Here is a 57,671-nt window from a genome sequence, read left to right on the forward strand (position 1 = left end):
GTCCTGGAGGGACTCCGGGCCACCGGGCACCGGCCGTGCCCCGGGACAGGGTGGGGCACTCCGGTCGGCACCGCCGGATGACGGCGGGACCCGGCGCCGTGCCCCCGAGTGGGGACATCCGCGACCGCCGTACGGGAGGGACCGGGCCCGCCCGCGTGAGCGCCGCGCGCACCGGCGGCTCAGTGCCGCCGGTCGCCCGCCCGGCGCCGCAGCACCACCACGGTCGCCGCCGTCGCCACCACCACCATCGCCCCACCGGCCAGGGTCGTCACCGAGTTCGTCCCGTCGGACGTGCCGCCGAGCCCACCGCGTACCCCTCGGGGGGTGGCGGTCGCCGTCGGTGTCGCGGAGCGCGTCGGCGAGGGTGTCACGGTCACGGCGGGCCGGACGGCCGCCGTGGAACTGATCGTGGGCGTGGTGCCGCTGCCCGCGATGGAGAGGTTGAAGCTCCCCCGCTGACTGCCGCAGGTGAACTGGACGGAGTACTGGGCGCCCGGCCGCGCGTCCGCGTCCACCGTGGCGACGGTCGAGGTGCCGGGCCGGATGGTCACGGCGTCGAAGACCGCCGACGAGGCGGTCGCCGTGGTGGCGCAGCCGCTGGCGGACAGCGCGACCCGGCCCCCCGCCGCGACGGTCGAGGGGCTGACGGTGAACAGGGCGGTCGCCCGGGTGTCGGCGGTGTCGGCGGCGACCGCGGGGGGCGCGGTCAGGGCGAGCGCGGCCGACCCCAGCAGGGCGGCTGATGCGGCACATATCGCGCGCATGGTGATTCCTCCGGGTCCCCGAGGGGCAGCCGCTGAAGCGGTGTCGACAGCGGGTGGAGCGTGCCCCTCGATGGGCGCCACGCTAGGAGCGGAGCCCCGGGCCCGCGATCCCTGCCGGGCGAACGGGTCATCGGTGTACTCCGGCCGGAGGACCCGTACGGCGTGGCACCCCCGGTCCGCGGACCTCATCCCGCGTGGACGCGAGCCCCCGACCCGTGAGCCCCGCCCCCCGGCACGCGGGCCCTCGGCCTCGCCTCCGCACCGGCCCGGGGCCGCTCGCGGGCCCGCCGTCAGGGCCGGACCTTCCTGAACCGGGTCAGGAGCCAGGGCGGGTGAGGGTCAGGGCCAGGTACCGGGGGAGTCAGGGCAGGGAGTCAGGGCGCAGGGCGGTGACGTGGGGCGGCTCGGGACGGTGACGCGGGGCGGCTCGGGTCGCGGGGTCAGGGCGGGGGAGTAAGGGGATCAAGGGGAGCCGGGGCAGGGAGTCAGGACCAGCGCCCGAAGCCGAAGATTTTTTCCTGAACGGTTGAACAGTTGGCCGCACCCCGCCCGTACCTAGGGGCGAGAAGGGCGCACCGGCGCCGCGACAGACCAACGTGACACCTGGAGTGGACATGAACACCTGGCGGAACGCCTCCCTCGCGGTCACCGCTGCGGCCGTGCTCGTGCTGACGACGGCGTGTGGTCAGGACCAGGGCGGCGACGAGCCGAAGGCCAGGACGGTCGGCGCCACCAACGCCGCCCAGCCCGGCGCCGGAGGCTACGGCGACTCCGGCTCAGGCTCTGACTCCGGTGCGAAGCCCGCCGCCGCCAAGCCCGCCGGACAGCTCGCGGTGGCCCGGAACGCCCAGCTCGGTCAGGTCCTGACGGACAGCGAGGGCTTCACCCTGTACCGCTTCGACAAGGACACCGCCAAGCCCTCGCGCTCGAATTGCGAAGGCGACTGCGCGAAGGCGTGGCCGGTGGTGCCCGCGGCGGGTGCCACGCCGCCCGCCGGGGTGGATGCCTCCCGCTACGGGTCGGTGGCCCGCGCCGACGGGACCCGGCAGCTGACCGTGGCGGGCTGGCCGATGTACCGCTTCGCCAAGGACACCCAGCCCGGGGAGATCAAGGGCCAGGGGGTCGGCGGTACCTGGTTCGCCGCGGCTCCTGATGGCAAGAAGGCGTCGGCAGGCGCGGGCGGTGGCTCTGGTTCCGGTTCCGGTTCTGATTCCGGTACGGGCGGTGGCGCCGCCCTCGCGGGCCTGTCCACCCGGCAGGACCCCACGCTGGGCGAGATCGTCGTGGACAAGAACGGAATGACGGTCTACCGCTTCATCAAGGACTCTGCGTGGCCCATGAAATCGGCGTGCGTCGGCGAATGCCTCGCCAAATGGCCGGTTGTCGCCCCTGTCGCCAAGAACGACACGCGCGGAATCCTCAAGAAGAACTTCGTGACCTTCAGCCGTCCCGACGGAATCAAGCAGCAGACCATCGACTGCTGGCCGCTCTACACCTTCGCGGGCGACACCAAGCCCGGAGAGACCAACGGGCAGGGTGTCGGCGGCACCTGGTACGCGGTCAGCCCGCTGGGGAAGCTGGTCGGGGCGCCCAGGTAACCACGCCCGCCTCCGGCCCGCGGCCGGCCCGTTCCGCGCCTGTCGCGCGGTGGCGGGCCGGCCGCTTTGGTGGCGCGATCGAGGAGGTGATGCGGTGGTCCAGTGACACTGGTGTGACCAAGAACGGACCGCGAATTTCCGTTTGGACTCGCCCAATTGGCGGGCGATCAGTAGCCTCGGCTCGAACACCGGCCTTCCGTACGGCCTGACTCCCCGTGGCTAACCTGCTTGGAGTATCGATGGAGCGACCCGCCTGGGCCCCGCCCGGCATCGACATCTCGGTGCCGAGCGTGTCCCGTATGCACGATTGCTACCTGGGCGGTTCGCATAACTTCGAGATCGACCGGCGGACCGCGCGCGGGGTGCTGGAGCGGCTTCCGGGTCTGCCCAAGGCCGTCCAGGCGCGCCGGGCGTTCATGCGGCGCGCGGTGGCGTACGCCGTCTCGGAGGGCGTGACCCAGTTTCTCGACATCGGCTGCGGCATCCCGTCCTTCGGCGGGGTCCACGAGGCCGCGCGGGCGCTGAGCCCCGGCGCGGTGGTCGTCCACGCCGACCACGATCCGGTCGTCGTGGCCCATGTGCGCCACGAGTTCGCGGACGATCCCGGGACCGCCGCCATCGGCGCCGACCTGCGCAGACCCCGTCAGATCCTGGACAGCCCCGAGACCGCCGCGCTGATCGACTTCGACCGGCCGGTGGCGCTTCTGCTGCTCGGCGTGCTCCACTTCGTGCCGGACGAGGACGATCCGTACGGCGCGGTGGCACGCTTGCGCGACGCCACGGCGCCCGGGAGCCTCCTGGTCCTGACCCATGCCGCTTACGACGGGGTGCCCGCGCCCCGAGCCCAGGTGGACGCCGCCATCGGCGTCTACCGCGATATCCGCAGTCCACTGTCTATGCGTTCACAAGAGCAAATAGCCCGGTTCTTCGAGGGGTACGAGATGGTCGAGCCCGGTCTGGTGTCCATGCCGCAGTGGCGGCCCGACGCCCCAGCCGAGCAGCAGGACCCATATGCCTACTCAGGCTTCGCAGGGGTGGGGCGCTCGGCGTGATGGCGCCTTCCCAGGCGACGGGTTCCCCGGCCGACCCCGATGGACTTGAGGACAGACTGCGCCGGTTCGCCACGATCTGGAGCCGCGCCGTCTACCCCGTGACGGCCACCTCCCTCACCCGGGCCGAGGTGGAGGAACGGCTGTTGCCGCTGGCCAGGCGGCTGGGCGCGGCGCTGCACGCCCGCCCCTTCGACCCGAGGGACGCCCAGCGGGTGGGGGCCGCGCTCGTCGACGCGCACTGCACCGACCCCGAGGCCCTCAGCCGCACCCTCGGCGTCATCGACTCCTATCTGGTGCTCTACTGCGGTGCCCCGGGGGAGCCGGGCGATCCGAGCGCGGAGGAGAGCCGGGCCCGCTGCTCCCGGATCCAGCACGCGGTGGCGGCGGGCTTCGCGCACGGGCTGCGCGACCGTACGCTGGCCGAGCAGGAGGCCATCGCGCGCTCCTCGCTCCAGGCCCGTACCGACGCGGTCGGCGCGCTGCACGCCACCGAGGCGCGGCTGCGGGCCGTCTTCGAGGGGGCGGCGATCGGGATCTGGATCGCCGATCTCGACGGCAACGTCCTGGAGGTCAACGAGACCCTCACCCGGATGTTCGGCGGGCTGGAACAGCATGTACGCGGCAAGAAGGTCTCCGAGTGGTCCCATCCGGAGGACCGGCCGCACATCTGGCAGCTCTACCGGGAGCTGATCCGGGGCGAGCGGGAGCACTTCCGGGTGGAGAAACCGTTCTTCCGGCAGGACGGGACCGTGCTGTGGACCAATCTCACCGTCTCCCTGCTGCGCGACCCGGAGGGACGGCCCCAGTACCAGCTCGCGCTGCTGGAGGACACCACCGAACGGCGGCTGCTCCACTTGCGCCTCCGCTACGAGGCCACCCATGACGCGCTCACCGGGCTGCCCAACCGGACCCTCTTCTTCGAGAAGCTGGAGAAGGCGCTGTCCGGCGCCGAGGGCTCCCGCTTCGCGCTCTGCTACCTCGACCTCGACGGCTTCAAGGCCATCAACGACAGCCTCGGGCACTCCACCGGGGACCGGCTGCTGGTGGAGGTGGCCGACCGGCTCCAGAGCTGTGCCACCGCGCCGGGGGAGATGGTGGCGCGGCTCGGTGGCGACGAGTTCGTCGCCCTGACCACCCGGCCCGGCACCCAGCACGAGGTGCATGAGCTGGCCACCCGTATCCTCGCCGCGCTCGCCGCGCCGATCCGGGTCGACGGCCGCGAGTTCACCGTCCGGGGCTCCATCGGCATCGTGGTGGGCGAGGCGGGCGAGCGCACCGCGGCGGAGGTGCTGCGCAGCGCCGACATCACGATGTACCAGGCCAAGTCGGCGGGCGGCAACCGGTACGAGGTCGCCGATCCCGAGGCCGAGGCCCGCGCCATCACCCGCCATGGCCTGACGACCGCGCTGCCCGCAGCGCTGGAACGCGGCGAGTTCTTCATCGAGTACCAGCCGCTGGTACACCTCGGCGACGGCCGCGTCTACGGCGCGGAGGCGCTGGTGCGCTGGTGCCACCCCCAGCACGGGGTGCTGGGACCGGACCAGTTCATCCCGCTCGCCGAACACACCGGCCTCATCATCCCCCTGGGCCGCTGGGTGCTCCAGGAGGCTGTCCGCCAGGCCCGCTACTGGCAGGAGCGGCGCACCGCCGACGGCCCGCTGCGGATCAACGTCAACCTCTCGCCCGCACAGCTCCAGCACCCCGGCCTGGTCACGGACACCATCGCCGTACTGGAGGGGGCCGGTCTGGAACCGGGCGCGCTCTGCCTTGAGGTCACCGAGTCCGCCCTCATCGGCGCGGACGAGGCCCTGCTCAAACCGCTGCGCCAGCTCGCCGAGATGGGTGTCGACATCGCCCTGGACGACTTCGGGACGGGCTACTCCAACCTGGCGAATCTGCGGCGGCTGCCGGTGAGCGTGCTCAAGCTGGACCGGTCCTTCACCCAGGGGATGCAGCGGCTGCCGGTCGACCCCGTGGATCTGAAGATCGTCGAGGGGATCGTGTCGCTGGCGCACAGCCTGGAGCTGGCCGTGACCGTGGAGGGAGTGGAGACCGGCGCGCAGGCGGAGCAGCTCAAGGAGCTGGGCTGCGACACCGCGCAGGGCTGGTACTACGCCCGGCCGGGCCCGCCGGAGCGCCTCCACGCGCTCTCCCTGGCGGACGCGATCTGACGACTCGTCGGCCCCGGGTCGTCCGGCGGTGTCTGCTGACGGCCCGTCGGCCCCGGGTCGTCCGGCTTCCCCCCGCGTCTCAGCCCCCGCCCCCCGGGTGCTCCTGACCCACATGGGCCAGGAGCACCCCCTGGAGCTCCCGCGCCGCGCGCGGCGGCGCCACATCGCTGCGGTGCGCGAGCCCGATCGTCCGCTGGAGCCCGGGTGCCGCCAGCGGGGTCACCCTCAGTCCTGGCTCCGCCCGGGTCGCCACCATCCGGGGCACCACCGCCATCCCCAGCCCCGCCCGGACGAATCCGAGGACCGCGTCCATCTCGCCGCCCTCCACCGTGAACGTGGGTTCGAAGCCCTCCGCCCGGCAGGCCGCCACGGTGAGTTCTCGCAGGTCATAGCCGTGCCGGAACATCACCAGCGGCTGGTCGCGCAGATCCGCGATCCGGGTCGGCCGCCTAGGCGCGGGCGCGTCGGCCGAGGAGACCACCACGAGGTCCTCCCGTAGCACCTCCACCGTGGTCAGCGCGGGGGAGGCGGTCGGCAGCGGCAGCACCACCAGCGCCAGATCGAGCGCGCCCCGCGCCAGCAGCCGGACCAGGTCGTGGGAGCCGCTCTCCTCGATCAGCAGCCGGATGCCCGGATGGCGGTCGTGGAAGAGCCGCAGCACCTCCGGGAGCAGGCCGGTGCACAGGCTCGGGGTCGCCCCCAGCCGCACCCGGCCGCGCCGCAGCCGGGCCAGTTCCTGGACCTCCAGCCGGGCGGTGTCCGCGTCGGCGAGGATCCGGCGGGCCAGCGGCAGCAGGGTCTCGCCCGCCTCCGTGAGCGCGATGTTGCCCCGGGCGCGGCTGAAGAGTTCCGCTCCCAGTTCCGTCTCCAGGGATCGGATCTGCTGGGAGAGCGAGGGCTGGGAGACATGGACCTGTTCGGCGGCGCGGGTGAAGTGGCGGGTCTCGGCGACGGCCACGAAGTATAGGAGCTGCTGGAACTGCATAGGTCCACCATAGCTATGGTCTATGGAGATCAGCCACATCATGTCTTGGACCACTGGACAGATCCGGACCTACCGTTCCTGCCATGGGACTGGCACCAGCGACACGGCAGCGGCCGACCGACCGGAAACCGCCACCCCGGCGGAGCTTCTGGGGCTCCACGGTCGGCAAGAAGACGGTGATGGCCGTCAGCGGACTGATCCTCCTCGGCTATCTGGTCGCCCACGTGGTGGGCAATCTGAAGGTCTTCTTCGGGCCGGAGGAGTTCAACGCCTACGGCCACTGGCTGCGCACCATGGGCGCCCCCGTACTCCACCGGGAGTGGGCCCTGTGGCTGGTGCGGATCGTGCTGCTCGCCGCCGTCGTGGCCCACGCGGTCTCCGCGTACCAGCTCAGCGGGCTGGACCGGCGCGCCCGGCCCGTCGCGTACGCCCACAAGAAGCGCCGCGCCAGCTACGCCACCCGGACCATGCGCTGGGGCGGGATCATCGTCGCCCTCTTCATCGTCTGGCACATCCTCGATCTGACCACCCTGACGGTGAACGAGAACGCCGAGCCCGGCCGGCCGTACGAGAACGTCGTCGCCACCTTCTCCACCTGGTACGGCAACGTCATCTATCTGACCGCGATGGCGGCCGTCGGCCTCCATGTCCGCCACGGCTTCTGGAGCGCCGCGCAGACCCTCGGCATCGGCAGCGCCCGCCGCGACCGCGCCCTGAAGACCCTGGCCAACGGTCTCGCGCTGGTGCTGACCGCGGGCTTCGTCGCGGTACCCGTCGCCGTCATGACCGGAGTGGTGGGCTGATCGATGGCACCGAACGCGTACGAGAGCACCGGCGGACCGGGCACGCGGGACACCGACTACGAGAGGACCGGCGGAGCGAGCATGCGGTACACCGCGTACGAGACCGGCGAGCCGATCGCCGACACCAAGGCCCCCACCGGGCCGATCGCCGAGCGCTGGGACCGGCGCCGCTTCGAGGCGAAGCTGGTCAACCCCGCCAACCGGCGCAAGCACACCGTCATCGTGGTGGGCACCGGGCTCGCGGGCGGCGCCGCCGGGGCCACCCTGGGCGAGCAGGGCTACCAGGTGGAGCAGTTCTGCTACCAGGACTCGCCCCGGCGCGCCCACTCCATCGCGGCCCAGGGCGGCATCAACGCCGCCAAGAACTACCGCAACGACGGCGACTCCATCCACCGCCTCTTCTACGACACCGTCAAGGGCGGCGACTTCCGCGCCCGCGAGTCCAACGTCCACCGGCTGGCCCAGATCTCCGTCGAGATCATCGACCAGTGCGTGGCGCAGGGCGTGCCGTTCGCCCGGGAGTACGGCGGGCTGCTGGACACCCGCTCCTTCGGCGGCGTCCAGGTCTCCCGTACCTTCTACGCCCGGGGCCAGACCGGACAGCAACTCCTCCTCGGCGCCTACCAGGCACTCTCCCGGCAGATCGCGGCGGGCCATGTCACCCTCCACCCGCGGACCGAGATGCTCGACCTGATCGTGGTGGACGGCCGGGCCCGGGGGATCGTCGCCCGGGACCTGATCACGGGGGAGATCTCCACCCATCTCGCCGACGCGGTGGTCCTGGCCAGCGGTGGCTACGGCAATGTCTTCTATCTGTCGACCAACGCCATGAACTCCAACGCCACCGCCATCTGGCGGGCCCACCGGCGCGGCGCCCACTTCGCCAACCCCTGCTTCACCCAGATCCACCCCACCTGCATCCCGCGCACCGGGGACCACCAGTCCAAGCTGACCCTGATGAGCGAGTCGCTCCGCAACGACGGCCGGATCTGGGTACCCAAGGCCCGGGGCGAGAGCCGTCCGCCCCGGGAGATCCCCGAGCACGAGCGCGACTACTACCTGGAGCGGCTCTACCCCTCCTTCGGCAACCTCGTGCCCCGGGACATCGCCTCCCGCGCCGCCAAGAACGTCTGCGACGAGGGCCGGGGCGTGGGGCCCGGCGGCGAGGGCGTCTACCTCGACTTCGCCGACGCCATCGCCCGGATGGGCCGGGAGCAGGTCGCGGAGAAGTACGGCAACCTCTTCGAGATGTACGAGCGGATCACCGCCGAGAACCCGTACGAGACCCCGATGCGGATCTATCCCGCCGTCCACTACACCATGGGCGGGCTCTGGGTGGACTACGACCTCCAGACCACGATCCCCGGCCTCTTCGCCATCGGCGAGGCCAACTTCTCCGACCACGGCGCCAACCGGCTCGGCGCCTCCGCGCTGATGCAGGGCCTGGGCGACGGCTACTTCGTGCTGCCCGCCACCCTCAACGACTATCTGGCGCGCGCCCCGCTCGCCGACCCGCCCGACGCCGCGCATCCGGCGGTCACGGAGGCCGTCGCCGAGGCCGTCGCCGAAACCACAGACCGGCTGAACCTGCTGCTCTCGGTGGACGGCGACCGCACCCCCGACTCCTTCCACCGGGAGCTGGGCGCCCTGATGTGGGAACACTGCGGGATGGCCCGCACCGAGGCGGGGCTGCGCAAGGCGCTGGAGCGGATCCCGGAGATCCGGGCCGAGTTCTGGCGCCGGATCAAGGTGCCGGGCACCGGCCAGGAGTTCAACCAGTCCCTGGAGAAGGCCAACCGGATCGTCGACTACCTGGAACTGGCCGAGCTGATGTGCCTGGACGCGCTCCACCGGAGCGAGTCCTGCGGCGGTCACTTCCGGGAGGAGTCACAGACCCCCGACGGCGAGGCGGCCCGGCGCGACGACGCGTACTCCTACGCCGCCGCCTGGGAGTTCACCGGCACGGGCACCGCCCCCGTGCTCCACCGCGAGGACCTGGTCTTCGAGTACGTCCACCCCACCCAGCGGAGCTACGCATGAGGCTCACCCTGCGCGTCTGGCGCCAGCGCGACGCCACCGCCCCCGGCGCGATGGTCACCTACGAGGTCGACGGCGTCAGTCAGGACATGTCGTTCCTGGAGATGCTCGACACCCTGAACGAGGATCTGATCCTGCGCGGTGAGGATCCGATCGCCTTCGACCACGACTGCCGCGAGGGCATCTGCGGCGCGTGCAGCCTCGTCATCAACGGCGACGCCCACGGGCCGGAGCGGACCACCACCTGTCAGCTGCACATGCGGTCCTTCGCGGACGGCGACACCATCGACATCGAGCCCTGGCGGGCGGCCGCGTTCCCGGTGGTCCGGGATCTGGTGGTGGACCGTTCGGCCTTCGACCGGATCATCCAGGCCGGGGGCTATGTCACCGCGCCCACCGGTGCCGCGCCGGAGGCGCACGCCACCCCGGTGCCCAAGCCCGCCGCCGACCGGGCCTTCGAGCACGCCGAGTGCATCGGCTGCGGGGCGTGTGTCGCCGCCTGCCCCAATGGCTCGGCGATGCTCTTCACCTCGGCGAAGGTCAACCATCTGGGAGCCCTGCCGCAGGGCGCGCCCGAGCGGGAGACCCGGGTACTGGACATGGTGGCCACCATGGACGCCGAGGGCTTCGGCGGCTGCACCCTGACCGGCGAGTGCGCCACGGCCTGTCCCAAGGGCATACCCCTGCCGTCCATCGCCGCGATGAACCGGGAGTGGCTGCGGGCGAACCGCGAGATCAGACGGTAAGGACAGGCGGCGGGCGACGAACAGCAGAGAGGCAGGCGGCGGACAGGCTGCGGGCGACAGGGCGACAGGGCGACAGGGCGACAGGGCGACAGGTGGCAGGGGCGCGGGGAACCCGCGCCGCCAGCGGGATGGCGCCCGCCCAGCCGCCTGGTCCCCAGGCCCCGGCCGCTCGGCCCCTCAGAGCCCCAGCCGCCGCGCCAGGTACGGCGCGGTCCGCCCGCCCCGGGTGCCGCCGGCCGAGGCCACCTCGGCCGGCGTGCCCTCGGCCACCACCCGGCCGCCCGCGTCACCGCCCCCGGGCCCCAGGTCCACCACCCAGTCCGCCGCCGCGACCACGTCCATGTCGTGCTCCACGACCACCACCGTGTGCCCGGCCGTCACCAGGGCGTCCAACTGGCGCAGCAGCACCTCCACATCGGCCGGATGCAGCCCCGTCGTGGGCTCGTCCAGGACGTAGAGGGTGTGGTCGCGGCGCGGGCGCTGCAACTCCGTCGCCAGTTTGATCCGCTGCGCCTCGCCGCCCGACAGTTCGGTGGCGGGCTGTCCCAGCCGCAGATGTCCGAGGCCCACGTCGAGCAGGGCCGTCAGGCTCCGCGCCGCCGCCGGGACATCGGCCCCGAAGAATTCCGCCGCCGCCTCCACGCTCAGCCCCAGCACCTCGGCGATGGTCAGCCCCCGGAGCCGTACCTCCAGGGTCTCCGGGTTGTACCGCGCGCCCTGACAGTCCGGACAGGGCGCGTACGTACGGGGCAGGAAGAGCAGCTCCACCGCCACGAAACCCTCGCCCTGACAGGTCTCGCACCGCCCGCCCGGCACGTTGAAGGAGAACCGGCCCGCCCGGTAGCCGCGCGCCCGTGCCTCGTCGGTGGCGGCGAAGAGCTTCCGTACGACGTCGAAGAGGCCCGTGTAGGTGGCGAGGTTGGAGCGGGGGGTACGGCCGATGGGGCGCTGATCGACCGTCACCAGCCGCCCCACGCCCGGGGTGTCGGCGGTGACCGCGCCGACCAGGGTGGACTTGCCCGACCCCGATACGCCCGTGACCGCCGTCAGCGCGCCCAGCGGCAGCCGGGCCCGGGTGCCCCGCAGGTTGTGCCGGGTCACCGGGCCGACCGTCAGCCAGCCCGATGGTTCACGCGCCGCGCGCGGTGCCACCGGCGCGCGGTCGAAGAGGTAGCGCCGGGTCACCGAGGCCGTTACGGAGGCCAGTTCCGCGACCGGGCCGCTGTGGAGCACCCGGCCGCCGTGTTCACCCGCGCCGGGGCCGACGTCCACGATCCAGTCCGCGTCCCGCACCACGTCCAGATGGTGCTCGACCACGAAGACCGAGTTCCCCGCCGCCCGCAGCCGTGCCAGCACCGTCAGCAGCGCCTCCGTATCGGCCGGGTGCAGCCCCGCCGACGGCTCGTCCAGCACGTACACCACCCCGAACAGACCCGAGCGCAGCTGGGTCGCCAGCCGCAGCCGTTGCAGCTCACCGGGGGAGAGGGTGGGGGTGGCCCGGTCCAGGCTGAGATAGCCGAGGCCCAGCTCGGTGACCGTGGTGATACGGGCCAGCAGATCGGCCGTGAGCACCCGGGCGGTGCCGTCCCCTTCGGCCGCCGCCAGGGTCCGCGCCAGCTCGGTCAGCGGCAGGGCGGCGAGCGCGGCGATGGTGGCGCCCGCGAAGGTCACCGCCAGCGCCTCCGGCCGCAGCCGCGCGCCCCCGCAGACCGGGCAGGGCGCGCTGGTGAGGAAGCGCTCGGCCTTCGCGCGCAGCGCGGCGCTCTTGGAGTCCGCGAAGGTGTGCAGCACATGGCGGCGCGCGCTGGTGTAGGTGCCCTGGTACGGACGCTGGATCCGGTCCGCCTCACGTACGGGGTGGACCGTCACCACGGGCCGTTCGTCGGTGAACAGGATCCACTCGCGGTCGGCCCGTGGCAGCTCCCGCCAGGGCCGGTCGACGTCATGGCCGAGCGCGTCCAGCACATCGCGCAGGTTCTTGCCCTGCCAGGCGCCGGGCCAGGCGGCGATGGCGCCGTCGCGGATCGACAGCGACGGGTCGGGGACGAGCAGTTCCTCGGTGGTGTCGTGGACCGTCCCCAGACCGTGGCACTGAGGGCAGGCCCCGGCGGCCGTGTTCGGGGAGAAGGCGTCCGAGTCGAGCCGCTCGGCGCCCTCGGGGTAGTGGCCCGCGCGGGAGAACAGCAGGCGCAGCGAGCTGGAGAGGGTGGTGACGGTGCCGACGGAGGAGCGTGAGGTGGGGGAGGAGCGCCGCTGCTCCAGCGAGACGGCCGGGGGCAGTCCGCTGATCTCGCCGACCTGAGGGGCGCCGACCTGGTGGATCAGCCGGCGCGCGTAGGGGGCGATGGATTCCATGAACCGCCGCTGGGCCTCGGCGAAGACGGTTCCGAAGGCGAGGGAGGACTTGCCCGAGCCGGAGACCCCGGTGAAGACGACGAGGGCGTCGCGCGGGATGTCGACGTCGACATTCCGGAGATTGTGCTCGCGTGCGCCACGAACACGGACGTAGGGGTCATGGCCGCGTTGCATAACGGCTGATTCTAGGCATTGACCTCGCTCGGTCCCGAGGGTGGGGCGGCGGAGCCGGTGGGGCGGCCGGGGTGCCGGGTTGCTGGGGCGCTGAGGGCACGGCATCTCTCCCGTGGGCGGTGCCGGGCTCGCTCGCCTGGAGGCGATCCGCTCGGGATCGTATGCCGCGTACATGAATCAATAAGTCAAAACGGTCGGGCGGCCGCTCGGCGACGGGAGTGGCGCGATCTCGGCGGCGGGACTGGACCGTTGAGGTGAGACCGGGGCCCCTCGGGGCCCGTGTGGGCCGGGGCTCCGGGGCGTCAGTCGGAGTCCTCCAGCCGGAAGCCGACCTTCAGCCCGACCTGGTAGTGCTCGATGGTGCCGTCGACGATATGGCCCCGCACCTCCGTCACCTGGAACCAGTCGAGCCCGCGCAGCTTCTGACCTGCCCTGGTCACGCCGTTGCGGATGGCTTGATCCACTCCCTCCGTCGACGTTCCGACGATCTCGGTGACCCGGTAGGTGTGATTGGACATGGTGTCGAGCTCCTCTCGCTACACTCTCTCCACATGCTCTCCACCGTGCCCCACCAGGAGGCGGTGCGCGAGGTGTAGCTTCTTAGGGCTTGACCGGAATTTTGGTACATACCAAAATCCAGCCAACCCGAGCGAGCCCGGAGTGCGCTGTCTCGCCCGGTTACACCGTTTTTCTGGTCTTCCCTGCCCTCGAGGTGAACGCTGTGACATTCCGCCCCCTCCCCTCCTCGCTCGCACTGGTGTGCGCTTTCGCGCTCACGGGTTGCAGCTTCATATCGGATGCCGGGTCCGGCGACACCACCGTGCGGATCTGGCTGATGAAGGGGAGCGTCTCGGACGACTTCCTGAAGCGGTTCACCGAGCAGTACGAGAAGGACAACCCCTCGGTCGACCTGGACGTGGCCTTCCAGGAGTGGACCGGCATCGGGAAGAAGGTCAACGCCGCGCTCGACGGCAAGGACACCCCCGACATCATCGAGGTCGGCAACACGCAGGTCGCCCAGTACGCCGAGAGCGACGCGCTGATGGACCTGACCCTGGAGTCCGTGCGGGACCTCGGCGGGGAGGACTGGCTGGAGGGTCTGGCCCAGCCCGGCAACATCGGCGGCTCCCAGTACGGCATCCCCTGGTACGCGGCCAACCGCGTCGTCATCTACAACAGGGACCTCTTCGCCGCGGCCGACATCAAGCCGCCCACCTCCCGCGAGGAGTGGCTGGAGAACACCGAGAAGCTCAACAGCGGCGGCAACCAGGGCATCTACCTCTCCGGCCAGGACTGGTACACCCTGGCGGGCTTCATCTGGGAGGAGGGCGGCGACCTCGCCGTCGAGCGCGGCGGCACCTGGGAGGGCGCCCTGCACACCAAGCCCGCGCTGGAGGGCATGGAGTTCTACAAGACGCTCCAGTCGCTCGGCCAGGGCCCGAAGAACGCGGACGAGCAGAAGCCCCCGCAGGCCGGTGTCTTCGCCAAGGGGACCGTGGCCCAGATGATCGACACCCCGGCCGCCGCCGCGGCCATCGAGGAGGAGAACCCCTCCCTCAAGGGCAAGCTCGGCTACTTCCCCATCCCGGGCAAGGAGGAGGGCAAGGCCGGTGCCGTCTTCACCGGCGGCTCCGACCTGATCATCCCCACCAAGGGCAAGAACCGCGGCACGGCGGTCGAGGTCGTCAAGGCGCTGGCGAGCGAGCAGTGGCAGACCGACCTCGCCAAGACGATGAACTACGTGCCCAACAAGAAGACGCTCAGCCGCGTCGTCCAGGGCCAGGAGTCGACCGCCGCGATGGCCCGGGGCGCCGCCGCCCGGGGCAGCAAGGCCACGCCCACCTCCCCGAAGTGGGCCAACGTCGAGGTCGACAACCCCATCAAGCCCTATATGACCACCGTGCTCCAGGGGGGTAACGCGGCGCGCGCCGCGCTCCAGGCCTCCGAGGAGATCACCAAGATCCTCTCCCCGGGCTGACCGTCCCCGGGCGGTCCGCCTTCCGGCCGACCGCCCCCGCGCACTCCCTACCCGCCGCCCGGTGCGGCGGTACGGAGGTGCCGCGCGGGCGACAGGGCGTGCGGGCCCTGTCGCCACGCGGACGGCGGCGGCGCGGAACGAAGCCGGTGCCCGACCGTTCCGCGACTGCGACTGCGACTGCGACTGCGACTGCGACTGCGACTGCGACTGCGACTGCGACCGCGACCGTTCCGCCACCGCCACCGCCACCGTACGTACGGACACGGCCGCCCCGTCGCCGTACGTACCGAGACGACCGGCGCCGTCAGGAGCGGCGGGTACGGCTCACGCCGTGGGCCGCGCCAGCGACAGGGCGAAGGCGCCCGCCCGGTCCGTCCACCACTCGGCCAGGGTCAGACCGGCGTCCGCCAGCTCCGCGCGCACCCCCTCCCGGCGGAACTTCGCCGACACCTCCGTCCGCACTTCCTCCCCCTCCTCGAACGGCACCACGAGATTCAGCTCCGGGATCTTCACCGTGAGCGCCGAGCGCGCCCGCAGCCGCATCTCGATCCACTCACGCTCCCGGTCCCAGAGCGCCACATGGGCGAAGTCCTCCGGGTCGACATCCGCGTCCAGCTCCCGCGCGATGACCCGGAGCACATTGCGGTTGAACTCCGCCGTCACCCCCGCCGTGTCGTCGTACGCGCGGACCAGCACCTCCTCGTCCTTCACCAGGTCCGTCCCCAGCAGCAGCGCGTCATCGGGGCCCAGCAGCTCCCGTACCGAGCGCAGGAACAGCGCGCGCTCGGCGGGCAGCAGATTGCCGATGGTGCCGCCGAGGAAGGCGACCAGCCGGGGGCCCGGGGTGCCCGGCAGGGCCAGCCCCCGGGTGAAGTCGGCCACCAGCGCGTGTACCTGGAGCTCCGGGCGCCAGGCCAGCAGGGACGTGGCGGCACCCCGTAGGGCGCTCTCGCTGACATCGACCGGGACGTAGGCCACCGGCCCCGACAGGGCCGCCAGCAGATGACGGGTCTTCTCCGAGGAGCCGGAACCCAGCTCCACCAGGGTGCGCGCGCCCGTCGCCGTGGCGATCTCGGACGCCCGCTCGATCAGGATCTCCCGCTCCGCGCGGGTGGGGTAGTACTCCGGCAGCCGGGTGATCTCATCGAACAGCTCACTGCCCCGGGCGTCGTAGAACCACTTCGGCGGCAGCTCCTTGGGTGTATGGGTCAGCCCGTGCAGCACGTCGGCGCGCAGGGCGGCGCCGGTGGCGTCGTCGGGCAGGGTGCGGGTCAGCTGGAACGGGCTCACGCGGGCGGCTCCTTGAGCGGGGAGAGCAGGATGTCGGCACGGGTGGCGACCACCAGGGTCCGGTCGGGGACCGCGCGCCAGCGGGGGTCGTCGTCGTACGGCTCCGAGGCCAGGACCGCGAGGGCGCCGGGCTCGAAACGGGTCCAGAGCGAGTCCCCCCACGCGGTGGCCGCGACCGTCTCCCCGTCGGTGAGGAGGAGATTGAGCCGGGAGTGCGGCGCGTGGGCCGCCACCTCCCGGACCGTGTCCGCGAGCGCCTGCCCCACGGCGTCCCCCTCCCGCAGCCGACGCAGGACCAGCGCCCACAGCAGCGCCGCGTCACAGCGGGCCTCCAGACCGAGCAGATCGGCGGTGGGCAGGGCGCGCGCGAGCGGCGCCAGGGCCGTCGTCCACGCGGGCACGGCGCCGTTGTGACTGAAGAGCCAGGGACCGAAGGAGTACGGGGCGGCCGCGGCCTCCCCGTCCGCCCCGGCCTCGGTGGCATCACGGACGGCCGCCAGGACGGTGCCGGAGCGCACCACCCGGGCGAGGTCGGCGAAGGACAGATCACCCCAGATCGGCCCGGCGCGGCGGTAGCGGGCGGGCAGCGGATCGCCGTCCGCGTACCAGCCGACGCCGAAACCGTCGGCGTTGACCGTGCCATGGCGCTGGTGGCGGGGTGCCCAGGACTGGCGCAGCAGGCCGTGCGCGGGCCGGACCAGCAGCTCGGCCAGCGCACGCGGGCGCCCGGTGTAGGCGATATGGCGGCACATCAGGCGGCCCCACGCGCGCCGGGAGGCGGCTGCCTCCGGTGACCGGGGGAACCGGAGCCGTGTCCCGCGGGGCGCACCCCGTCCGGTTCCGCGTCCCGCGCGGTACGGAAACCGGCGAAGATCTGACGGCGGACCGGCAGATCCCAGTTGCGGAACGTGCCCCGGCAGGCCACCGGATCCACCCCGAAGGAACCGCCGCGCAGCACCTTGTGCGCGGAGCCGAAGAAGACCTCCGAGTACTCCCGGTAGGGGAAGGCGCTGAAGCCCGGGTAGGGCAGGAAGTCGCTGGACGTCCACTCCCAGACATCGCCGATGAGCTGACGCACCCCGAGCGGCGACGCTCCGTGTGGATAGCTTCCGGCGGGCGCGGGGCGCAGATGGCGCTGGCCCAGGTTGGCGTGGGCGGGAGTGGGATCCTCATCGCCCCACGGATAGCGCCGGGAGCGGCCCGAGGCCGGGTCATGGCGGGCCGCCTTCTCCCACTCGGCCTCCGTGGGCAGCCGCCGCCCCGCCCAGCGGGCGTACGCGTCCGCCTCGTACCAGCTCACATGCAGCACCGGCTCGTCCAGCGGCACCGGCTCGGTGACCCCGAAGCGGCGGCGCAGCCACACCCCGTCCTCGTACTGCCAGAACAGGGGCGCGGTCAGCGCGTGGCGGCGGATCTGCGCGAAGCCCTCCGGGGCCCACCAGCGGGGCTCCTCATAGCCGCCGTCCGCCATGAAGGCGAGATAGGCCCCGCAGGTCACCGGGGTGGTGTCGAGATGGAAGGCCGCGATCTCCCGCTCGTGCGCGGGCCGCTCGTTATCCAGCGACCAGGGCTCGGCCGAGGTGCCCATCGTGAACGGGCCGCCGGGCACCAGCACCTCGGCGGGCAGCCCCCGGGTGTCGCCCCGGGGCGGCTCGGGCGCCGTCAGCGCGGCCGGACCGGCCCTGAGCTGATGGGTGATCAGCATGGTCTCGTCGTGCTGCTGCTCATGCTGGGCGATCATGCCGAAGGCGAAGGCCGAGTCGACCAGGGGAGCGCCCTCCAGCGCGGCCGACTCCAGGATGTCCAGCACCCGGCCCCGTACGTCGGCGGCGTAGCGATGGGCCTCGGCCGGGGAGAGCAGGGGCAGCGAGGGACGCGTGGCGCGCGGATGCTCGAAGGCGTCATAGACCGAGTCGATCTCGGGCCGCAGCGCGGGCCGCCCGCCGACGGCCCGCAGCAGCCACTGCTCCTCCTGGTTGCCGATATGGGCGAGATCCCAGACCAGCGGGGACATCAGGGGCGAGTGCTGTGCGGTCAGCTCGCGGTCGTCGACACACGCGGTCAGTGCGGTGGTGCGGTCCCGGGCGGCCAGCAGCGCGGTCAGCGCCCGCTCCCGTGGTGCGGTCTCCGTCATGATCCGGCTCCTTCCCGGGGGAGCGGCCGCGAACGCGGCCCATCGGTGGTGCCCGGCGGCGGGGAGACGGTCCGTGGTTCCGGCCCGGTGCCGTTGGTGGCGGGGACGCCGGGTCGTTCCGGCCCGGTGCCGGTGCCGGTGCCGCCCGGTGGTGCGGAGACGGTGCCCGGCTCCCGTCCGGTGGCCGTGGTGGCCGTGGTGCCCGTAGCGCCGGTGGTTCCGGTGGTATCCGTGCCGGTGGTGGCCGGGGCACCGGGCCGTTCCGGTGCCGAGCCCGGCGGTGCGAGGGTGGGCCGGGCCGGTTTCTCGCCGGGTATCCGTCCATACGGTCCCGGATCCCGGCCCAGACCGGTCAGGCGCAGATCGTCGGCGGGACATCGGCCCCGCAGCACATGCCGCTCGGTGAACGCGGCGACCGCCGCGCACAGCGCGTCGGAGGCCCCGATCCGGGGCAGCGCCTCCAGCGCCGTACGGAAACAGAGCACGGCGGCGGCGCGCAGCTCCGGATCGGCGAGCCCATGGCGGGCCGCCGCCAGCCAGAGCGCGTTGCGCGGGGCGCGACCGCCGCCCGCGTACTCCGCCAGCGGCTTGACCGCCCGGTACACGGTCTCGGCCGCCTCCGGATCGTCGAAGAGCGCCGCCGTCACCGCCAGCGGCACCCGCCAGCCGTCGTCACCCGGCTGTGCGTCGATCATGCGCAGCTCCAGATGGCCACGCGGTCGCACCGGCGGGAAGAGCGTGGTCAGGTGGTAGTCGAGATCCTGGCGGGTCGGCGCCCGGCGCGCCCCGCCGGTCCGTGTCCACTCCCGGAAGGAGAGCGCGGGCGGCCGCTCCCAGGGGCCCTCGGCCGTCCGGACGCACATCACCGGCGCGTCCAGCGCATGCGCCGCCCAGGCCGCCCTCGGTTCCCGGTCCAGCGGCGGGGCGAGCGGCCGTACCGGATCGATCCCGGCCCAGATCGCCTGCCGGGTGGAGCGCCAGCCGGTCCAGCACCCGGCGCGCGCGGGGGAGTTGGCGAACGCGGCGGTCAGCACCGCGCCCAGCAGATGCGCCAGCTGCCAGCGTCGGCGCAGGCCCAGCGGTCCCGGCTCCTCCTCCCCGGCGTCCAGACAGACCTGTACCGAGGCCGAGGTGCACATCATGGCCCGGCCATGGGGGCCGGTGCGGTCGAGATAGGACTCCATGGCGTCGTACCGGGGCTCGCGCAGCACCCTGCGCGGTTCCTGCCAGGGATCGAGGCCCCATCCGGCGAGGGCCAGACCGGCCGGGCGGAGTGCGGCGCGCACCGCGTCCAGATCGGCGGCGACGGAGTCCACGCACTCCATGAGGGAGGCGGCGGGCGGGGAGCTGAGTTCCAGCTGGCCGCCGGGCTCGAAGGTGAGAGCCGAGGTGAGGGTCAGGGAGCGCACCCGGTCGTGGGCGGCTCGCAGGGTGTCGGCCGGGACCGGCCGTTCGGGGGAGGACCGCTGGTGGAGCAGCCACTCAAGCTCCACGCCCACGGCCCGGGGCGGGCCGTTCTTGAAACATATGCCGTGCAGGAGATCTTCCGCCTCGGTTTCCGTGATAGGCCGGTCGTGATCACCGGCATCGGGTGGACGCATACTCAGCTCCTGTCCCGCGCCCGTCGAAGGCACTCTGTCAACCTAAGGCCACCCTCGCGCGTCCGCACAAGGGTGCCCGGACCACCCACCCGGTACCCGAACCTGCGCCTGAAAAACGTTTGTCCAGGTCATCGCAGGTCACCCACCATGGGCGCCATGAGCGCACGACTGAAGGAGATCGCCCGCCAGACCGAGGCGATCGTCGCGGCGGGCCGGTATGAGACCCCGGACGGCCGGACCGTCCTCCTCGGCCCGGACATCGCCGCCGCCCGCGCGGGAACCCGGCTCCACGGCCCCGATCCCCTGCCCGTCACCCCGGACACCGACCGCCACACCGCCATCGAGGTGACCGGCGAGGGCAGTACCGAGGCCGCCCGCAGGCTCACCAGCGCTACCGCCGCCGCGGATACCGACGCACCGGTGGCCGTCCTGAACTTCGCCTCCGCCCGCAACCCCGGCGGCGGCTACCTCAACGGCGCCCGCGCCCAGGAGGAGGCCCTGTGCCGGGTCTCGGCCCTCTACACCACGCTGCTGTGCGCCCCCGCGTACTACGAGCACCATCGCGCGGACCGCGACCCGTTCTACACCGACCGGGTCATCCACTCACCCTCCGTGCCCGTCTTCCGGGATGACTCCGGGGCGCTGCTGGAGCACCCGTACCGGGTCGGCTTCCTGACCAGCCCCGCGCCGAACACCGGAGTGATCCTCCGTCGCACTCCGGAGGCCGCCGCCCGGGTGCCGGGCGCCGTGGCGGTCCGGGCGGAGCGGGTGCTGGAGACGGCGGTACGGGGCGGATACCGGCGGCTGGTGCTGGGGGCCTGGGGCTGCGGGGTGTTCCAGAACGACCCCCGGGTGGTCGCGGGCGCGTTCCACGACCTGCTGACCGGGACGGGCCGGTTCGCGGGCCACTTCGACGAGGTGGTCTTCGCCATCCTGGACCGCACCAGGACGGGGGCCACGATGGCGGCGTTCCGGGACAGGTTCGGCGGGGCCTGACGCGGGTGCGGGCGCGTCACGGGCCGGGCCTCGCGCTGGGGCGCCGTTCCACGTCGGTGAGACCTGGGTTCCCGTCGTCCGCCACGGGGACCGCCCCCCGAACACGCCCTGCGCCCGGGGCTTCGGAAGGCCCGGCAGGAACCGGAGTCCTCGGGAGGCCCGGCGGGAATCAGGGCCCTGGCAAGGCCCGGCGGGGCGGAACGGTTCAGCTCCAGCCGTACCGCTCCCGCAACCGGCCCTCCACCACGGCGAACCGCGCCCGGTCCAGGGCGCACGCCTCGCGGCGCATCCCGTCCTCGTGCACCCGCAGCACCCGGTCGAGGTCGGCCCAGGACTCCCGCCCCTCGCGGTCCCACGGTCCCGCGCCGATGGGCACCCACTCGTGGTCACGGTCATGCCGCTTGCTGGAGAGTTGTACGGCGAGGAGGGTGCCGCCCGCCTCGCGGGCGACGATCAGGACCGGCCGGTCCTTGCCGCGCCCATCCCCCTCCTCGTACGGAACCCAGGTCCAGACGATCTCGCCCGGATCCGGGTCCCCGTCCTGGTCGGGGGCGTAGGAGGTACGGACGGGACCGGCCGCCGAGGGGTCGGCCTCCGTGGTGGCGGAGGGCCCGGACCGGCCCGGTGTGGGAAGGCTCATGGCGCCACCGTAGATCGTCCCGGTCCGGTCGACCGCTCGGGACCGACCGTAGACCGTCCCGCAACCGGAGGACCGGTGATCAGATCCAGCCCTCCAGCGCGGTCATGAACCCGTCGAAGTCGTCCCTGTGGATGGTGTGTCCGGCGCCGGGCACCGTGCGGACCTCGAACCCGCGCTGACGCAGCAGGGCCGCCCGCTCGGCGGGGACCAGCACACTGGGATCGGCGAGGGGCACCAGCGAGGGGACGACGGGTGCGGCGGGCGCCAGTTCGCGGCCGGTGAAGGACTCCAGCCCGTGGGCCGACCGCTCGTCCCAGAGCGCCAGGGTCGCCAGTTCGTCCGCGATGTCCTCATCGCTCCAGCGCGGGTTGATGGCGCGGATCTGCTCCTTGGTCAGCCGCTTGGCGGAGGTGAGCGCCTCGGGCCGATAGCCGTCGGGGCCGTCCGGGAGGAACCAGACCGGGTCCACGTAGACCGCCCGGCGCGGCGCGAGCCGGGCCGTCGCGAGGGAGAGCGTCAGCGCGCCGAGCGAGTGCCCGATGGCCACGTCGGCGCCGGAGGGCAGGGTCTCCACCAGGTCGTCGGCGAAGTCGTCAGGGGTGTAGGAGTCACCGCGCCCGCTCGCGCCATGGCCGCGCAGATCGACGGTTGTCACCCGGTAGCCCCGCTCGGCGAGGGCGGGAGCGACACGGCGCCAGGTGCGGTGGTCGGCCATGATGCCGTGGATCAGCAGGGCGAGGCGGTCGCCCGCACCCCAGGTCGTGGTATGCAGCTTCACCATCTGCCCCTTCGCTCGGTGGATCACGCCCCTCACCGGGGAAAACGATCTTATGTGCGACACCCGGGCGGCGGGGAGCCGAACCCGGACCGGGAGGCGGTGTAATCCGGCCAATCCGCAGATCTCACCCGGGGGCGGTCTGGAAGGATGCGCAGGGCGATGAGCCAGACACCCAGACACTCCACGGAGCGCGCCGTTCCGACCAGCGCCGACGTCGCCCGGTTAGCCGGGGTATCCCGGGCCACCGTCTCGTACGTCCTCAACAACACGGCCTCCGTCCGTATCAGCGAGCCCACCCGGCACAGGGTCCGCGCCGCCGCCGAGGAACTCGGCTACGTCCCCCACGCGGCCGCGCGCAGCCTGCGGGCGGGGCACACCCGGATGGTCCTGCTGCCGACCGCCACCCATCCCGTCGGCCCGCTCCACCACCAGTTCTTCGGTGAACTCCAGTGGGCCCTGCGCCGCCTCGACTACACCGTCGTCCAGTACGGCAGCCTCGGCCTCGACGGGGACGAGGCGGCCCGTGCGTGGGCGGAACTGCGCCCGGTGGCGGTGGTCTCCCTCGGGGAGGTCGGACTGACCGCCTACGGCGTCGAAGTCCTCAAACGCTCCGGTGCGAAGGCGGTCATATCGCTCGCCCCACGCCGGGTGGAGGGCGCCCGCTGCCTGGTCATGGACCAGCGTGAGGTCGGCGACTGCGCCGTCTCCCACCTCGTCCGCCGGGGCCGCCAGGCGATCGGGGTGGTGATGCCCGTCGAGCGGGGTCTGGAGCTCTTCGCCGAGCCACGGTACGAGGGTGCCCGGCGCGCCGCCGAACGCGCGGGGGCGCGTGCGGTGCCCCTGCCCCTGTCGTACGACGAGGACGCGGCGGCGGACCTCGCCGCCCGCTGGCCCCAGCTGGGTCTGGACGCGGTCTACACGTACAACGACGACTACGCGATGCTCCTGATGCGTGCCCTCCAGGACCGGGGCGTGTCGATACCTGACGACACGGCCGTCATCGGCGCGGACGACCTGCTGCTCGGACGTCTGCTGCGGCCACGCCTGAGCACGGTGCACATCGACATGACCACCGGCCGCCACATGGCGGAACTGGTCGACCGCGCGGTACGGGATCCGGACCGGGTGCCGGAGCGCCACGATCTGATGCGGGTGCGGGCGGTCCAGCGGGACTCGACGTAGGAACGGTGGTTCCGGTCAGGGCGGCGCTCTCCGCGGGCGCCGCCCTGACGCACGCTCCGTCGTCAGGGATGCGTCAGGTGTGACAGGCCCTCTCGGGAGAACGCTGAGAACAAGCCATCTGTCACACAGGCCCCATCCGTCACCGAGGTATCCCTGGAGTCGTGACCGGGGTGTCCCCGGAGCGCGTGCTGGACACTGCCCCGGCACTGTTCCCGGGTTCCGGGCCCGGCACTGTTCCTGGGTTCCGGGCCCGGCACTGTTCCCGGGATCTGGGCCCGGCACCGTTCCCGGGATGCGTTCCGCGAGCCGTCTGCCTACCGTCGCACGCATGAGCCCTCGTCATCACCGCCGTGGCCACCCCGACGCCCCCGCCCGCTTCGAGGTACTGCTGGTGCCCGAACACATCGTGGGCGGTGACACCACCGCGCTCACCCGCGACGCCATCCGCTCGGCCGTGGTGGAGGCCACCGGGGAGACGGGGGCCTCGGGGTACCCGCGGTACGCGGGCGCCGGGATGGTGGCCGACATCGACCCCGAGACCCGGACCGTCGAGGCGCTGCTGGTCGACGGCGCCGAACTGGACTACGGCCTGACCGCCCGGGTGATCGAGGCGGCCGAGGAGTGAGCGGCGGCCCGACCGACTGGCTCGCCCACCAGCTCAAGCCTGGGGGCACCCGGAGCGGCCCACGGGCCGGAACGCCCGGCCGGGCGGCTCGGGGACCGGCCCTGGCCGACCCCGGCCATGGCGACCCGCTCGACGGGCCGCCACGGCGGGCGGATCATGCCTCCGGCTGACCGTTGGACTCCGCCGCCTTGACCGAGGCGCGCACCTCGTCCATGTCCAGCGCGCGGGCCTGACGGATCACGTCCTCCAGCGCCGCCTCAGGCAGCGCGCCCGGCTGGGCGAAGATCGCGATCCGGTCCCGGACGATCATCAGCGTGGGAATGGACTGGATCTCGAACGCGGCGGCCAGCTCCTGCTGCGCCTCCGTGTCCACCTTCCCGAAGACCAGGTCTTCGTGGCGCTCCGCCGCCCCCTCGTACACCGGGGCGAACTGGCGGCAGGGTCCACACCAGGAGGCCCAGAAGTCGATCAGGACGAAGTCGTTCTCCGACATGACCTGGTCGAAGTTCTCCTTGGTGAGCTCAACAGTGCTCATAACGTGCTACCTCTCCGATGCGTCCCGTGTCGGTCACGTGACTCGCCCCCGACAACCGAGGGCGAGCCGGTGCTATTCCTCCCGCTGCCCGTGTGGCCAGGAGACACACCCGGTACCAGACTGTCCCTATGACGGAACCTGTCGTGTACGACGTCGTGGTGCTCGGAGCCGGTCCGACCGGGGAGAACGTGGCGGACCGGCTGCGCGCCGCCGGGCTGAGCACGGCCGTGGTGGAGAGCGAACTGGTCGGCGGAGAGTGCTCCTACTGGGCCTGTATGCCGAGCAAGGCCCTGCTGCGGCCCGTGATCGCCCAGGCGGACGCCCGCCGTACAGCCGGACTGAGCGGCTCGGTCCAGGGCCCCCTCGACACGGCGGCCGTGCTGCGCCACCGCGACGACTTCACCTCCCACTGGAAGGACGACGGCCAGGTCGCCTGGCTGGAGACGACCGGCGCCCGGCTCTACCGGGGCCGCGGACGGCTCCAGGGCCCGAAGACGGTCGTGGTCGACGCACCCGGGAACGAACAGCACGTCCTCACCGCCCGCCACGCGGTGGCCGTCTGCACCGGAAGCCGCGCCGTCCTCCCCGATCTGCCGGGCCTGGCCGGGGCCAAGCCCTGGACGAGCCGCGAGGCCACCAGCGCCACGACGGTACCGGGGCGGCTCGCGGTGGTCGGCGGGGGAGTGGTCGGCGTCGAGATGGCCACCGCGTTCCAGGCCCTCGGCTCCCAGGTCACCCTGCTGGTACGGGGGGACGGACTCCTGCCCCGAATGGAACCCTTCGTCGGCGAACACATCGCCGCCGCCCTCACCCGGGCGGGCGCCGACCTCCGGACGAACACCTCCGTCACCGCCGTGGAACGCGACAACGGCACCGGCCCCGTCACCCTCGTCCTCGGCGACGGCAGCCGGGTCGAGGCGGACGAGGTTCTCTTCGCCACCGGCCGCGCACCGCGCACCGACGACATCGGCCTGCCCAGCGTGGGCCTGGAGAACGGCTCCTGGCTCTCCGTCGACGACACCTGCCGGGTCGAGTCCAGCAACTGGCTCTACGGCGTCGGCGATGTCAACCACCGCGCCCTCCTCACCCACCAGGGCAAGTACCAGGCCCGCATCGCCGCCGCCGCCATCATCGCCCGCGCCCAGGGTGTCCCCCTCCTGGAAACCGACCGCTGGGGCGCCCACGCGGCCACCGCCGACCACGCCGCCGTCCCCCAGGTCGTCTTCACCGACCCCGAGGCCGCCGCCGTCGGCCTCTCCCTCGCCGACGCCGAGGCGGCGGGCCTGCGCGTCCGCGCCGTCGACTACGACCTCGCCTCGGTCGCGGGCGCCAGCCTCTACGTCAACGACTACCGCGGCCACGCCCGCATGATTGTCGACCTCGACCGCTCCATCCTGGTCGGCGCCACCTTCGTCGGCCCGGGCGTCGGCGAACTGCTCCACTCGGCGACGGTCGCCGTCGTGGGCGAGGTCCCGATCGAACGCCTCTGGCACGCGGTACCGGCGTACCCGACGATCAGCGAGGTGTGGCTGCGGCTGCTGGAGGCGTTTCGGGAGGGCTGACCGTCGCTCACGCCGCACGCACAGTGCGCCGTGTCAACTGCCCTCCATGACTGTGGCGTGGCCGGCCAGCACCCCCTCGGTGTGCAGATGTAGTCGGCGCGCTTGTTCGACCGAGAATCCGGGGCCTTGTGGGAGGAGGGGCGTATCCCGGACGAAGGCGCTGAGTACGGTGTCGGGTGGGTTGTCGAGCATTCGGATGATCGGGAGCACGGCTTCTTCCACCGGTTGGGCGGTTCTGCGGATGTCGGCGATCCGGGCCAGGGTGTCCGGGGTGTACTCCCCGGAGAATCCGGTGCTGACCGTTCCCGGGTGGAACAGGACGTACCGCACTCTCGTCCCTGGCCGGCGGTCCGCGTAGGCGACGCCGAGCAGGTCGTTGAGCCGGCCGCCCTGTGTGAGAGCTGTGTGCCCGTCGTATTCCCGGGCGAGCTGGAGGTCGTCCCAGTGGATCTTCCCTGCACCGCCGGGCCCTGCGACATTGACGATGACCGGGGCATCGGCGGAGTCGAGGAGGCCGGTCAGCCCGTGGCTCAGGGCGAAGCGGCTCAGATAGAAGTGCGCGAAGGTGTTCTCGAAGCCTTCGGCGGTGACCTCTCGGGTGGTGCGGAAGTGCCGGGCGCACAGCACCAGGCCGTCGATCTTCGCGAAGGACGAACGGAGCGTGTCGAGGAGTGCTCCGTTCTCGGACAGCAGGCTCAGGTCGGCACGGAGGAAGTGCGCCCGGGAGGCCGCGTCGTGTCGTCGCGCGGTCTCCAGCCAGGCCTCGCCCGTCTCCGCGTCGCGTCCGACCACCACCACCTCCTGTCCCCTGTCCAGGTAGGTGCGGGCGACGGCCCCGCCGATGCCGTCCGTGCCGCCGGTGATGACATAGGTCTTCACCGCGGTACTCCTCGTTCGTGGCCCCGGCTCACAGGAACCGTGCCGCGATCTTCTCGGGAGTGACACGGACAGTCACCAGTTCCGGGAGGGCCGCGTGGGATTCCGGGTTGTGCTCGGCATAGGTCATGCCGGTGTACTTGACGGCCAGTTGGTCCAAGCGCTCGCGGCTGCCCGGGTTCTCGAACCGGGCGGTGCCGCTGATCGACGCGTACCCGTACGGTTCGTCCGCCGGGTTCACCATGACGCCCAGCCGTGGATCGTGTCGCAGATTGCGGACTTTGGTCTTGTCGACACCGGTCACGAGGAAGAGCTCGTCGCCCTCCCTCCCGATCCAGACCACCGACTGGTGCGGGCTCCCGTCGGGCCGCAGGGTCGCCACAGTGACGAAGATCCGGGCATCGAGGGCCTCCTTGAGTTTCACGGACAGGCGGACCGGGCTCACGCGTGGCTCCTTACTGAGTGCAGACGCTGCGACAGACACGTCGAATGAATCAAGTGCCACAACTGTGAGGCATTTAATCGAGGATTCGCAACAGGGGTGGGGTGATTGATGGCTCATCTGCCGTCCCACGTAGACTGCGGGTCACGATGAGAGCTGACGCCGAACGCAACCTGGACGCGGTCCTCCGGACCGGCGCGCGCCTGCTGGCGGCCGACCCCGGCGCCAGCATCGCGGCGATCGCGGCGGCGGCGGGGGTCGACCGGCGCACCGTCTACCGCCGCTTCACCACGCGCGAGGAGCTTCTGGCCGCAGTCCATACCGCCAAGCTCGATGCCTGCGAGCAGGTCGTCGCCGAGGCGCGACTGACCGAGGCGCCCGTGCTGGTCGCCCTGCACCGCTATGCGGAAGGCATCATCGCCGTCAGTAGACGGTTGCCGGTGGACGTGCGGCAGGTACAGGACGAGGCGGGGGCCGATCGTCTCCGCCGGTTGATGGAGCGGCTCGACGGCTTCATGGACCGCGCGGTGCGCGAAGGCGTCATCCGCCCCGGGCTTCCCGATCGCTGGGCCCGCTCGCTGCTCGTTCATCTCACCACCATGGCCGCGCACGAGATGCCGGAGCTGACGAACGCCCAGGGGGCGGACATGGTGGTCCAGTCACTGACCACGGGCCTCCGCCCGGCCTGAGCGGGCGTACGCGCCGTACCGTCGACCTTTGACCGGGCTTCCGGCAGCCCCGCTACGGTGTGTCCTTTACGGCGGCTGCTGGAGACGTTTCGAGGGTGGGAACCGCCGTCGGATCCGTACCCGGAGTGTCGGGTGACGTGCCGGGGACCGGTCGTGCACGCGAGCCCGTCGGTGTCGGAACCCAGGCGGATCACGCGCACCGGCCGGATCGGCACTGCCACCGTCGTCACCAGCAGCGGCGGGCGAGCCAGGAGCTGATGCGGTCCGCCGTCTCGCGTCAGCGCGGCTCCAGGGCCACATTGTGCGAGCGGCCGTGCAGGAACAGGTAGTCGCCGCCGAAGTGGTCGGCGCTCCGGCGGACCGCTTCCGCGGGAACGACCCTGTCGTGCTCGGCCGCGATGAACAGGGTCGGTCCGCTCAGACGCGTACGATCCACGCTCACCAGGGCGTTGACCCCCTCCATGATGGCCCGGGGGGATTCCTCGGAGAAGAGGGCGTAGTAGCGGCGGGCGTCCTCCTCGCTGGTGCCTCCGAGGTAGAAGTCCCAGGCCGTTTCGAAGGGGCCGGGTCCCACCGGAGTTCCCGGGTCGATCGCGAAGTCGACGTCGAGCCCGACGTCCGCGCAGATGGCGGGGGCGATGTGGACCTGAGCGAGCACCGGGTGCCGCTCGGCGTACTTCTGCGCGACGATGGCGCCCATGCTGTGGGTCACCAGGACGGGCGCCTGGCCGGCGAAGGAGACCACTGTCTCCAGCTCTTCCACGGTGTCGGCCAGGGAGCGCTCCAGGAACCGGCCCTCCGGCAGATCGCGGGATCCGTGGTGGTTGTACCAGCTGAACGCGTAGCAGTCCCGGCCCGTCGCCGCGAAGTACGGCAGGTAGTTCTCCCAGACCCAGCTCCCGTGACCCGCTCCGTGGACGAAGACGAGGGGAGGGGCGGACGGCGCGGTCGTGGGTGCCGCGTGCTCGATCAGGACACCGTCGATCATTTTCTGTTCCGTGCTCATGAGACTTCCTTTCCGGGGTACTGCGGCTGGGGTGGGGTGGTGACATGCTGTCGCGGGTCAGTGCAGAACGGCGGGGAGGCCGCTGTCCGCGTCGGTGCCGCCGCCGGTGGCCGTGCCCTGCGGCCCCCGCAGCCCCGGCCGCCCGGTGTTGATCATGGCGAGGGCGATCACGGCGGCGACCGTCAGCATGCCGACGGCCCACCAGTACGCGGTGGTGAAGCCGTTGACCATGCCCTGGAACTGGAGCGCCTGCGGGTTGGTGGCACCGGCGGCGTTGTCGGAGATGTACGCCGTGGTGGCGGAGGCGGCGATGGTGTTCAGCAGCGCGGTGCCGATGGCGCCGCCGACCTGCTGCGAGGTATTCACCATGGCGGAGGCGACACCGGCGTCCGTCGGCTTCACCCCATGAGTGGCGAGCGACATCGCGGGCATGAACGCCGTACCCATGCCGAGGCCCAGCAGCAGCTGCGCCGGGAGAATCACGGTGGTGTACGAGCTGTCCGGGGCCAGCTGGGTCAGCAGCAGAGTGCCGGTCGCGGCGGCCAGGAACCCGGGGCCGATCAGCCATCGTGCCGGGACGCGGGTCATCAGCCGGGTGCCGATCTGGGTGGAGCCCACGGTCATGCCGACGGCCATGGGCATGAAGGCGAAACCGGTCTTGACCGGCGAGTACCCACGGACCACCTGGAGGTAGTAGGTGAGGAACAGGAACAGGCCGAACATCGAGATGACGGCGAGGCCCAGCGAGAGGTAGACACCGGCGCGGTTGCGCTCGGTGAGTACCCGCAGCGGCAGCAGCGGGGCCTTCACCTTGGCCTCGACGGCGACGAACGCGGCCAGCAGTACCGCCGACAGGACGAACATGCCGATCGTCCACGCGTCGGTCCAGCCGGAGTGCTCGGCGCGGGTGAAGCCGTACACCAGGGCCACCAGACCCGTAGTGGAGAGGACGACGCCGGGGATGTCGAGGGGCGCGCGGTTGCGGGCACCGGCCGGCTCACGGATGACGAAGTAGGCGCCGACGGCCGCGACGACCGCGAACGGGATGTTGACGTAGAAGGTCCAGCGCCAGTTCAGGTACTCGGTCAGGAAGCCGCCGAGCAGCAGGCCCACGGCACCGCCACCACCGGCGATGGCACCGTAGATGCCGAACGCCTTGGCGCGCTCACGGGCGTCGGTGAACATCACGGCGAGCAGCGAGAGCGCGGCCGGGGCGAGCAGCGCGCCGAAGACGCCCTGGAGGGCGCGGGAGCCGAGCATCATCGCCTCGCTGGTGGCCGCGCCGCCGAGCGCGGAGGCGACGGCGAAGCCCACGAGTCCGGCGACGAAGGTGCGACGGCGGCCCCAGATGTCGGCGATCCGGCCGCCGAACAGCAGCAGACCGCCGAAGGCCAGGGCGTAGGCCGTGATGACCCACTGGCGGTTGCCGTCGGATATGCCCAGGTCCTGCTGGGCGGTGGGGAGCGCGATGTTCACGATCGTCGCGTCCAGGACCACCATCAGCTGCGCGAGGGCGATGAAGACCAGCGCCTTCCAGCGCTGCGCATCGTTCGGACCGTTCGGGTCGGGCTCGGAGGTACCGGGAAGGGTACGGACTGTCTGGGGCATCGAAGGAGCGACCTCAAGGAGGGGGGCAGGGACGGGAGGGGCGGCACGGTGGAGAGCGTGCCGCGGGCGCTTCGGACCTGGGTCCTGGCCTGTGTGAGGGGCGCGGCGCAGGAAGGGCTGCCTCGGTCGTCGGGCGTCTGTGCAAGAATCGAAGACAAGGGGCTCCATCTCCAAGGAGAACCCCCATAACCCGAATAAACCCCCATCAGCAGATGCTGGTGTGCATACTTCCTCCATGGTCGATCAAATCGACGTCGATATCCTCCATGCGCTTCAGGTGGTCCCCAGGGCGGCCTTCCACCGCATCGGCGAGGTCGTCGGCGTGTCCGAGCAGACGGTGGCCCGCCGGTTCCGCGCCCTGCGCCGGGCCGGCGCGATGAATGTCGTCGGCCTGGTGAATCCGGTCGTGGGGGGACGGGCCCAGTGGATCGCCCGTATCCGCTGCCGCCCTGACAGCGTCGGCCCGCTGGCCCACTCCCTGGTCCAGCAACCGGAAGTCGCCTACGCCCACCTCACCACCGGCGGGGCCGAGATCGTGTGCGCGATCCGCTCCCCGCTCGAAGCCGAGCGCGATCAGCTCCTGCTGCGCCGGCTCCACAGCTCCGCCGCGGTGATCGATCTCCAGGTCGACCTGGTGCTGCACGGCTTCGGCGGGCGGAACGCCGCCTGGACCGGGCACGGCGGCGCGCTGAGCGACGAGCAGATCCGGAAGCTGTCCGCCGGACGCCCCCCGGCTCCGACCGGTGAGCCGGTCGTGCCGGCCGAGGAGGACTCCCCGCTCCTGGAGGCGCTCGCTGATGACGGCCGCGTCGGTCACACCCGCCTCGCCGAGCTCACCGGCTGGTCCACACACCGTGTGGCGCGGCGCCTGGAGGCTCTGGAGGGATCCGGCACGATCTTCTACGACATCGAGCTGCTGCCCGAACGCCTCGGATTCCACGTCACCGCCACACTGTGGCTGCGCGTCGCCCCCGCGTTCCTGCACCGCGCGGGCGAGGAAATCACCGCACACCCCGAGATCGCCTTCGCCGGGGCCATCACCGGCGAGAACAACATGGTGGCCATTCTCATCTGCCGGGACACCGAGGACCTGTACCGCTACCTGACCACGGGCCTGGCGGCACTCCCCGGCGTCACCGCGTACAGCGTCAGTCTCCGGTCACGGAGTCTCAAGCGATCGTCCTCACTCATCTCCCACGGCCGGCTGATCCACGCGGACTGACATCCTCCCGGGTGCTCCGGCTCCGTGGTCCCGGGGCAAGCTGCCCTGGGTCGGGACCGCCCTCGTGCGGGCCGAAGAGCAGGAAGCGTACGCGTCCGGAGGCGGCGAGTGGACGGGCGGCCTGGCCACCCCGGCCTGCCCTGCACCCTCGTACGCTCCCGCTTGTCGATCAGACCCATAGACGGCCGAGTCCGACTACGGTGTGTCCTTTGCGGCGGCTGCTGGAGACGTACCGCGGTTGAGTACAGACCGGCGGAGGCCGCGGAATGCCTGGTGACGGCTCGAAACATGATCGAACGTCCCTATGGCGGTGGTGGTCGATGCCCCGTCGCCTCCGCCGGATGTCCGCCCCACCAGTTCCTCGGAGCGCCAGCGTGACAAGGTGCTCGCCGTGGTCGACTCCATCGGCGGGCACGTCATGGCCTGGGCCGACGACTGGGAGGTCTCGGGCGCGACCGACCCGATGACCTGCCCGAGGCCTGGCCTCTGGCTGCGGGGTGAGCGGGGACCGTACGACGGCATCGCGGGCGCGGCCGTGGACCGGCTGGGCTAGGGCCTCGTGGACTGCCTGGACACCGTCTGCAAGATGCGGGATACCGGCACGCTGCTCCTGACCTACGGCCATGACGGTCTGGGACGGCCCGAACGACGAGAACCGCTTCACCAGGGAAGCCTGGGGCGCGCAGATGGAACTGCGCGCCATCCAGTGCCGCAACCGCGAGGCGATCATCAAGGCCCGGCAGAAGGGCCGGGTCAAGGCCAAGCCGTCCTACGGCTACGAGTTCATACGCCTGGCCCCATGCCACCGTGGACCGCTGAGCCCTGCACCCTCACGCCTCCACCGTCATCCGGAGGGTTGCCCGGCGGATCCTCTCCGCCCCCGAGCAGATCACCCCTCCTCCCTCTCCTCGTGGCTTCTGACCACCCGGGATCCGTCCGTCGCCGAAGCGGTCGCCGAAGTGTTCCGGATCGATGAGCCGCAAACGAGCGAGGCCGGCGGGGGCTTCGGGGTCGTGCTCGGTGGTGACACTGTGACCATCGTGGTCACAGAGATCGGATCCGAGGTCAACCTCATGGTGCGGGGCGAAGGGCCCAAGGCGCATATCTGTGACGGCGAACGCTTCCTGGAACCGGGTGCTCATGGTGGCTGCCGGCGAGCTGAGTGATCGCAAAGCGAGGGCCAGGGCGGACCGCGTCGCCCCACCGGTCACAACAGGCCCTGGTCCCGGGCGTACAGCGCGGCCTGGGTGCGGTCGCGCAGGCCGAGGCGGCCGAGGATGCGGGAGACGTGGTTCTTGACGGTGCCCTCGCTGAGGAAGAGCCGGGTGGCGATCTCCCGGTTGGTCGAGCCCGCGGCGATCAGGCGCAGGACCTGCACCTCGCGTTCGGTCAGCGCCCCGTCGGGCAGCGCGGGGGGCTCGTGCGGTGCCGGACCGGGGGCGGGAGCGGTGGCCGGGGCGGCGGTGAGACCCGCCAGTACCGAGGCGTCGAGCTGGGCGATGCCGGCCTTGGCGAGGCGTACCGAACGGGCGAGTTCGGTGGAGGGCAGGTTCTTGAGCAGATAGCCGACGGCCCCGGCCCGGAGCGCCCCGGCGACGTAGTCCCCGTCGTCGAAGGTGGTCAGCATGACGACCCGGCAGGAGGGCACCCGCGCCGCGAGTGCGGCGGCGGTCCCGATGCCGTCCATCCCCGGCATCCGGACGTCGACCAGGGCGACGTCCGGCCGGTGCAGGACGGCGGCCGCCACCGCCCCCGGCCCGTCGCACGCGGTGGCCACCACGGCGACACCCGGCTGGACGCCCAGCAGGGAGGCGATCCCCTCCCGGACCAGCTCCTGGTCGTCGACGACCAGGACCCGTACGACGTCCGTCCCGGCGGCCTCGTCGCCGTCGTGCCCGTCCCCGGCGGGCGCCGCCCCGTCGGGGCCCGCGCCGCTCATCCGGCGCTCCCCGGAGCGGGCCGCTCGCGCGGGATGATGACGGTGACCACCGCACCGCCCGGCGACGCCCCGGAAGCCGGACGGCCGTCGATGTCCACTCGCCCGCCGAGGAGTTCGACGCGCTCGCGCATTCCGTGGAGCCCGGAGCCGGACCCGAGGCCGGAGCCGGGCCGCCGCGCGGACGGCGAGGGCGGCGCGGTGGTGAAGCCCCGCCCGTTGTCGGCGACCGTCAGCCGGGCCGCCGACTCGCCTAAGGCGGCCGTGACGTCGATACGGGTCGCCCTCCCGTGCCGGCAAGCATTGGTGAGCGCCTCCTGCGCCGACCGGTACAGCGCGGTGAGCGAACCGGCGTCGTACCCGGCCTCGTCCCCGGTGATACGGAGGGTCACGGTCAGCCGGTCGTCACCGAGACGGCGGGTCAGATCGGCGAGCGCCCGGTTGAGGGAGAAGGGCCGGGCCCCGCGCAGCGCCCCGACGGACTCCCGGACCTCCGTCAGCGCCCGCCCGGCCGACCAGCGGGCGTCCGCCACCGCGCGGGCCGCGACCTCCGGATCGCGGTCCCGGAAGACCTCCGCCTTCTCCAACTGGATGCCGATCGCGGTGAGATGGTGGCCCAGGCTGTCGTGGATCTCCCGGGCGACCCGGTTGCGCTCGTCGGCCGCGGACAGCTCCGCCACCCGCAGGGCGTACCGTGACAGCCGCTCGTGGGCGCCCTCCAGCTCGGCCAGTACCCCCGCCAGCTCCGTCCGCCCCCGCTGCTCCCGCACGGCGACCGAGGCCATCGACAGGGCCAGCGCCAGCCCCAGGCCGAGCATCAGCAGATCGGAGACGTACTCGGCCCGCAGCCACCAGCGGGGCACCGACACCGTGTAGCCGCCGATCAGCAGGGCGACGCACCCGGCACCGGACACCAGCCCGGCCCGCGGGCCGAGCGCGAGCCGGGCGGTGAACGGCACCAGGAGGAACAGGGCCCGGGAGACTCCCGAACCGTCCAGCGCGGCGACACCCGCGAACAGGACGAGACGGGCGGCCAGCAGCAGGACCGCTGCGGGCCCGGTCCCGTTCGCGGTCCCCGACGGCCGGTGCCTCCGCTCGAAGGCTTCGAGGGCGAGCAGCAGGAGCAGCCCCGCCACGAAGCCCGCGGTGCGCCCGGGATGGACGGGCCCGTCCGATACGGCGGTGTGGTAGAGCCCGCCGGCCAGGACCGCCGCGTAGAGCACGGGCGGAATCCACGGCACGGCGGCCGGCGGCGCCGTCATGGTCTCCTCCTCCGTTCACGGCTGCACGGGGTGTCACGGGGCCGGACACCGGGACCGGCCGTCGTAGGTCCGGTCCCGTAACGTCCGGCCGTACGGGACCGGACGTTACGGGACCGCGGCCCCCGGCCGCAGTCCGGACGCGGATATGGCCACAGGTCATGTGCCGATCGGCACGGGGGCACCGTGCCGGCCGCGGCCCGGGGGTGCCGGACGCCGCGAGGACCGGCCGTCCGGCACTCCCCGCCCTCCCGCGGGGCGGCTTACGTTCTGCCGCAGTCCCACTGCCGCACCACTCTCAGGAGGAGTCCCGTCATGTCCCGTACGACGTACCGGCGACGTCTCGTCACCCTCGCGGCCACACTGCTGACGGCCGGGCTGCTGCCCGCAGCGGGAGCGGGTGCCACGGGCACCGACTGCGCCGGGGAGCGGCTGCGCGTGCCCGGCGCGGTGCACGTGGTCGCCCACTGCCCTGACGATCTGACCACAGCCGGGCTGCTCCCGCTCGGCCTCACCAACCCGGCGGACTACGCCGGACTCCAGGCGTCCGGCACCGTCAACCCCTCCGGGGTGCCGGGTATCCAGCTCGACGGCTACTTCCCGGACACGTCCACCACCAACACCAACCACGGCTGGAACCACGACAGCCAGTTCGTGATCCGGCTGCCCGAGCGCTGGAACGGCGGGCTGGTCGTCGCGGGACCGCCCGGCGTCCGGCGCCAGTACGCGAACGACCGGATCATCAGTGACCACGTCCTGGCGAGGGGCTTCGCCTACGCCGCCACGGACAAGGGAAACACCGGCCTCGAACTGCACCGGGACGGAGTGAAACCGGGCGATGCGGTCGTGGAGTGGAACCTCCGCCTCGCCCAGCTGACGCTCGCCGCGAAGAAGGTGGCCGCCCGGTACTACGGCCGCCCGCCCGCGCGGACGTACGCCACCGGCCTCTCCGCCGCCGGATTCCTGGTCCGCCGCCAGCTCGAACACTTCCCGCGCCTCTACGCGGGCGGTATCGACTGGAACGGTCTGCTCCTCACCCGCGACCAGCCCGGCCTGCTGACCAATCTGCCGCCCGCCCTGCGCGCCTATCCCCGCTGGGAGCGCCAGGAGCCGGGCGCCGCCGACGCCATGTACGCGGCGGGCTACCCCAAGGGCTCCGAAGCGCTCTGGAAGGCCCACTACCTGAACCTGTGGGACGCGCTCCAGCGCACCGTACGCGAGGAGTTCGACCCCGAGTACGACGGTGCCGTACAGGGGGGCACACCGTTCTGCCCCGAGGGAACGGGAGCGGGCTGCGACACCGACTACGACTACGGCTCCCGGCCGGACAGCGTCCACGACGCGGTGGAGCGGACCGCGCTGACGGGCCGCATCGCCCGACCGCTGATCTCGCTCCAGGGCACCCTGGACGTCCTGCTGCCCATCAGCCGCAACGGCGACGTCTACAGCCGGATGGTCGACGGCTCCGGCCGGGGCGCCCTCCACCGGTACTACCGGATCCAGGGCGGCACCCACACCGACGGATTCCGCGACCTCGCGCCCACGACCGTCCGGCCCATGCAGCCCTGCTTCACCGCGGCCTTCGACGCCCTGGTCGCCTGGACCACCCGCGGCACCACCCCGCCGCTCGGCGGCACCGTGCCCCGGCCCGCCGACGGCACGGCCACCGGCTGCTCCCTCAGCGGCGGGTGAGCACCGCCGCCTGACGGCCGGACGCCGCCACCAGCTCTCCGGAGCGTCAGCGTGACAACGTGCGGGTATGTCATGGCCTGGGCCGACGACTGGGAGGTCTCGGGCGCGACCGCCCGATGACCCGCCCGAAGTCGGCCCCTGGCTCGGGGGCGAGCGGGGACGGTACGACGGCGTCCCCGGCGTGGCCGTGGACCGGCTGGGCCGCACAGGAGCACGCGGCGACCGCGGGCGCCCTCCAGTACCCCGGAGATCTCCTCGGTCCCGGCGTTGACGGCGTGCAGATGGACCGACGGGACCTTGTCACCCGCGATGACGATCACCGTCGCGGCCCGCCGTACGAGGTCGGGTGCTCCGTCCCGGTCGGCGGTCGCGGAGTAGGTGAGGGGGCCGGAGAACGGGGGCCGCACGCCGGGCTCCCCCGTCACCTTCCGCCCGCACTCCACCCGCCACACCGGAGTCTCTCCCCGGCCTACCGCTCCACCCGTGCCACCACCGGGAAGAGAGTACGAACCTGACACTCGGCGACCGCTTCTCGCCGGCATGCCGTTGTGAACGCCCGCGGTGCGGAGCACCGGCCGATCGCTCCACGGGATGACCCGCCCACACCCTCCCAGAACCTCGCGGCGGACACCCCCTCCCGCTTGATTCGATAATGCCATTATGCAAATAATGATGTTATCGAATGGAGCTGCATCCCTGACAGGAGCGAGCCATGGACAAGACGCCGATGACCGGCGACGCCGCAGGCCACCACGGGCGAAAGGCGAGCCGGCGCACCTTCCTCCGCACCACCGGAGCACTGGGCACGGCCGTGGCCGGCGCGTCCATCGCGGGATTCACCACCGGTGGGAACGCCCGCGCCGCGAGCGGGCCCCACCCGACCGGGCTGAACTGGGAAGCCGGGATCCCGGACATACGCCGCTATCCAACACTGAGCGAACTGCACCGCGGCGTCCGGGCTGTGGGACGCGACCACCCGCGGCGGACCGAGCTGCGCACCGTGGGCACCTCCCGGGCGGGGCGGGACATTCTGATGATCTCCGTCGGTGCGGGGCGGAACAACGCCCTGGTACTCGGCGGTCCGCATCCGAACGAACCCACCGGGTTCCTCACCGCGCTCCACCTGGCGCGCCTGGCGGCCCGTCATCCCGAGCTCGCCGAAGGGCTCGATGTGACCTGGCACATCGTCCCCTGTATGGACCCCGACGCGATGGACCTGGGTCAGAAATGGTACGGCGGCCCGTACACCATCCAGAACTACTACGGAAGGTTCTACCGTCCCGCCTTCCGGAACCAGGTGGAATGGACGTTCCCCGTCGAGGGAGGCTTCGACAGCCCGCTCCCGGAGACACGGCAGCTGATGGCGGTGATCGATGAGCTGAAGCCGAAGCTCGTCTACACCCTGCACAGCTCCGACTTCACCGGCTTCCACTTCATGATGAACCGTGACGTCCCGGAACTGGTATCAGGAATCGACAAGGCCATCGAGAGTCGTGGTTTCCCGTTCCACGCCGCCCCGGCCGACGGCGGGGGGACACCTCTCGGCAGGGGTGCCTACCTTCTGCCTGAGCTCGGGACCCCCGCTCCCGGCGAGCAGTTGGTGCCCGGCGCATCCAGCATCCACTACGCCGCCCGCCATGGAGCGCTGGGCATCCTGCCGGAGACGCCCATGTGGCATTCCCCCCGGTTCCAGGAGACACACGGCAGCGGCCACCGCTACGCCCGGCTCCTCGGCCGGGCGGCGGACCGGCTCGAACGCGACGGGGATTTCCTGGCGGAGGTGGTCCGGCACACGCGTGACGGTCTCCCGGGGCATTCCCCCTACGCCGCCGCTGTGGCCGAGAACCTGGAACTCGCCCAGCGGACCGCTCGGGCCTACCGCCGGACGGCCACCGAACCGGTCGCCGGCCGCGAGGCAACCGTGGCAGAGCAGTTCGGTGTCCTCTGGACGACCTACGCCTTCCCCCTGCGCGCCGGCGGCATGCTGCTCCAGCTCCTGGAGGGTCCCGGCGTCGACGCCCGGCACATGAGACGACGGCTGCGGGCGTGGTTCGTCCGCCGGTGCTCACAGAAGCAGCGGGACTTCCCCGGCCCCGGCCTCGCTCTGCGGGAACTCACCGCGGTACAGATGGACGTGGCCTTCACCGCCGCTCGGTGCCTGTAATCTCGGAGCGGATACCCATCGGCGGTCACCCGCACGACGTCCAGATCACAGGGAACCTCATGCGCCGCAACCGCGCCGAACAACGGGAACACAACCGCCGCGCGCTCCTGACATCGGCCCGCCATCTCCTCGCCACCCAGGGTACGAGCGTCCCTGTCGACGCCATCGCCGCAGCCGCCGACCTGACCACTGGTGCCGTCTACTCCATCTTCGGCAGCAAGCGCGACCTGATTCTCGCGGTCATCGAGGAAGGTGTTCACGAGCACATCAAGGACATCGACCGGCTCGGACAGACCGATGCGGCCCTCCCTGGCCTTCTCGACCTGTACGCCCGACGGATCGCCGCCGTCGGTGTCGGCGACGACTTTCGTGAGGCAGCCCGGCTCGAAGTTCTGCTGGTGCTGCTCTGCCTGGACGACGAGTTCTTCCGTCGGCAGTCCCTGCGCTTGCAACACCTGCAACGCTCCGCCCTGACCTCGCTCTTCGCCGACCGCCCCGTCTCGGACAGCCCGTCCCAGCGCCGTGTCAGCAGCGACGAGGCCATGCTGATCGCCTCTTCTGTGCTGGCCCTCAGCAGCGGGTTCCTGCTGCGCGGCATCCCGGGCGACCGCGTGGAACCGGACGCCATGGCCCGCGCGTGTGTGAACCTCGTCCATCTCATCGACGACGGGACCACCGCCGCCGACCCGCCGCAGCGGCGGGACACTGACCCCGGCTGCCCGTCTGAGGGATAGTCGAGGTCTGCTCGTAGCGGGTGGCGACGCCACGCCACTGCTTCAGGTGGCTCACCGGCCGGGGCCTCTTCTCACGGGCCCCGGCCGCGTGCCGGTGGGCCCGCACGATCGTCGAGTCCACCGAGACGGCCCCCTGACCCACGCCCTGAACTGGTCCCTCCGGCGCAGACGGCACCCGACCACGGAGCGGAATCCGGTCGCCTCTCGGGCGGCCTCCGAGCCGACCCGTCCGGGACCCCTCCGGCCGGACTCGGTGCCCCCCCGAGGGTGTCCGCGGACTTGATGCGGCGGCAGCCGGTGACGTGCTTGCGGTGGGCGCCCGAGCGATGCCGGATCGCTGCCGCCGTGGCTGGGTGCGCATGCGGGCGGGGCGGCTGGTCGCCACCCTCTGCGGTACCGACGCCGTCAGGACCTACGCCGCCGGTCCGGTGGCGCGGCAGGCGCCGGCCTTGGTCATCTCCGTGATCACCGTGTTGGCGTCGCGGTCCTCCAGAGGGCTCGACGACATGGCGGCCTGACGGTCGCCGTCCGCGTCGCCGAACAGGAGGGTGGCGGCGCCGTAGATGCCCCCGGTGTGGCCCCAGACCTCGCCGCAGCCCAGGCCGTCGAGCCAGTCGATGCGCTGGATCCCCAGGCCGTAGCCGACACGGGGGGTGCCGGGGGCGGCGTCGGGGCCGGTGGAGACGGTGCGCTTCATCTCGGCCAGTTCGGCCGGGCGGAGGAGCTTGCCCGTGAACAGGGCGGAGTGGAAGCGGGCCAGGTCGGCGGTTGTGGACACGCCGGCACCGCCGGCACCGGCCTCGGAGGGGTTGAGGAGTGTGATGTCCACGGGCCCGGACGGGAGCTTGGTGTAGTTGCGGGCGTGGACACCTCCGAGGAAGGGCGAGGTACGGGGCATGAACGTGTTCCGCAGGCCCAGCGGACCGGCGATGCGCCGCTCCACCTCGCTGTTCCAGGTCCGGCCGGTCACCTTCTCGATCACCATGCCGGCCAGCAGGTAGTTGGTGTTGGAGTACATCCAGCCCCGCCCCGGGGCGAAGTACGGCGGATGCTTCACCGCATCGGCGACGATCCCTGCCGCGGTGTGGGTCCTCCAGCGGCCGGTGCTCACCCACTCCGCCACCGGCGGATTGAACGCGGGGAGGTCGGTGTAGTTGTACAGACCGCTGGTGTGGTTCAGGAGCTGACGGACGGTGATGTGGTCCCCGCCGGGGACCACTCCGGGCAGATGGGATGCCACCGGGTCGTCCAGTCCGAGCCGGCCTTCACCGACCAGCTGGAGCACCACAGTGGCGGTGAACATCTTGGTGACGCTCCCGATGCGGAACCGGCCGTTCGGATCGACCGGCGCGCCGTTGCGCCGGTTCGAGACACCGGCTGCGCCCTTCCACACGGTCCGGCCGTCCTCGACGATCCGGGCTGTGCTCCACGTCGCCGTACCGTTGTCCACGACCGCCCGCAGCCCGGCCAGGCGGGCTGCCGGATCGATCGCAGCCGGGGCGGTGCCGGTGGTGGGCGCGGAAGCCGGAGCCGCCTGGGCGGTCGGCGCGATGCCTCCCGTCAGCGCGGCGGCCGACAGTACGGCCGCCGCAGCGGCACGTCCCACCGCCCTGCGGGACAGCGCGTTTGCGGACCTGTTGTTCTTCATGAATCCCCTTCGTGGGCCGCCGGGGTCCGGCGGATCTTGCACAGGGTGTCGTTGACGAGCTTCTCGGTGCGGGCATCGCGGTGCGTCTGGGCGAGGTTGGTGGAGCGCATCAGGATGACGCCCCGTTTGCCCTTGTCGGTGAAGCCGTTGTTGTTGAGGTGGCCGATGGTGATTCCGCCGTGGCCCCAGGAGTCGCCGCCGCAGCTGAGGGGGGTGCGGAAGACGCCGAGTCCCGCGTGGTCGGTCACCGGCCGGCCCCCGGCGTCGGCGGGCACCGTCTTCTGCATCTCGGTGAGCTGCTCGGGCTTGAGGAGCCCGCCGCCGAGCAGGGCCTGCCAGAAGCGCGCGAGATCGTTCGAGGTGTGATCATGTCACCTGCCGCGCCGCCGTAGGTGACGCTCATCTCGGTGCTGTCGATCAGCACTCCCTGGGAGGTGAACTGCTGGTAGGCCCTGGTGTGTGGCCGGGGCAGGCCGGTGAGCCTGCCGGGAGAGTAGGTGTGCTTGAGGCCCAGCGGTTCGGTGATCCGGGAGCGGACCTCCTCGCTCCAGTGGTTGCCGGTCGCCTTCTCGATGATCATTCCGGCGAGGATGTAGCCGGTGCTGGAGTATCCCCAGCCCTTGCCCGGCTCGAAGTGGGGACGATCACGCAGAGCCAGGGCTATCAGATCGCCTGGCCGGTAGTGGTCGAAGCGGTGCTTCCGGAAACCCTCCGGGTCGGCGAGACCGGGCAGCTTGTCGTCGTAGTCGGGCAGGCCGCTGGTGTGCTGGAGCAGCTGTCGTACGGTGATCCGCCTGCCGTCGTGGCCGTTGCCCGCGACCACCCCGGGCAGCCAGTGGTCGACGGTGTCGTCCAGCCTCATCCGCCCCTCACCGACGAGCTGGAGTACGACGGTGGCGACGAACGTCTTGGTGTTGCTGCCCATCCGGAAGTGGCCCTGGTGCGGCACCGGCCGACCGGTGCCGAGTTCGGCGGTTCCGCTGCGTGCGTGGAACCGGCTCGCGCCGTGCACCAGGGTGCCCTGGGCGCCGACCACCCCGTCCGTGACGATGTCGTCCAGACCCTGCTGGAGGAGCGCCCGGCCGTGACCGGCCGGCTGGATACCCGGCTGTGTACCTGCCGGGGTGCTCGGCTGAACCGCCGCGGACGCGGAGAGCGGCATCGCCAGGGAGGCCATACCGGCCACCGCCGCCACAGCACCCAGAGCGGCTCGGCGGCGTGGAGAAGCGGACCGCCGGCGGGCGGCGGAAAGGGGGTTTCGTGCGTAGGTCATAGGACCGTCCTCGGAGACGGGGCCTGGCCCCTGAGGTGACCGGATCGCAGCGGTGCCGCGTCCGGCGGTGATGTAAATGATCATTCTTTTCGGGCCTGCCGCAGAGCATCGTGGAAGACCGCAGGCCTGATGTCGCCCCTCCTCCCGCTCTCATCGCGCGGAACCGCGCCGGGCATCCGACGTGCCTGTGGCCGGAAGGTGCTTCGGCGACGTGCCATGCCCGGCGGAACCGCGTCGGTTCCGTCCACACGCCGGTGCTGTCCCTGCTGGGAGCCCTGTTCGGCGCCGAACGGTGTGCCGGTCCGGACAGCGCGCTGTCCAGGTGAACCCAGGTGCCTGCGGCACCGTCATCTCACTCGGGCATGGCTGCCCCGCGGTACAGACGATGTCCGAAATCATGCGAATGAAGTGACGAGAGGAACCTGGTGAAGCGCCTACGGGAACGGGACCATGCCCTGGCGGAAGCCGCGCGCTCCGCCGACCTGGCGCGGGCGGGCGAAGGCCGGTGGCTGCTGTTGCACGGAGACACGGGCACAGGGCGCAGCGCCCTTCTGGCGGAAGTCGTCCGGCGGGAGTCGGCGGCGGGCCGGATGCACACCCTGCCGACCCATTGCGGACCAGGAGAGGCACGGTATGCCCACTCGCTGGGCCGCCGACTGTTCCCCGGAGCCGAGTGGCTCCCCTTCGGCGAACTGCCGCCCACCGAAGAGCAGTTGCTGTTCCACCGTCTCACCGAATGCCTCGCATCCCTTGCGGCACGGCAGCCGCTGCTGCTCGCGGTGGACGACATCCACTACGCCGATGCCGCGTCACTCCGGTGGATCGCCTATCTCTCCCATCGCCTCGCTCGCCTTCCCCTCCTGCTCCTGCTCACCGCATGCACCGGCCCCGAGCGCCGCTCGACCCCGTTCCCACCCCTCGCCGGCCCAGAGCTGCACCCGGACTCCGGCAGTGACATCCCTCTACCCCGGCTCGGCCCCGAAGCGGTCGGCAAGCTCCTCGCGGACAAGGGCCTGCACGGCTCCCACGCCGACCGGGCCACCGCCATGGGCGCCGGCAATCCCAGCCTGCTGCACGCCCTGCCCGACGGGCCGGTCACCGGAGACCCCGACGATCTGGCCGCCGACGCCCGCTACCACGCCGCTCTTTCCCGCTGGTTGAACAGCCCCGCGTCCCCCGATCGCCGCCCGATCGCCCTTGCCCTCAGTGCGATGGTGACTCCCCGGTGTGACAGGCCGCTGATCGCCACTGTCGCGGGCATCCCAGCAGGTCAGGTGACCCCCCACCACATCGAAGATCTCATGGCCCTGCTCACCCCCGCTCCGGTGCGCGAAGCCGTCCGCGCATCCGCTGAGGACCATGAGCTCACGCAGTTCCGGTACCGGCTCGCCCGCGCCCTCCACGAGAACGGCGGCCCGGCCCCCGACATCGCCCGAATCCTCCTTCAGATCCCCCCTGCAGGCGAACTCTGGACCCTCCACGCTCTGGAGGAGGCAGCCGAACATGCCCTGCGCGCCGGCGACCTCGCACATGCCGCCGCGATCCTGCGGCATGTTCTGTCCGGACCGGTCGACCCCGCTCACCACTGTGCTCTCACCCTGCGCCTCAGCTCGCTCGAAATGCTCGACCTCCCCCAGGCCGGTACCCGCCGCCTTCGCGAAAGCCTGCAGAAGGCCGACTGCCACGACCCCTACTCCGTCTGGGCGGCCCTGAGCGGCGCCCTCGCCGCACAACACCGCCCTCGCGGCACTTTTTCGACCCTCGAAGAATCCGGCCACACCCTGGCGGGTGACAAACGCGCGGTAGCGCGGGCCGCCAGCGCCGCCCTCGCCACCCAGGACCCCCATGGATGGCCCCGCACAGCCCACGCAATACGCGAGCTGATGGAAACCGCCCCGGCGTCCGTGGAACCCTTCGCCTGTGCCCTGGACACGATGCGCGAAGCCGCCATCGGACGAATCGACGCCCACACCGCCACCCAGCGCATCACTTCTCGTCTCGACCGCCCCGTCGACCCACAGCTGCGCCCGGGCTTCGCCTCCATCGCCGCGGCCGTACTCGGATGGGCCGACCAACCGGACCAAGCCCGCGCCCTGATCGAACGCGAACTCCCCACCTCGCCGCACCTCGTGGACCCCACCAACTATGCCCAGCAGCACCTCATAGCCGCTCGCGCCGCCGGGTACCGGCAACTCGGCCGCTTTCAGCAACTCATCGACTACACGACCCCCATACTGGAGTCGGTCCAGGACCCCGCCGTACGCCTGCCGTACCTCCGCGCACTGACAGCCCACGCATGGCACGAACTCGGCAGCCCCGAGCGCGCCTGGCAACAGCTGGAGTCACTCGGCCCACGACCGGACCACGCCGCCTGGACCTGGGACGAAGCGCTGTACATGCAAGCGGGTCTGCACCTCGGCGCACGCCAATGGGACAGAGCCCTCAGTACCTATCTCGCCTGCGGTGCCACTCCGACAAACCAGCACTTCGTCAATCCCGTCAGACAACCCTGGCGCGCGGGAGCCGCCATCGCCCTCACCCACCTCGGTCGCCACCCCGAAGCGCGCGGACTGGCCGAGGAGAACCTCCGCCACGCCCATGCCTGGGGCACACCACGCGTCATCGGCGCCGCCCTGCACTGCCACGGCATCACCATGGAAGGCCACCGCCGCCTGGACACGATGCTCCAAGCGGTGAGTATCCTGCGCACCGCACCGGCCCCGACAGAGCTGATCGAAGCACTGACCGACCTCGGCCGCGTACAGATCACCCACGGTCAGACAACCAAGGGCCAGGCCACACTCATGGAAGCGCTTCACCGTGCCCGGTCCCTGACGCGGCCGACGCGGAGTGAAACTCCCGAACCGACGCCGCGGCTCATGGCCGGCATCGAACAGGTACTCAGTGAACACAACGGACGACTCCGTGCCGACCGGACGCCATTCTCTCCGGCGCTCACCCCCACGGAACACCGCATCACCGACCTCGCAGTCCAAGGTTTGACCAACGCGGAGATATGCGCCTTGCTGCACCTCTCCCGCCGCACCGTGGAGACGCATCTGACCAACACCTACCGGAAACTCGGCATCACCCGCAGGACACAGCTGGCCGCCGGACTGCGCGGAAGGTCCACTGGAGCAGCGCTGAGCGATCTGACGCGCGGCTGAAGCCGGCCGGCCCTCCCTCCGAGCGCGGCCCTTGGGTGGCGCCGGGGCGCCACCATGGGTGCATGGCCGTTGTCCGGCGGTGTGCTGGTCTGGCGTCGGTTGTGCCGCAGGCGTGGGGTTTCGAAGCGCCTGGCATACTCGGGCCGTGATGGATGCCGAGGAGTTCTGGGCCCTGACAGACGAGGCATGCGCCGAGGTCGACGCGCTGGAACCGGACTTCGACGATCGGCGCAACACGATCGAGCGCGCGTGCGAGGAGCGGCTTGTGAGCCGCACGCCTGACGAGATCGTCCAGTTTCCCTGCGTCAGTGGCAGCTGCGCGACCATGCTGACCGGTACGACCTGTGGGTGGCGGCGTTCCTCATCGAAGGCTGGTGGTCCGACGACGGGTTCATGGACTTCCGTGAGGGTCTCATCTCGCTCGGCCGCCACTGGTACGAGCGCGCGCTCGCCGATCCGGACTCTCTCGCTGCCCATCCGGCTGTACGGGACGGCGGGGACGTGCTCATCGGGAACGAGGACTTCAACCAGGTGGCCCACCGGGCGTACCAACGTCTCACCGGTGCGGCGGACGGGCTCAGCGAGGCGCTGGAGGCTTCCCCGGAAGCCGGCCCGCTCAGCGCTGTCACCGAGCCTGCCGGAACTCGGTGGGACGTCGCCGACGGCGATGAGATGCGCCGCCGCCTGCCACGCCTCGCCGGAATCTTTCTGGACTGATACTCCAGCGGTGGATCCTGATCACACCGGCGGGGTCGGTGCGGGCACGCGGTGGCCACAGGCCACAGCGTAGAACCTGCCCGTCGGCAGAACGCATGCGAGGGCCTGATGGACAAGATCGCGGGCCGGTTCGCCGGGTTGAACCCCGCCGCGGGATACGGCGGTTGGCGCTCGGCCCGCTCTCGGGCCTTCCCCGCAAGAACTGCTGGACGATCGCCGAATGGGTCGGAGAGGCCACCCCAGATGGCATGCAGCACCTGCTGAACCGCGCCACATGGGACGCCGGCATCGTCCGCGACGACCCACGCGACCGGAACCAGGCACGTGCCGCACCGATAGCCTCAGGGCCTCCTGATGTGTTGCGCTGCGCGCGATTGTTCCGGTGGTTGCCGGAGCCGTTTCGGGTTTGGAACCGCTGTTAAAGCCATACTGCTGGTCGTGGGGCGATGTGGTCTGGCCAGGCATGAGGCCGACTCGGTGAACGCTGAATCCCGGGCGGACTACGCGGAGCCGATCGGGTCTGCTCGCGGTGACGACCGTGGATCGCGCGAGTTTAGGAAACGACCGAGGTGGGTCCGGCTGTTGCAGGCCGGGCCCACCTCGGTCGCGAGAAGGGCATTACATTCTCGCGACCGAGGTGGGCAGGTTGAAGGAAACCTTCCTCAGGTCGCTCTGGGTGAGGTCACCCTTCGCAGGAGTCGCCGCAGGAGGCAGATGCATGTGACCGATTCCCTCTCGTTGAAGCTACCCCCCGCTGAAGCGGGGACGATGACGGCTTGCTACAGCCGGCCCACCTAGGTCGGGGTTCACCCCCGCAGATGCGGGGACCAGTTCTTCTTCGTACTGGGACGGACACTACTGATGACATTCCCTTCGACCCCCGGCACCCCTCTGCCGGACCTTGCGTCAGCCGCTCTGCCTGGTTGCCCCAATCCGGGTACCCACTTAACCACCGAGGGCCGCGTCGACAGCGGAGAGGGGGGAAGCGCCATGGTCAAGGGCGAAGGCGAGGGCAACGATGCGTGCTCCGTTTGCGGATTCTGGACATGCCGCTGTGACCCACAGGAGGAACCGCAAGTGAAGCCATCCGAGGAGCTGTCTCTCTCCAGGAGAACCCAGAGGCTGGACGGCTCAGCTGGCGATCCGGCCGACGCGGTTTTCCTTGCCCTGGACAGGTTGGTTGCTGAATTGGGGAGGCGGCAAAATTTGAACCGAGCCTTGGGCGACTTGCAAATTCAGTACCTCCGACAGGCGCTTGTGTGCGACCTGCTGCTTACGATCCGCCTGGAAGGAGTTCCGCCCGAGGCTGCTGACAAGATCCGGCGGGCTGTTGACACGCTGAGAGGGGTCAGGAGAGCGTCCGGCAACCAGAGCGATGGTCTGCTACCACCTTGATCGGCTGCTTGGGCTACCAGGGTGTTCGCCTGGGCTGAGGGCGGGATGCCAGACACAACGCGACCCGCGCGAAGCTGTTGTCGACAGGCTGGTGTGTCCCTAGTTTGAGCATCTGGCACTGAGCCTCGCTCTGAGGATACGACTTGGGCGGCCGGGGCGCCTCGCCCGGGACGAGCAGCATTATGAGTGGTGGGGTGGTTGTCCCGTGCGGGACAACCACCTGCGGGGTCGTACTGGTGTTCTTCATAGGCGCTGGTGTGGGTCGGAAACCTTCATCCTCATGGGATACGGGTCAGACACTTGCACCAGTAGCGCTCGCCGTCCCGGAGTGTGTTCCGCCGGGAGAGCGCCTGGCCACGGCCCCATCGTGGTTATCCGGCTACCAAGAGAGGGCAGTTGTCCGAACCAGGTGGGGAGGATCCGCGAATCGCTGGTCGACCCGTCACAAATATGGTCGACTTGGCGCTCGGCAAGCGCTAGGGGGCTCCGGGTGTTGGATGCGTTGGTCCACCGGTTGGCTGAGTTGTTGCGGGAACGCGGTGCCATGGACTCGGAGGCCCTGTTGCGGGCCGTCCGCGAGTTCTGGCCCGGGGCGAGTCGACAACGTCTGATTCGGTTGGTCCACAAGGCTGAGCATCTGGGAGTCGTGAGGACGCGCCAGGGGATGGTCGAGGCGTGCGCGGCCGACGCGGGAGGCCCAGAAGAAGGCGACCAGCGTGAACCGGGGCCGCTGCGGGCGGTGGTCTTCGATGTCGAGGCCGCGGTTCGTGCCAACGCCCGGCATCCGGGTGGGGAAAGGCGGATCTACCAGATCGGTGCGGCACGGCTGTCCGCCGATGAAGGATGGGTGACTGAAGCGCCAGAGTTCGAGGGCTGGCTACGGCTCCCGGATCCGGAGTGGGAGGCACTCATCCGTGGGAAAAATTCCCTGGCACAGTACGGGCATCAAGCCCGCTCTGCAGCGGATGTGTTGGGCGACTTCCGGGAGTGGCTCGGAGACGCGGATGTGCTGGTGGCGTTCAACGGGACGGTCGCGGACTTCAAGTGGCTCGACACGGAGTGTTCGCGGGCGACGGTCCCTGTTGTCGATGGGGTCCAGCGGATAGACGCTTTGTACCTGACGCAGGTGGTGTGGCCGTGGTTGGAATCCTACCGACTGGGAGACGTGGCCTCGTCCGTGGGAGTCGAGGTGCGGACCGGCCGGTTGCATGACGCCGTGGTGGACGCTCGGGTGACCGCACTGGTGGTGAAGGCGGCGGCGGAGGAGACGGTTGGCTGGTCCGATCCGTGGTGGCGACTTGTGACGTCCGTGGGAGCGGGGTCCGCCGCGTGGTCCTTGGTGGCGTCCTTGGCGGACCGGAAGCCGAGTGGGGCCGTGGACGATGAGAGCGTTGCGGAGCTGCTGGCGGAGTCGCTGGGCGAGTGCGGAGAGCCCGTCCGCTCGCTGGACGGAAAGAAGCCGGGGCTGGCCGCACTCACTCTTCCGGATCGACTGCTGGGCTCTGGCGGGCGGACGGATCCGTACAGGCTCGCGCTGGCTGTCGCCGAGGGCGGGGAAGTGGAACGGCGTTCGGCGCAGCAAGAGATGGCGCGCTGGCTCGGCGATCAGATCGACGCGGGGCGGGATGGGCTGTGTGAGGCCCCCACAGGTACCGGCAAGAGCTTGGCGGTGTTGGCCGTGGCCTTGGACTGGCTCGCGGCGGACCCCCACCGGCGGGTGGTTGTCTCCACGTTCACCCGTCAGCTGCAGGGACAGCTGGCGGGGGATGTGGTCGCACTGGCTCGTGTGACGCCCGGTCTGGAACCACTCGCCGATGTAGTGAAGGGCCAGCGCAACCGGGTGTCGTTGCGGTCTCTGGTGGCCGCATTGGTGGATGCGGCCACGGTGGCGGGTGGCGGCCAGGCCCGACGGCCCCGCTTCGTCAGCGATGTGGTGTTCCGCGAGATCCTGGTCTGGTTCGTACGCAGGTTGGTGACGGCCCGGGGACGGGCGCGGTTGTGGTCGGCGCGCAGCGTGGACGCACAGGACCTGCCGACGTTCGTGGTTGAGTACGCACAGGCTTCGTCTGGCGGGGTGCTTCCGTTGTGGCTGGCGAGCCTGAGCCAGGAGACGGAGGATTATCGCCGTGGTTCGGGCTCACCGCTCGCGCCGTGGACGGACTCCGTGGGAGAGGCCGTCACGGGACACAGACTCGTGATCGCGAACCACGCTCTGCTCCAGACGCAGGTCGGGGCCTTCGACCATTCAACCTTGTTGGTGGCTGATGAGGCACACGCGCTGGAACAGGCGGTGACCGTGGCATCGACAGCGCAGGTCGACATCCGCGCGGTGGAGGACTTGCTCGCGGACACGGAACGGTGGGCCCGGGACTTCCGGCGCGCCGACCTTTCGGAGTTCTCCAGGCTGCTGCGGGAGGGGCAGCGGTTGCTGGAGACCGAGGCGATGCCCCGTGCAGCGCAAGGGGTGTTCGACGCGGTGGGAGGAGAGCCAGGACGCCGGGTGGCGACATTGGCGAGTCCCTATGGAGGATTGGTTGCGGTGGCCGGTGCCCGCCAGCTGGTGGGGCGTCTTGAGCAGCTGGGCGGCTGGGCTCAGACGGTTGGCCGGGAGCTGGCACGACTGACGGGACTGCCGGAGGTACGGCAGTCTCCGTGGTGGGAACGCGAACGTATCGCACTGCTCACCTCACGCATGGGACTGCTGGCCCAGGAGGCCGTGACACTGGTGGCGGATGCCCGCGATGTGCTGGGGACTTCTCCGGCGCCGGTGGACACCGCGGACACGGCGGATGAAACGGACCCGGACGACGGCGACGACGAACTGGAAGCGGACGAGGAACCGCCGGAGAGCGCACCGTACCTGACGGACGAACCGTCACAGCAGCTCCTGCCCGGGTTGACCGCGAAGACGGGCTTGGCGAACCGGGTGGTGTTCGCCAGCGAGGACGGGGAAGTCACCGCCGCGGTGGCGGCGCGCCGCTATCCCTTCTCGGTCTCCTCAGCGCCGATCGAGCTGAGTGCGGATCCGCAGTGGCACCGGGTTCGCACTGGCTTCGGCCGGGTCCTCTACGTGTCGGCGACGCTCCAGGTGGCGGGGTCATGGACATTCGTGCGGCAGCGTCTGGGCCTGGGCAGCGAAGTGGACGCGCACGCGCTTTCCAGCCCGTTCGACTCCTCTCGGCAGGCCCGTCTGCTGTGCTTCGCGGACTTCCCCAGCTGGGCCGAGCATCCGCAGGCCGCTTATCGTACGGTCGCACATCAGTTGGCGGGTTACGCGCGTGAAGTTGTCCGGGAGCGACACGGGACCTTCGAGTACGGTGCGCTGGCACTGACGACATCCACGGCGGCGGCGGAGGCCGTTTCGGAAAGGCTGCTGGAGCGGCTTGCCGCGGACGGGAGCGCGCTGCCGGTGGCGGTGGCACCGCTGCTGGGCAACGCGCGTGCGGCAAGGGAGTTCCGTGACATGGGGGGCTTCTGCGTCGCCACGCGCGGTATGTGGCAGGGCGTCGACTTCCCGGCCCGTCGACTGGGCGTGGTGTGGATCAACAAGTTGCCGTTTGCCCCCTTTGTGGACCCGGTCATCGCCGCCCGCCGCTCAGCAGCCGCTGAGCGGGCGAGAGCAGCTGGAGCGGACGACCCCGAGACCGCGGCAACGCTTGAGTACTACCTGCCGCTGGCGGCGATGGACCTACGCCAAGCAGTGGGACGGCTGCTCCGCTCGGTGGATCACCGGGGCGTCGTGGTCATCAGCGACCGCAAACTCGCAGGTATGACCGCGCTGCGCCGGGCCTACCGGCAGGTTTTCCTGGAGTCGCTGGATCCAGGACTGCTCAGGAACGACCCGCTCACGGGTGAGGTCGCAGGCGGGAACGTTGTGACGATGGCGCAGGGCTGGGAGATCATCTGGCGGTTTCTCGCCGAGCAGGGTCGACTCGGGGAATCGCGTGCCCGTGAGCTGTGCACACCGGAGGCTCTGGAGGAACACACGGTGCTGCCTGCCACGCGCAGGATCCGCACGGCTGGACTCAGTGCCCAGGAGGTCACGCGGGCTCGCGAGGCCGGAACTCTTTCGTCACTGCTGGTCGAGCGATGCGAGGCGATCGCCGGGCATCTGCGATTCTCTGACGGTCCACTCACGTTGAAGCCCGAGCAACAGGCCGTGGTCCGCGCAGTGGGCGAGAACCAGGATGTGCTCGCGCTGCTGCCCACGGGGTTCGGGAAGTCGTACACCTTCCAGCTGCCGGCCCTGGTGCTTCCGGGAGTCACCGTGGTGGTCTCGCCGCTGGTGGCGTTGATGGCCGACCAGGCACTGGAGCTTTCGTCAGCGGTCGGGGGCATGGTACGGGCCCTGGTTGGGCCCATGGCGGAGTCGAACAGTCGTGGTGGCAAGACTGAGGTCGCCGAGCAACTTCGTGGAACTCGTCAGCACGGCATCAAGCTGGTTTACGTGTCCCCGGAACGGCTCGTGGACCGCCGTTTCGCGGATCTTCTGCGACAAGCCGCCCGCACCGGTGCGCTGGAGCGGGTCGCGGTGGACGAGGCACACACGTTCGTTCAGTGGGGCGATGACTTCCGGCCCAGTTTCCGTCGGGTGGAGTTGCTGCTGAGGGAGTTGAGGGAACGGTTCGGGGTGAAAGTAACGGCGGTGACCGCGACGGCGAACAGGGAAGTGCGGGCGGGGCTGCGGGAGGGACTGTTCGGTTTGGACGCCGCCGCAGTGGACGGTGAGGCACTGGTGACGGTGCAGGCGTCGCCGCTCCGTCCTGAACTGGCGCTCTACCGGAGGGCTATGCGGGCCGGTGGTCCGCAGGCGATCGCAGGTCTCGCCGAGCGGGTCGCCGAGGCGTGCGAGGATCACGCAATCTTCTACTGCCTGACGGTGAAGGAGGTCGAAGCGCTCTACACCCATCTGCGCGAGTTCGCCGTGCAGGGAAGTCAGCGTGTACGGCGCTTCCACGGGAGGTTGCCGGAGGTGGAGAAGGCCGCGGTGCTCGCGGAGTTCAGGGAGGCACCGGGCCGAGGTGAGGAGGGATTCGCGCCGTTGCTGATCGTCGCGACGAGTGCGTTCGGCCTAGGGGTGAACCGTCGGGACATCCGCTGCGTGTTCGTGGTCTCACCGCCCACAGACCTGTCAGCCCTCTACCAGCAGCTCGGACGAGCAGGCCGGGACCAGGCCGGGCGGGAACAGAACGAGGTGGATGCTCCATCGGCGGGCCTGGCGCTCGGCACGGGCCGTGGTCTGAGAACCGTGGCCTGGCTGGCGGCCCAGGGTCTTTCCCCCGATGTCCTGCGGAGGTTGGGTCGCTCGGTGCTGATGGCCGGTGTGTCCGGGGTCCTCGATGCCGAGCGAATCGCGACTGCCTGCATGGCTGCCGATCTTCAGGAAGGACTGCTCTCCGCCCAGCAGTCACGGCAGGCCACGATCTGGGACACATATCGCACCTCCGTGGTGCGCGCGCTGGCAGTCCTGGCCTCCTTGGACGCACTGACTGACCTGGGCGACTTCCCCGAGCGGGTGCGGATCACACCGATACCCGGTGCCAAACCGCCTTCCAGCCCGGAGTGGGGGCCGGCGGCGGCTCTCGTCACCGCGCTCGCCCAACGGCGACCTGGAGCCCATCAGGTCGTCGACGTGTACAGATTGCTCCGGTACGACGGCGCCGTGGCGGTTCCCGACCCGGCCGCCGCATGGACCACACTGGCCGCCTTGCATGATCTGGGCGCGGTCGACGTCTCGCAGGCCGGAAACCGACGCGTTCTGACCGCGGTGCGGGTGGCGGAGGGTACGCCCGTGCCGGATGCCTTCGACATCCGTATGCGCGCCGCCCGGGAGCGAGCCCGCCAGGACCTGGCGGACCTGCGTGACTGGTACGACGCCACCGACTGCGCGACCGAGGCGTTCGGCACCTATTTCGCCGATGCCCCGTCCGGTCGGGCCGGGCACGTGTGCGCTACCCCGGCGACCCGTTGCTCCACGTGCTGGGCCACCGACGTGTCCGCCGGGACGTCCCCGCGGCTGCTGCGTGCGCTGAACACCCCCCGGCCACGGCCGACGGTGCACCGCGACAGTGAGCCCTACTGCCGTGCCGTCGATCAGTGGGTCTACGCCCTGCTCTGGGACAACTACCGAGGGTTGGCACCGACGATGATCCGCAGGGTTTTGCGCGGAGAAGAGACCTACGTGTCCCGCCGGGACGGCGTCCGCCGACCATTGTGGCCGCGCTTGCTGTACCACCGGCTGCGTGGTGTAGACCCCGGAATCAGGTCCGCCGATGTGACCTCGGCTCTGGAGCGCCTCAACGCGGACGGCCAAGCGCTGTCCGCCGAGGGAGGAGTGCTGTGGAGGCTACGCCGTTACGCTGAACGTCCTCGGCAGGAGGTATGAGCATGCCGCCACCCCCGACGGACCCACCCGCGTGGGCCCCCTTCGACGACGAGCCCCTGTTCCTGCCGGAGCTGCTGCTCGGCGCAGATCAGATGGATGCCGCGGACGTACTCCGTACGGGCCGGTACCTCAGGCAGGTCACGGTCGCGCGTGGCGGCGTCCTGCACCTCGCCTGCGCTTGGAACGCCCTGCACTTTGGCTTCGACCTCGCCCTTGGCGCTTACCACTCGGCACTGTTGGACCCGACGCACTTCCACGTGATCCGCCCCGCACCCGACGGGGCTCGGCCAGCGGTACCGATCGGCGCCTTTCTCTGTATCGAGCGCGGCACACGCTGGTTGTGGGCGGAGGCCGTGGGCAAGTTCGGTGTCTCGCCGGACTGCGAAGTGGACGGATGGATCCCCGCCGCCCGATCAGGCGATCGTGCTGGTTCCCTCCGCCCGGACGGCCTCTGGGGTCGTGAGGAGTCGTTGGTCGTGGACACCGGAGCCTTCGGCCCGCCCTCCGCGGTTGAGATCAAGGAGACGGCCAGACTGCGCCGGACCGGACTCCTTGACGAGCATGGTCATATCACCTCGACCGGCCTGTATCCGACGCCGGACCTTGCGCTCCTCGAAGACGTGGCCTACTACCAGAGGCATCTGCTGAACGAAGCCCGCCCCCTGCTGACCACCGGTCCACTCGGCGGGCTCTTGGACGATCCCTCCGACACCGATTTGCTGGCCCGGGCGCTGACGGCGAGCTTCGGCACTGTCGCCGACCTGCTCCGATGTACGCCCGACCTGCGTATGTGGGGACCGTACGCCGTCGCCGGAACCGACGCGGTCAGCGTGCCCGGCTCCGTGATCGACGAAGTCGTGCACCGGGTGCGCCGGGCCCGCAACGGCCCACCGCGCTACACCGCTGCCTGGCCGCTGCTGCGGGCCGCCTGTGACGCGGCCGGAGAGCGGGACCTCGCTGATGGCCCGACCGCGCTGGCCTCCCTTGCTACCGTCAATCTGGCGATCGCCCGCCACGCGACTGAGTCGACGGGACAAGCCGATCTGCGTATCGACGACCTCTGGCAACAGGGTGGGGTCTGGCGCGCCCAGCAGCCTCCTCTTCCCTGGTACGTCAACGGTGCGGATCCGCTGGCGGCACTGGGGATCGGGTACGGCGAACACACCGGATGCCTCTCCGGCGTACCGCCGTCCCCGGACGGGGCTCCTGGCAGGGTGGAATTCGTCCCTCCGGAGGACATCGAGGTGCCTCCCCTGTTGGAGGAGACCAGTCCCGGCGAGCCTGGTCCGTTCATCGAACACCTCGATGACCATCTTGCGGTCTACACCTGCTGTTTGCTGCCGCGTGACGTCGACCAGGGCACACTTCCGGTACCCGCGTGCGTCCGTGACCGATTGGCAGACGGTTCCGTCGTCATCGAACTCCACCACGACGGTGATGTGGACGACCCGGGCGTTCCGAGGGAATCCGTCGTCGAGGAATCGACGTTGACCGGTGTCGACTGGCCGTGGTCGTTCTACCCCGGCATCAGGCTGACCGTCACCGTTCCGCGTGGCGGACGCCGTGTGCACGCCGTCACGGCTCTGCTGGACGAGCCGCTCCACTTCGGCGAGGACGGCCCGTTCCTCTGGGACTGTGACATGGATGTACTGTTGCGTCATCTCGGGCTCACCCCTCCCGATTCCGAACATCGGCCCTCGGTTCCCCCGAGGACGCCGCGTACGGGGTACGCACCGGCGGTCCACAGCCTGTGCTCCCTTATCGTCGCCGCGCTCCGTCAACACGGCACAACGGGCATGTTCGACACCCGTTCGATGCAGGGCCACCGGCTCAGCGCCGCGCTGTTCGGTCCCGGCCCCGTCCCGCCCCAGCTGCTGTGGACGGTGATCCATACCTGCGAGGACTTGGCCAGCCGAGGGCTCCTGGAACGCAAAGAAGTGACGGGTGAACCGGATCTCTTCACATGGTGGCCCGCGGATGAAGCGTCCGCGAAGGGAAAGCCTTTGGCCACGCTCGAACACCAAGCGATGCGAAATCATGTAAAAGCACACTACGTGCCGCCCGGCCTCCGTAAGCTTCCCCCAGGGCAGCAGCCAGGTGGTGATGCGCGGACCGGATATGCGCGGTGGCGCGTCCAGATGCTCGGCCCCGGAGCCGCGACAACCCTCCCCGACGGCTACACCTTCGTTCGCGGCCACCGTCGCGGCACCGAACAACCTCCTTCTTGGCACGAGAACTTGACTGGATGCTCTTGAGGCCCACCACCATGACACGCGACGCAGCGACCAAGCTTCAACTGCCGACTCCTCCCGCTGGTTTGGTGCAGGAGCTCGGCCAGACCATCGAGCGTCTGGGTAATCCGATCGGAGACGTGCTCGACGCCCTCGACGCCACTGTTCTGCTCCGGTTGCTGCAGCGCGTCCGCAGCCGTGACCGCATCAGGATGCTGCAGATCCTGCGAGTGCCTTCCGCCAGGCTCAGCCCGAGAGCGGCCGAGCAGTGTCTGACGACACTGCGCAAACGCAACCCCGAGTTGCAGCAAGGCGCTGCGGGCACGATCTCCGCCCCCACGCTCACTGCACTGGCCGGTGCCATCGACGACTACGAGCGACATGGCGACGATCAGAAGCTCGACGGTGCTGTCGCGGCGTTCTCCGAGTCCCGTCCGGAACTCATGCTGGCGGCCCTCTCGTTTCCCCTCGCCACTCCTGGCCACACGGCTCTTCTGCGCCATGCTCTGCAACGGTTCCCCATGCCGGCGTGGCCGAAGGACGACGTCCAGAGTGTCATCGACGCCTGCTCCGTCCTGGAGGGCGCGTGGCGTCCCCGCCTGCCCCATGCGTACGGTGCTCCCGTCACGGAGGCCGCCCCCGAAACCGTCGAGGGCACCGGCCCTGAGGCCGGAGCGTGGTCCGAGGGACGGGCACCAGAGTATGCCGACTGGAAACGCCGGGCTGAGGACTTGGAGGCGCTACTCGCCTCCGCGCGGTCCGCCGTATCCCGCGTCAGCACGCATCTGGTTGCGGAGCGAGCACCCACTCATGACGACTTGGACGCGCTCACGGCCCTGCGCACGGCCACGCTGGCCTTGCACGAAGATCTCAGAGTCTGGGCCTCTGCGGTCCCACTACCGAACCCGCTCGATGTCCGGGCACTGTCCACTGCGGCGAACACGGTCGCGGTCGAGCTGTCGGGGCGGGCCCGCCACCGTGCGGCGGTGCTGCGTGTGGTCGGACTCCAGGGCCCCCCGGGCAATGCTCCCCTGGAGGCCGTCCGGGCACAGGCGAACCGTCTGCTTGAGCTCGACGCTTCCGCAGCCGAAACGGAACACCTCCGGCTCCTGGTGGAGCTGGCCGACGCCAACGCCAGCGACGATGATTCCGCCGTCGATGACCTCCACGTCCTTCTCAAGGAAGCGTCTCAGGACATCAACAGCGTCGCCACGCTGATTC

At 71.0% G+C, this 57,671-nt stretch carries 42 protein-coding genes and 2 pseudogenes (1 of these 44 running past the window's edge); 24 read left to right on the top strand and 20 right to left on the bottom strand.

Annotation, left to right across the window (positions count from 1 at the left end; all coding sequences use genetic code 11):
* Positions 1–179: 179 nt before the first annotated feature.
* The gene (locus ACFVIM_RS00005; RefSeq protein ID WP_384296785.1) at positions 180–764 is read right to left on the bottom strand and encodes a hypothetical protein; all 585 of its coding nucleotides are present in this window, start codon (positions 762–764) and stop codon (positions 180–182) included.
* Between the two features lie 614 nt (positions 765–1,378).
* Here ACFVIM_RS00005 and ACFVIM_RS00010 point away from each other — a divergent pair.
* The 3 genes from ACFVIM_RS00010 to ACFVIM_RS00020 all read left to right on the top strand — a co-directional run bounded on the left by ACFVIM_RS00010 (position 1,379) and on the right by ACFVIM_RS00020 (position 5,585).
* On the top strand, positions 1,379–2,362 hold the full coding sequence (locus tag ACFVIM_RS00010; protein ID WP_384296786.1) for an SCO0930 family lipoprotein: 984 nt from the start codon (positions 1,379–1,381) through the stop codon (positions 2,360–2,362).
* Positions 2,363–2,601: 239 nt separating this feature from the next.
* On the top strand, positions 2,602–3,414 hold the full coding sequence (locus tag ACFVIM_RS00015; RefSeq protein WP_384296788.1) for an SAM-dependent methyltransferase: 813 nt from the start codon (positions 2,602–2,604) through the stop codon (positions 3,412–3,414).
* Positions 3,414–5,585: a putative bifunctional diguanylate cyclase/phosphodiesterase gene (locus tag ACFVIM_RS00020; protein ID WP_384296789.1), complete on the top strand. Its 2,172-nt coding sequence runs from the start codon at positions 3,414–3,416 to the stop codon at positions 5,583–5,585. The genes ACFVIM_RS00015 and ACFVIM_RS00020 overlap by 1 nt, the downstream gene beginning before the upstream one ends.
* 79 nt (positions 5,586–5,664) lie before the next feature.
* On the opposite strand, the gene ACFVIM_RS00025 is transcribed toward ACFVIM_RS00020, so the two are convergent.
* Positions 5,665–6,570, bottom strand: coding sequence for a LysR family transcriptional regulator (locus ACFVIM_RS00025; RefSeq protein WP_384296791.1), 906 nt, complete (start codon positions 6,568–6,570; stop codon positions 5,665–5,667).
* Positions 6,571–6,653: 83 nt separating this feature from the next.
* Between ACFVIM_RS00025 and ACFVIM_RS00030 the strand changes: the two genes are divergently transcribed.
* From ACFVIM_RS00030 to ACFVIM_RS00040, 3 genes are all read left to right on the top strand, one after another.
* The gene (locus tag ACFVIM_RS00030; protein ID WP_384296793.1) at positions 6,654–7,373 is read left to right on the top strand and encodes a succinate dehydrogenase; all 720 of its coding nucleotides are present in this window, start codon (positions 6,654–6,656) and stop codon (positions 7,371–7,373) included.
* 81 nt (positions 7,374–7,454) lie between these two features.
* Positions 7,455–9,413 carry a fumarate reductase/succinate dehydrogenase flavoprotein subunit gene (locus tag ACFVIM_RS00035; RefSeq protein WP_384296878.1) on the top strand — a complete coding sequence of 653 codons (1,959 nt, stop codon included), beginning with the start codon at positions 7,455–7,457 and terminating at the stop codon, positions 9,411–9,413.
* A complete protein-coding gene (locus ACFVIM_RS00040; RefSeq protein ID WP_384296794.1) occupies positions 9,410–10,156 on the top strand; it encodes a succinate dehydrogenase/fumarate reductase iron-sulfur subunit in 747 nt (248 codons plus the stop codon). Before ACFVIM_RS00035 ends, ACFVIM_RS00040 begins: the two co-directional genes overlap by 4 nt.
* 177 nt (positions 10,157–10,333) lie before the next feature.
* Here ACFVIM_RS00040 and ACFVIM_RS00045 read toward each other — a convergent pair whose 3' ends face one another.
* Together ACFVIM_RS00045 and ACFVIM_RS00050 are read right to left on the bottom strand one after the other, a co-directional pair.
* The gene (locus ACFVIM_RS00045) at positions 10,334–12,685 is read right to left on the bottom strand and encodes an ATP-binding cassette domain-containing protein (protein WP_384296795.1); all 2,352 of its coding nucleotides are present in this window, start codon (positions 12,683–12,685) and stop codon (positions 10,334–10,336) included.
* Positions 12,686–12,987: 302 nt separating this feature from the next.
* Positions 12,988–13,203, bottom strand: coding sequence for a dodecin (locus ACFVIM_RS00050; protein ID WP_384296796.1), 216 nt, complete (start codon positions 13,201–13,203; stop codon positions 12,988–12,990).
* Between the two features lie 203 nt (positions 13,204–13,406).
* Between ACFVIM_RS00050 and ACFVIM_RS00055 the strand changes: the two genes are divergently transcribed.
* Complete coding sequence (locus ACFVIM_RS00055; protein WP_384296797.1) at positions 13,407–14,663, top strand: extracellular solute-binding protein; 1,257 nt, start codon at positions 13,407–13,409, stop codon at positions 14,661–14,663.
* A 324-nt stretch (positions 14,664–14,987) separates the two neighbouring features.
* Here the strand turns inward: ACFVIM_RS00055 and egtD are convergent, their stop codons facing one another.
* The 4 genes and pseudogenes from egtD to egtA form a co-directional block, all read right to left on the bottom strand.
* Positions 14,988–15,953: an L-histidine N(alpha)-methyltransferase gene (egtD, locus tag ACFVIM_RS00060; protein WP_384296799.1), complete on the bottom strand. Its 966-nt coding sequence runs from the start codon at positions 15,951–15,953 to the stop codon at positions 14,988–14,990.
* Positions 15,950–16,705: an ergothioneine biosynthesis protein EgtC gene (egtC, locus tag ACFVIM_RS00065; RefSeq protein ID WP_384296800.1), complete on the bottom strand. Its 756-nt coding sequence runs from the start codon at positions 16,703–16,705 to the stop codon at positions 15,950–15,952. Before egtC ends, egtD begins: the two co-directional genes overlap by 4 nt.
* Entirely contained in the window at positions 16,705–18,087 is a 1,383-nt protein-coding gene (gene egtB, locus ACFVIM_RS00070; protein ID WP_384296801.1) for an ergothioneine biosynthesis protein EgtB, read from the bottom strand. The genes egtC and egtB overlap by 1 nt, the downstream gene beginning before the upstream one ends.
* 356 nt (positions 18,088–18,443) lie before the next feature.
* Positions 18,444–19,688 (bottom strand): annotated as a pseudogene (gene egtA / locus ACFVIM_RS00075) (ergothioneine biosynthesis glutamate--cysteine ligase EgtA); the annotation flags it as partial.
* Between the two features lie 156 nt (positions 19,689–19,844).
* Between egtA and ACFVIM_RS00080 the strand changes: the two are divergent.
* Positions 19,845–20,684, top strand: coding sequence for a TIGR02452 family protein (locus ACFVIM_RS00080; protein ID WP_384296803.1), 840 nt, complete (start codon positions 19,845–19,847; stop codon positions 20,682–20,684).
* Positions 20,685–20,889: 205 nt separating this feature from the next.
* On the opposite strand, the gene ACFVIM_RS00085 is transcribed toward ACFVIM_RS00080, so the two are convergent.
* Positions 20,890–21,324, bottom strand: coding sequence for a type II toxin-antitoxin system PemK/MazF family toxin (locus ACFVIM_RS00085; RefSeq protein ID WP_384296804.1), 435 nt, complete (start codon positions 21,322–21,324; stop codon positions 20,890–20,892).
* A 79-nt stretch (positions 21,325–21,403) separates the two neighbouring features.
* Positions 21,404–22,102 (bottom strand): alpha/beta fold hydrolase, encoded by a 699-nt coding sequence (locus tag ACFVIM_RS00090; protein WP_384296879.1) that lies wholly within the window; start codon positions 22,100–22,102, stop codon positions 21,404–21,406.
* Between the two features lie 159 nt (positions 22,103–22,261).
* On the opposite strand from ACFVIM_RS00090, the gene ACFVIM_RS00095 reads away from it, so the two are divergent.
* Together ACFVIM_RS00095 and ACFVIM_RS00100 are read left to right on the top strand one after the other, a co-directional pair.
* Positions 22,262–23,284, top strand: a complete 1,023-nt coding sequence (locus ACFVIM_RS00095) for a LacI family DNA-binding transcriptional regulator (RefSeq protein WP_384296806.1) — start codon at positions 22,262–22,264, stop codon at positions 23,282–23,284.
* 328 nt (positions 23,285–23,612) lie between these two features.
* Positions 23,613–23,909: a hypothetical protein gene (locus ACFVIM_RS00100; protein ID WP_384296808.1), complete on the top strand. Its 297-nt coding sequence runs from the start codon at positions 23,613–23,615 to the stop codon at positions 23,907–23,909.
* Positions 23,910–24,063: 154 nt separating this feature from the next.
* Here the strand turns inward: ACFVIM_RS00100 and trxA are convergent, their stop codons facing one another.
* Positions 24,064–24,444: a thioredoxin gene (gene trxA, locus ACFVIM_RS00105; protein ID WP_384296810.1), complete on the bottom strand. Its 381-nt coding sequence runs from the start codon at positions 24,442–24,444 to the stop codon at positions 24,064–24,066.
* A gap of 128 nt (positions 24,445–24,572) precedes the next feature.
* Here trxA and ACFVIM_RS00110 point away from each other — a divergent pair, with 128 nt between their 5' ends.
* Complete coding sequence (locus tag ACFVIM_RS00110; protein ID WP_384296812.1) at positions 24,573–26,006, top strand: dihydrolipoyl dehydrogenase family protein; 1,434 nt, start codon at positions 24,573–24,575, stop codon at positions 26,004–26,006.
* Between the two features lie 33 nt (positions 26,007–26,039).
* On the opposite strand, the gene ACFVIM_RS00115 is transcribed toward ACFVIM_RS00110, so the two are convergent.
* Positions 26,040–26,885, bottom strand: a complete 846-nt coding sequence (locus tag ACFVIM_RS00115) for an SDR family NAD(P)-dependent oxidoreductase (protein ID WP_384296813.1) — start codon at positions 26,883–26,885, stop codon at positions 26,040–26,042.
* A 28-nt stretch (positions 26,886–26,913) separates the two neighbouring features.
* The gene (locus ACFVIM_RS00120) at positions 26,914–27,327 is read right to left on the bottom strand and encodes a PPOX class F420-dependent oxidoreductase (RefSeq protein WP_384296815.1); all 414 of its coding nucleotides are present in this window, start codon (positions 27,325–27,327) and stop codon (positions 26,914–26,916) included.
* Between the two features lie 146 nt (positions 27,328–27,473).
* On the opposite strand from ACFVIM_RS00120, the gene ACFVIM_RS00125 reads away from it, so the two are divergent.
* Positions 27,474–28,013 (top strand): TetR family transcriptional regulator, encoded by a 540-nt coding sequence (locus tag ACFVIM_RS00125; protein ID WP_384296816.1) that lies wholly within the window; start codon positions 27,474–27,476, stop codon positions 28,011–28,013.
* A gap of 277 nt (positions 28,014–28,290) precedes the next feature.
* Here the strand turns inward: ACFVIM_RS00125 and ACFVIM_RS00130 are convergent, their stop codons facing one another.
* Complete coding sequence (locus ACFVIM_RS00130; protein WP_384296818.1) at positions 28,291–29,019, bottom strand: alpha/beta fold hydrolase; 729 nt, start codon at positions 29,017–29,019, stop codon at positions 28,291–28,293.
* Positions 29,020–29,076: 57 nt separating this feature from the next.
* Positions 29,077–30,627 carry an MFS transporter gene (locus ACFVIM_RS00135; RefSeq protein ID WP_384296819.1) on the bottom strand — a complete coding sequence of 517 codons (1,551 nt, stop codon included), beginning with the start codon at positions 30,625–30,627 and terminating at the stop codon, positions 29,077–29,079.
* A gap of 235 nt (positions 30,628–30,862) precedes the next feature.
* Between ACFVIM_RS00135 and ACFVIM_RS00140 the strand changes: the two genes are divergently transcribed.
* The 3 genes from ACFVIM_RS00140 (at position 30,863) to ACFVIM_RS00150 (ending at position 33,015) form a co-directional block, all read left to right on the top strand.
* Positions 30,863–31,849, top strand: coding sequence for an Lrp/AsnC family transcriptional regulator (locus tag ACFVIM_RS00140; RefSeq protein WP_384296821.1), 987 nt, complete (start codon positions 30,863–30,865; stop codon positions 31,847–31,849).
* 304 nt (positions 31,850–32,153) lie between these two features.
* The gene (locus tag ACFVIM_RS00145; protein WP_384296822.1) at positions 32,154–32,402 is read left to right on the top strand and encodes a hypothetical protein; all 249 of its coding nucleotides are present in this window, start codon (positions 32,154–32,156) and stop codon (positions 32,400–32,402) included.
* 70 nt (positions 32,403–32,472) lie between these two features.
* Complete coding sequence (locus tag ACFVIM_RS00150; RefSeq protein WP_384296823.1) at positions 32,473–33,015, top strand: hypothetical protein; 543 nt, start codon at positions 32,473–32,475, stop codon at positions 33,013–33,015.
* A 41-nt stretch (positions 33,016–33,056) separates the two neighbouring features.
* On the opposite strand, the gene ACFVIM_RS00155 is transcribed toward ACFVIM_RS00150, so the two are convergent.
* Both ACFVIM_RS00155 and ACFVIM_RS00160 read right to left on the bottom strand, forming a co-directional pair.
* Positions 33,057–33,788, bottom strand: coding sequence for a response regulator (locus ACFVIM_RS00155; protein WP_384296824.1), 732 nt, complete (start codon positions 33,786–33,788; stop codon positions 33,057–33,059).
* A complete protein-coding gene (locus tag ACFVIM_RS00160; protein WP_384296826.1) occupies positions 33,785–35,047 on the bottom strand; it encodes a sensor histidine kinase in 1,263 nt (420 codons plus the stop codon). Before ACFVIM_RS00160 ends, ACFVIM_RS00155 begins: the two co-directional genes overlap by 4 nt.
* A 312-nt stretch (positions 35,048–35,359) precedes the next feature.
* On the opposite strand from ACFVIM_RS00160, the gene ACFVIM_RS00165 reads away from it, so the two are divergent.
* The 3 genes from ACFVIM_RS00165 to ACFVIM_RS00175 all read left to right on the top strand — a co-directional run bounded on the left by ACFVIM_RS00165 (position 35,360) and on the right by ACFVIM_RS00175 (position 39,634).
* Complete coding sequence (locus ACFVIM_RS00165) at positions 35,360–36,736, top strand: tannase/feruloyl esterase family alpha/beta hydrolase (RefSeq protein WP_384296827.1); 1,377 nt, start codon at positions 35,360–35,362, stop codon at positions 36,734–36,736.
* 712 nt (positions 36,737–37,448) lie between these two features.
* Positions 37,449–38,900, top strand: coding sequence for a M14 family zinc carboxypeptidase (locus ACFVIM_RS00170; protein ID WP_384296829.1), 1,452 nt, complete (start codon positions 37,449–37,451; stop codon positions 38,898–38,900).
* Between the two features lie 59 nt (positions 38,901–38,959).
* Positions 38,960–39,634: a TetR/AcrR family transcriptional regulator gene (locus ACFVIM_RS00175; protein WP_384296830.1), complete on the top strand. Its 675-nt coding sequence runs from the start codon at positions 38,960–38,962 to the stop codon at positions 39,632–39,634.
* A gap of 412 nt (positions 39,635–40,046) precedes the next feature.
* Here ACFVIM_RS00175 and ACFVIM_RS00180 read toward each other — a convergent pair whose 3' ends face one another.
* Genes ACFVIM_RS00180 through ACFVIM_RS00190 form a run of 3 tightly spaced genes read right to left on the bottom strand, consistent with a single transcriptional unit; the run spans position 40,047 to position 42,459 of the window.
* Positions 40,047–41,282, bottom strand: coding sequence for a serine hydrolase domain-containing protein (locus tag ACFVIM_RS00180; protein ID WP_384296832.1), 1,236 nt, complete (start codon positions 41,280–41,282; stop codon positions 40,047–40,049).
* Positions 41,279–41,569: a hypothetical protein gene (locus ACFVIM_RS00185; protein WP_384296833.1), complete on the bottom strand. Its 291-nt coding sequence runs from the start codon at positions 41,567–41,569 to the stop codon at positions 41,279–41,281. The genes ACFVIM_RS00180 and ACFVIM_RS00185 overlap by 4 nt, the downstream gene beginning before the upstream one ends.
* Positions 41,527–42,459 carry a serine hydrolase domain-containing protein gene (locus ACFVIM_RS00190; RefSeq protein ID WP_384296834.1) on the bottom strand — a complete coding sequence of 311 codons (933 nt, stop codon included), beginning with the start codon at positions 42,457–42,459 and terminating at the stop codon, positions 41,527–41,529. The genes ACFVIM_RS00185 and ACFVIM_RS00190 overlap by 43 nt, the downstream gene beginning before the upstream one ends.
* A 521-nt stretch (positions 42,460–42,980) precedes the next feature.
* Here ACFVIM_RS00190 and ACFVIM_RS00195 point away from each other — a divergent pair.
* The 6 genes and pseudogenes from ACFVIM_RS00195 to ACFVIM_RS00220 form a co-directional block, all read left to right on the top strand.
* Positions 42,981–45,722 (top strand): LuxR C-terminal-related transcriptional regulator, encoded by a 2,742-nt coding sequence (locus tag ACFVIM_RS00195; RefSeq protein WP_384296836.1) that lies wholly within the window; start codon positions 42,981–42,983, stop codon positions 45,720–45,722.
* A 315-nt stretch (positions 45,723–46,037) separates the two neighbouring features.
* A complete protein-coding gene (locus tag ACFVIM_RS00200; protein WP_384296880.1) occupies positions 46,038–46,439 on the top strand; it encodes a DUF4240 domain-containing protein in 402 nt (133 codons plus the stop codon).
* A 108-nt stretch (positions 46,440–46,547) separates the two neighbouring features.
* Positions 46,548–46,750 (top strand): annotated as a pseudogene (locus ACFVIM_RS00205) (IS701 family transposase); the annotation flags it as partial.
* 1,628 nt (positions 46,751–48,378) lie between these two features.
* Positions 48,379–54,219 (top strand): DEAD/DEAH box helicase, encoded by a 5,841-nt coding sequence (locus ACFVIM_RS00210; RefSeq protein ID WP_384296837.1) that lies wholly within the window; start codon positions 48,379–48,381, stop codon positions 54,217–54,219.
* Positions 54,216–56,474, top strand: coding sequence for a hypothetical protein (locus ACFVIM_RS00215; RefSeq protein ID WP_384296838.1), 2,259 nt, complete (start codon positions 54,216–54,218; stop codon positions 56,472–56,474). The genes ACFVIM_RS00210 and ACFVIM_RS00215 overlap by 4 nt, the downstream gene beginning before the upstream one ends.
* Before the next feature lie 11 nt (positions 56,475–56,485).
* On the top strand, positions 56,486–57,671 hold the 5' portion of the coding sequence (locus tag ACFVIM_RS00220; protein ID WP_384296839.1) for a hypothetical protein. Its footprint extends 4,634 nt past the window's final position; 1,186 of the gene's 5,820 nt are visible here — the first part of the coding sequence; the start codon lies at positions 56,486–56,488; its stop codon lies off the right edge, out of view.

Source organism: Streptomyces sp. NPDC057638 (assembly GCF_042800315.1).
In the GTDB taxonomy this organism is placed as follows: domain Bacteria; phylum Actinomycetota; class Actinomycetes; order Streptomycetales; family Streptomycetaceae; genus Streptomyces.

What these genes read in the sequence shown, in the direction of transcription:
- ACFVIM_RS00005 (WP_384296785.1), bottom strand. Translation starts at nt 764, where the DNA reads ATGCGCGCGATATGTGCCGCATCAGCCGCCCTGCTGGGGTCGGCCGCG.
- ACFVIM_RS00010 (WP_384296786.1), top strand. Translation starts at nt 1,379, where the DNA reads ATGAACACCTGGCGGAACGCCTCCCTCGCGGTCACCGCTGCGGCCGTG.
- ACFVIM_RS00015 (WP_384296788.1), top strand. Translation starts at nt 2,602, where the DNA reads ATGGAGCGACCCGCCTGGGCCCCGCCCGGCATCGACATCTCGGTGCCG.
- ACFVIM_RS00020 (WP_384296789.1), top strand. Translation starts at nt 3,414, where the DNA reads ATGGCGCCTTCCCAGGCGACGGGTTCCCCGGCCGACCCCGATGGACTT.
- ACFVIM_RS00025 (WP_384296791.1), bottom strand. Translation starts at nt 6,570, where the DNA reads ATGCAGTTCCAGCAGCTCCTATACTTCGTGGCCGTCGCCGAGACCCGC.
- ACFVIM_RS00030 (WP_384296793.1), top strand. Translation starts at nt 6,654, where the DNA reads ATGGGACTGGCACCAGCGACACGGCAGCGGCCGACCGACCGGAAACCG.
- ACFVIM_RS00035 (WP_384296878.1), top strand. Translation starts at nt 7,455, where the DNA reads ATGCGGTACACCGCGTACGAGACCGGCGAGCCGATCGCCGACACCAAG.
- ACFVIM_RS00040 (WP_384296794.1), top strand. Translation starts at nt 9,410, where the DNA reads ATGAGGCTCACCCTGCGCGTCTGGCGCCAGCGCGACGCCACCGCCCCC.
- ACFVIM_RS00045 (WP_384296795.1), bottom strand. Translation starts at nt 12,685, where the DNA reads ATGCAACGCGGCCATGACCCCTACGTCCGTGTTCGTGGCGCACGCGAG.
- ACFVIM_RS00050 (WP_384296796.1), bottom strand. Translation starts at nt 13,203, where the DNA reads ATGTCCAATCACACCTACCGGGTCACCGAGATCGTCGGAACGTCGACG.
- egtC (WP_384296800.1), bottom strand. Translation starts at nt 16,705, where the DNA reads ATGTGCCGCCATATCGCCTACACCGGGCGCCCGCGTGCGCTGGCCGAG.
- egtB (WP_384296801.1), bottom strand. Translation starts at nt 18,087, where the DNA reads ATGACGGAGACCGCACCACGGGAGCGGGCGCTGACCGCGCTGCTGGCC.
- ACFVIM_RS00080 (WP_384296803.1), top strand. Translation starts at nt 19,845, where the DNA reads ATGAGCGCACGACTGAAGGAGATCGCCCGCCAGACCGAGGCGATCGTC.
- ACFVIM_RS00085 (WP_384296804.1), bottom strand. Translation starts at nt 21,324, where the DNA reads ATGAGCCTTCCCACACCGGGCCGGTCCGGGCCCTCCGCCACCACGGAG.
- ACFVIM_RS00095 (WP_384296806.1), top strand. Translation starts at nt 22,262, where the DNA reads ATGAGCCAGACACCCAGACACTCCACGGAGCGCGCCGTTCCGACCAGC.
- ACFVIM_RS00100 (WP_384296808.1), top strand. Translation starts at nt 23,613, where the DNA reads ATGAGCCCTCGTCATCACCGCCGTGGCCACCCCGACGCCCCCGCCCGC.
- trxA (WP_384296810.1), bottom strand. Translation starts at nt 24,444, where the DNA reads ATGAGCACTGTTGAGCTCACCAAGGAGAACTTCGACCAGGTCATGTCG.
- ACFVIM_RS00110 (WP_384296812.1), top strand. Translation starts at nt 24,573, where the DNA reads ATGACGGAACCTGTCGTGTACGACGTCGTGGTGCTCGGAGCCGGTCCG.
- ACFVIM_RS00125 (WP_384296816.1), top strand. Translation starts at nt 27,474, where the DNA reads ATGAGAGCTGACGCCGAACGCAACCTGGACGCGGTCCTCCGGACCGGC.
- ACFVIM_RS00130 (WP_384296818.1), bottom strand. Translation starts at nt 29,019, where the DNA reads ATGAGCACGGAACAGAAAATGATCGACGGTGTCCTGATCGAGCACGCG.
- ACFVIM_RS00135 (WP_384296819.1), bottom strand. Translation starts at nt 30,627, where the DNA reads ATGCCCCAGACAGTCCGTACCCTTCCCGGTACCTCCGAGCCCGACCCG.
- ACFVIM_RS00140 (WP_384296821.1), top strand. Translation starts at nt 30,863, where the DNA reads ATGGTCGATCAAATCGACGTCGATATCCTCCATGCGCTTCAGGTGGTC.
- ACFVIM_RS00145 (WP_384296822.1), top strand. Translation starts at nt 32,154, where the DNA reads ATGGCGGTGGTGGTCGATGCCCCGTCGCCTCCGCCGGATGTCCGCCCC.
- ACFVIM_RS00150 (WP_384296823.1), top strand. Translation starts at nt 32,473, where the DNA reads ATGACGGTCTGGGACGGCCCGAACGACGAGAACCGCTTCACCAGGGAA.
- ACFVIM_RS00155 (WP_384296824.1), bottom strand. Translation starts at nt 33,788, where the DNA reads ATGAGCGGCGCGGGCCCCGACGGGGCGGCGCCCGCCGGGGACGGGCAC.
- ACFVIM_RS00160 (WP_384296826.1), bottom strand. Translation starts at nt 35,047, where the DNA reads ATGACGGCGCCGCCGGCCGCCGTGCCGTGGATTCCGCCCGTGCTCTAC.
- ACFVIM_RS00165 (WP_384296827.1), top strand. Translation starts at nt 35,360, where the DNA reads ATGTCCCGTACGACGTACCGGCGACGTCTCGTCACCCTCGCGGCCACA.
- ACFVIM_RS00170 (WP_384296829.1), top strand. Translation starts at nt 37,449, where the DNA reads ATGGACAAGACGCCGATGACCGGCGACGCCGCAGGCCACCACGGGCGA.
- ACFVIM_RS00175 (WP_384296830.1), top strand. Translation starts at nt 38,960, where the DNA reads ATGCGCCGCAACCGCGCCGAACAACGGGAACACAACCGCCGCGCGCTC.
- ACFVIM_RS00180 (WP_384296832.1), bottom strand. Translation starts at nt 41,282, where the DNA reads ATGAAGAACAACAGGTCCGCAAACGCGCTGTCCCGCAGGGCGGTGGGA.
- ACFVIM_RS00185 (WP_384296833.1), bottom strand. Translation starts at nt 41,569, where the DNA reads ATGCAGAAGACGGTGCCCGCCGACGCCGGGGGCCGGCCGGTGACCGAC.
- ACFVIM_RS00190 (WP_384296834.1), bottom strand. Translation starts at nt 42,459, where the DNA reads ATGGCCTCCCTGGCGATGCCGCTCTCCGCGTCCGCGGCGGTTCAGCCG.
- ACFVIM_RS00210 (WP_384296837.1), top strand. Translation starts at nt 48,379, where the DNA reads ATGGACTCGGAGGCCCTGTTGCGGGCCGTCCGCGAGTTCTGGCCCGGG.
- ACFVIM_RS00215 (WP_384296838.1), top strand. Translation starts at nt 54,216, where the DNA reads ATGAGCATGCCGCCACCCCCGACGGACCCACCCGCGTGGGCCCCCTTC.